The following is a 57,671-nucleotide window of genomic DNA, read 5'->3' on the forward strand; positions in this document are numbered from 1 at the left end:
TTCCCATTCCGAACAGAGAAGTTAAGCCTGTTAGCGCCGATGGTACTACGTAAAAGTGGGAGAGTAGGTCGCCGCCGATCTTTAAGTAGAAATCCCGGTCTGATTAATTTCAGACCGGGATTTTTTTGTTTATAAGGGTTTTTAAGCACGAACTGCTTACAACAAAAGTAAAACAGTGAAAAGTAGGATCTACTGACAGGTTTCCAAACCCTGTCAGGGGCGTAGTGGTTCAGCATTGCAGAATAGCCCCGTTGGGGGGTATATATTAGTAGAAAAATGAGCACGACCAAGGGGTGAGTGCCGTAGGTGCGATATAGAATATTTTGGGTTATCCATTTTAACTGTTACCACGGGACTTTAGGATTTGAAGGCCCCCTCCATGCTATTCATTATTATCTCTGGCTCTGTTTTTTCAACTCACAATTATTGATTTTTTTAATTAGATTTGTGTGAATCCATTGAAAAACAATTCATCATCCATGAGTTCTTTAAAGCAAAATTCATTGTATCCGGGATTGATTATCCTTGTTTCTATTTTATTCATGAATGTCATTTCTTTTGGGCAGATTCAGAAGGAAGCCTCTTCAGGTTTTAAATATCTTGAGGATAAGATAAAAAAAATCATCCCGGATTCACTGAATATGGCAGATTCGATTGCTTATGAATTGGTCAAAATAGGTAAAGAATCTAATGATTCGTTAGAAGCCATTGGTTGGTACTACAAAGCCGAGGTTGCCTTTTATTCCGGACAAATAGATGATGCTGGAGATTTTTATAAAAAGTGTCTTTCTTTGATAGAACCCTATTCGGCTCCACAACGAAAAGCTATTTACTACAATAACCTGGGACTTACGCGGTATTTTAAAGACAGGAATAATGAAGCGTTAGAAGCCTATCTAAAATCTGCTGAATTTGAAAAAAAGGTAGGGAACGAATATGGATTTGCTCAGTGTTTACACAATATTGCATTGGTACACGATCGAGTGGGGAATGATGAAAATGCAGAAAATTACTTTGACCATTCGTTAAATATTTTTTTTGAATTAGATTCTCTGGATGATGCAGCGGCTGTTTTTAATGACTATGCGATTTTTCTTAGCAGAAGAGGAAGAAATGATGAAGCCATTCAAAAGTATAAACAGGCCTTTGAAATTTATAATGAATCAGGAAATTTTGAGGATGCAGCAAAAGTTAAATGTAATATTGGTGCTCTTTATTTATACCAAAAAGAATATACTAAGTCTGCCGATTTACTCGAGGAATCCCTTGATTATTTTAAAACTCTCGAGCAATCCTCTTATTTGATAAATATTTACAGCTTATTTGGGGATCTTTATTACGAACAGGGGCGTACTGCCTTATCTGTTGTTTTTTACGACAGGGCTGAAGCTGTTGCGAGAAAAATGGGGAGAGACAATTTGAGACAAAAAAATTTGTATTCACTTTTTAAGGCCTTGAAAGCTGAAAATGACTATAAAAATGCGTTGGATGTTCTGGAAACATATTCAAGGTTTAAAGACTCCTTAATAGTGATAAATCAGGGGTTTCTGGAGACATCTATGGATAATGAAATAGAGACCGAACTGATGGAAAAGGAACTTAACCTGGTCAATGCCCAAATGAGAGAAAAGAACCTTGTTTTAATCATTCTTGCATTGCTATTGATTCTTGGAGTTTTTGCGTGGTTTCTTTACGGTCGGACCAGAGGTCTCAGGGCTGAAAAAGAAAAAAGAGAACTTCAGCAGAAAATTTTGCATATGCAAATGAATCCTCATTTCATGTTTAATGCAATGACTTCTTTGCAAAGCTATATCTTAAATAACCAAAAAGAGGAAGCTTCTGATTATTTAAGTGATATTGCCCAACTTATTAGGAAAATCATGTGTGTTGCTGACAAAGAATTGATATCCCTGGAAGAAGAAATGGAATTAATTGAGATGTACCTGAAAGTACAGTGCAGGCGCTTTTATCGAACGATTAACTGCGGTGTAGACTCCAGAATAATTTCCGGGTCGGGTTTTTTAAAAGTACCTCCTATGCTTCCAAGGCCCATTATCGACGACGTCTTTGCTTATGGCAATATGGGTGATCATTCTTGTCCTGGAATTAATATCTCTTATGAACAAAAGGAAAATGAATTGGAGGTGATTGTTGAAAGTAAGGGCGCTGTTCCCTCAAAAACAATGAAAGCCAACAGTCTTTCACTTATTGAGGAGCGCTTAAAATCTTTTGTGAAAATATATAAGGGAGGTAGAATTTATGTTGAAAAGGTTGATGTTGTAAAGGAGGGCCAAATTTCAGGAGCAAAAATTAAATACTGGATTCCAATCATCAGAAGCCATAATTAGTAATTATTTCCTTCCAAAATCTGCCGGAATTTCACCCCATGATTCAGTATCCCATTTAAGTAAAGGTTGTTCGTAACTGTTTTCTTTTAGCCAATTTTCGGCTCTTTCGATAAGTGTGAAAAGTTTCTGAGTGTGCCTGTTTCTCTCTAATTTGGTGACACATTTTTTCTTTTTGATCCATCCCATCGCAATTGTAGAGTCGGTGTAAACGGGAATGTTCAGGTTTTGACGTTTAAGCTCAGCCAGTCCATGCACGATTCCCAGAAATTCGCCAATATTATTAGTGCCTAAAGGAAAAGAGGCATGGAACCATTGTTCCCGGGTTTCGACATGAACGCCCTGATATTCCATGGGGCCAGGATTGCCACTGCAGGCGGCATCTACAGAAAGACTATTGGAAATGGGTTGGTATGAAGGATCAAAAGCAGGTTTGGTTTTGGGAGTACCATTCCCCTTGGGATTAATAAAATCAGACCATGGTGTTTCAAATGCCTTCTTTGCTTCATCAAGGGACTTGAAAGACTTATACCTGGCTCCTTTGTATCCTTTTGTAAGACGCTGGCACTCGTCCCAGGAATCTACAACACCTGTTTCGTGTCCCATCCAAACCACATAGTATTTTTTTGCTGCCATTGATTACTTTGTTTTAACCACCCAGGTTAGCCACATTATTGGTAAAAAGTTTAATTGCTACTGCCAGCAATATGATGCCAAAAAACTTTTTTAATACGTAAATACCTGTTTCTCCAATGAGTTTTTCTACCTGGTTAGTAAGTTTAAGAACCATAAATACCAAAGCAATATTGAGTGTTAATCCAATAATGATGTTGATGGTTTCGTATTCTGCTCTCAAAGCCAAAAGAGTGGTAAAAGATCCTGCCCCGGCAACAAGCGGAAAGGCAATAGGAACCAGAGATGCCCCTGATGGAGAATCATGCTTAAAAATGGTTACTCCCAAAATCATCTCGATGGCTATCATAAACAGCACAAATGAGCCCGCTATTGCAAAGGATGAAATATCAACGCTGAATAAGCCTAACAGGGCTTTTCCAACAAAAAGAAAGGCAATCAGGATAACATATGAAACAACGGATGCCTGAGTGGCATTGATTTTATTGCCTTTGTTCCGCAAATCCACGATAATAGGGATAGAACCAAGAATGTCAATTACGGCAAAAAGAACGATGAAAGCTGAAACAATTTCAAGAAAATCAATTCCCATATCTCAATGTTTTGGAGGTTTAACGTATTTGAACAAATGTAGGAATTATTTTTCGGCCACCGGAATGCTAAAAATCATAACTAACGGTGATTTTTTCGATTTTAATAAGTGTCGGTCTATAAACGAAGCAAACAGTGTCAAAATTTATGTGCGTGTTCAGAAAGTTTCATTAGCAAGACTTGCGTAGTTCGAAAGTACGCAGTCCCGATCCCTCGGGATGAGTGATTCTCGGGCACGCATAACGAAGCAAATGGGACTTTATGGACACACACTAATTAGCGATTTTTATCTCTTCAATGAGATGTGAAGCCTGCCCCAAATTCTCAATCAGGAAAAGAACATACCTGATGTCGGCATTAACGCATCGTTGATACTTGCTATTGTAGGAAAGGTCTGATGCCATGCCTTCCCAGTTTCCATCAAATGCCAATCCAATAATTTCTCCATTACCATTCAAAACAGGACTTCCACTATTGCCACCTGTTATATCGTTGTTCGAGATAAAACAGAGTGGCGTGTTTATATTTGGGGAGTTTGAGCCTGGTTTGAAGAACAACGATTCAAGGCTAACTTGTGTCTGATAGTGCAATTTAGAGGATTCGGCTTTGGATATTAATCCTTTTAATGAGGAAAAAGCCGGAAATTCATTTCCATCCGGTGCTGAATATCCGTCGACATATCCATAAGATAAGCGCATGGTGCTGTTTGCGTCAGGATAAAAATTCTTATCGGGCTGATGTAATTGCCGGGCTTTTATGTACCTGTGCATGCTGAGGTCAAGTTGCCGGTCAAAACGGTTGAACATGCTGTATACCGGCCCGAAATCTTGAAAAACTCTCTTATAGAAGGCAAAAGCCGGATCGCTTTCAAAGGCTTTGGTTTTGGGATTCTTCAATAGCTGTCTGAAACGCTCGGGGTTTGAAAATGCCGATTCCTCATAAATTTCTTTTGCTAATTTCCGGATGTTTCCGGAATTTCCGAGCAGTTGTTCAGAGGTTATTTGCAGACTGTCTTCGAGGTTCTCCTGGTAGTATTTCAGCATTGCCCTAAAAACTTTTTTATCTATGTCAGGAGAGAAGTCACGAAAGAATTTGTGGGCTTTCGATTCAAGGTCTTTGATTAGTTCAATTGTTTTTACCGGATCTCCATCTTCTCTTCGAACATTGGAATAAAGCCCGAAAGCATTAACGACCAAAGAACCGATCTCCGGTCCGTTGATCAAACTCTCCAGGGTGATGTAAGTGGTTTTGGTTAGTTTTTTTCGCATCGTATAGAGCAATCTGTTTGAAGTCAAAACATTGTTGTATTTTGCTTCCACTTCCGGAATACTGTCCATCCATGTCTCAAAATTCTGCTCCTGTTTTTGACGTCTGGAGATAAGACTTAATTCTTTGATGCTTTCATTTTGGCCAATGGCATATTTGTAGAAATTGTAAGAACTGGCATATTTATCAGCGTACTGAATGCCTGTGGCATGTGATTTACGCATGTTTTTCTCCCAAATTTTCTGACGTATCCCACGGACATCAGCAATGAGAGGATTCAGAATGTTTTGTGTTTCTTTTATGCCTGTGGAGGTTAGGTACCGGTCAGTGCTCCCGGGATATCCAAGAGTCATGGTGAAGTCATTTTTATTTATCCCGCCAGTTGAAATATCAAGAACTTTGGAAGGGTGAAACGGGATGTTTTTTGGATGATAATCAGCCGGTTTGCCATCGGGAGAAGTGTATACACGGAAAAGTGCAAAATCAGCAGAATGCCGGGGCCACATCCAGTTGTCATGTTCACCTCCAAATTGTCCGATATCCTCCGGAGGTGCCCCTACAAGACGTACATCTTTGAATGTCTGTGTGATAAAGAGATAAAATTCATTCTGAAATAAAAAGTCTTTGATCTGTGCGTCGTAATCAGGTCCAACGCGTAAAGTGTCGAGGATGGTGGAAGTTAAACTGTCGATTGTATTCAGGGTTTCCTCTGTTCCTGATACATTCTCTAATGCACTGTTAAATATACCTGTAAGGTTGCGTGCTTCAATTAAAAGGGTTGCTGTTTTTCCGGGATTGGGTAATTCATCGTCCAATGATTCAGCCCAAAAGCCTTTTTTGAGATAATCATTCTCTACTGAGCTGTGCTCTTGAATTTCGCCATAAGCGCAGTGGTGATTGGTGAGGAGAAGTCCCCGGGTGCTGATAAAACTCCCTGTGCAACTTCCATTATCCAATGAAACAATGGCATCTTTAAGAGAAGCTTTTTGGGAGCTATAAATTTCATCAATGGATATCTCCAGGCCCATTTTCTGCATTTGGTTAATTTGTGACTGAGGGAGATTCCATGGAAGCCACATGCCTTCGTCTGCCTGAACGGAGAGAAATATAAATTGATGTAGAAATAAAAGAAATAACGCCCGCTTCCACATATCGTACAATAACTTAACAGATTCTAAATGTATGCGAAACTACTACAGATAGCTTTAAATACAGGTTTTTATAAAAACTTTTTAAGATTATTTATAATATGTGGAGAGGGTTTAAAAAAAGGCTGCCCTTTTAAGACAGCCTTTTTCGAGCCTCCCCTTTGGGGAGGTTGGTGGGGCCTCTATTCAACAATGGTCATTTCATCAATTAAATTAGTGGCTCCTGCATACTTGTCGATAATAAACAGTACATAACGGATATCCACATTGATACATTTCTGAAGTTCCTGTTCAAATGCGATGTCTCCGCTCATAGCTTCCCAGTTGCCGTCGAAGGCCAATCCAAACAGCTCTCCTTTGGCATTGATGACAGGACTGCCGCTGTTTCCACCGGTAATATCATTGTCAGTGGTAAAACAAACGCGCATGTGCCCGTCTTCGGCAGCATAACGGCCGTAATTTTTATCGCGATAAAGCTCCTTAAGTTTTGAAGGTACAGCAAATTCGTAATCATTGGGCTTTTCTTTTTCCATCACCCCTTTAAGCGTTGTGTAGTGCTTGTAAATAACAGCATCACGAGGCTCATAGTTGCCTACTTCACCATAACTCAGGCGCATTGAGAAGTTGGCGTCATCGTAATAGACCTTATCAGGATTCATTTCTTTAAGTCCTGCAATGAACAAGCGGTGATTGCGGTCAATTTTTAAATTTGACTCTCGTGTTTTGTCCATTAAAGAGAGGTAGAGGTCGATGGTAGACTTTCCTGCCTTGAAAGCCGGATCTTTCTGAAGCTTATTCAACTTTGGATTTTCGAGAAAGTTGAAAAGTTCTTCCCGGCTGACAAAGAATGATTTTCTGAAAAGTTTGTCAGCATAGTCTTCAAAACCATCTTCTTTTTCGGTTTTTATGTCTTCAAAAAAGGAAGGATAGAATTGATCATCAATTTCATCGAAATACAATTCGAATAGCGCTGACATTACTTCCTGATCAGTAGCTGCATGGTAATCTTTGTAAAATTCTTTTGCTCGTGCCTTAAGGCTTTCAACAGCGGCATCAATTTTTTCCTGATCTTCATCTTCCAGCGCTTTTTCCAAGTCTCTTGCAGCGAGGGAGAAACCGACTATTTCAGTGCCGCGTAACATGCATTCGCGAACAAAATTTTGAGCTAAGTAGTAAGGAGAACGCTGGCTATAGGCTTTTTCAAGAGAGGGAAGTACATCTCCATATTCCGCTTCACGCTCAGGAGATCCTTCAACCCAATTCTGGAATTTTTCTTCCAATTTCTGTTTTTTAGCTAAAACATTCAGGTTTTTAAGGCCGCGATTCATACCAATACTGTTTTTCCAGTAATTGGAGCTGCGTGAGTATTTTGAAGCGTATTGCAACCTGATCTTGTCGCTGGTATTCATAGCTTCCTGCCAAATGTCTTGTTTAACACCCCGGGGTTTAATCAATGAGAAATTGAAGATGTTCATTCGTTCGTCAATGCCCCATGAAGTAAGGTAACGTTGGGTGCTTCCGGGGAAGCCAAGAGTCATAGCAAAGTCTTCCTTTTCATAACCTTTTAGTGAGACAGGCAAGTGATGAGCAGGTTTTAAGGGTACGTTGTCTGCAGAATACTCTGCAGGATTTCCATCCTTGTCCGCATAAACGCGGAACATCGAAAAGTCACCTGTGTGACGCGGCCACATCCAGTTATCGGTATCGTGCCCAAATTTACCAATAGATGAAGGAGGTGCCCCAACAAAGCGAACGTCATTGAATACTTCATAAACAATGAGGTAATACTGATTTCCACCATAGAAATCACGGACAAGTGTGCGGTAGTGTGAGTCTCCTTTTACACTATCAGCAATTTGTGTAGAAGTTTTTTCAATGGCAGCACGGCGTTCTTCTTCGCTCATATCCTCATTAAGTCCGGCCTCAATTTTGTCAGTGACATCTTCCATTCTTTTCATGAAGGTAACTGAAAGTCCGGGCGCCGGAATTTCATCGCCCATTGTTTTGGCCCAAAAACCCTCTTCCAGATAGTTGTCTTCAACTGTGCTCAACTCCTGGATGGTTCCGTATCCGCAGTGGTGATTGGTTAGAATTAATCCTTTGTCTGAAATCATTTCTCCGGTACATCCTCCACCAAATATTACAATGGCATCTTTCAAACTGGATTGGTTAACACTATAAATGTCTTCAGCAGACAATTGCAGGCCTTTTTCCTGCATCTTTTCAATGTTTAACTTTTTAATAAGTGGCAAGAGCCACATTCCTTCATCAGCTTTCAGTGATCCTGCAAAAGATATCAACAGAGCCACTAAAACGGCGGTCATCTTTTTCATTTGAATTAAATTTTTGGTTTGAAAACCATCTGAAAAGCAAAAATGCTTATCCATATGGTCCTTATAATTACGGTTTATTTTTTGTTTTGGCCGGTAAAGATAATACTATCTGTATAAAAAGCCGGATTGAGTCTGTTTGCCCAATCAGCAAATGCAATTTTTGGGCCTTAATTGACTGGTTAAGAATTGCTGTAAATAAAGTGTTAACCACCAAACAGAAAGTTTACTAAAAATGTTTTCCTCTTATCCATTGGAGGCATACTCATTAAATAAAAAAAACACTGCCCGATAAAAGGAACACTGGATAAGTATTGAATTATTCCATTAACTAAAAATATACAGAGATACCACCATTGATGGTGAGGCCTTTCCGGGTTGATTCTATATCATAATCACTCTCCTTCATATCACCAGACATATTTGCATATCCAATACCAAGATCCAGCGAGATGTATTGATTTAAAAAAAAGGCCACTCCGCCCCCTAAGGCCCATCCTTCCTTTTTATATGAGCTTTCATCCCCATCATATTCATATGTTTCATTTCCAAACATGTACTCTCCATGGATGAAGGGCTTAATGTTTGAAGTGCCAAAGTAATAAGTAATAATTGGCCCGGCCAGCAATGAGGATTCTTTCTGTTCAGAGTCATCCCCTTCCTGTTTGAGGGTTTCGTATTCAATGGATAGACCTATTGCAAAGCCATCTGCCACAAAATAACTGACGGATGGTTGAAATGAGAACTGGTTGATATCGCTTTCTATTTTATCATCAAAGAATTCTGAGTTTATAGAAACTTCATTAGTCATTGATGTGAAGGAAAGACTGGTGCTACCTGAAATACTGAATTTCCCTTTGGATATGGCAGATAAGAAGTTGGAGTTGTTCCCGGAAGAAGGGGGGATTTTTTCTTTGGAGATTCTTTTTACTTCATTCATTTCATAAACTAAGATGCTTCCATCAGAAGTTTCAAGTTTTAAGTTCAGCTCAGGTATCTGCTCAATAATTTGTCCTTTGATGATACTCCCGTTTTTGAGATAAACAACATCCCTTGAACTGTTTTGGGAAAAGGCGGTTAAGGCAAAGATCATAAAGATCAGGGTAAAGAATAGTTTTTTCATCTTTTTAAACTTTTTTAATGGTTTAATGTTTTACTATCAAAACTAACTAAAATGTTTATTATTCGAAAACTGAAGGATGTATTTGGATTACCAGTAAAGTACAATGGATCCCAACCAGTTAATCACTAAGAAGTTCTTTGTTCTTTTATTAAAACAAAAAACGCTCTTTGTTAAAGTAATAATTAATGCCATTTATCTATCATTGACAGTCGTTGGTCATTAAAAAGACCTTGTTGTCCTAAATGCTCTTGAAGTTTATATCAAAGCGAAGTAAATTGAATTCCAATTGTTTCAAAAAAGATGATTTTTTTATTGAACTTAAATTAAGGGTTATGAAGAAAGTATTATTATTTGCCTTTGTATTATTTATGGCAACAGCAGCATCTGCCCAGTTTAAAGTGGGCGGTGGTTTAACAATTGGAACAGAAGCAGGTGGTATAGATGATGATGGAAGTGAAAAGTTAGGAATAGGCTTGAACCTTAGGGGAGATTATGCTTTTAATGAAAGTTGGTCAATTGCTCCCGGGTTTACCTTCTTTTTTCCTTCTGCACCAGATGGGGTTGATATCACTTACTGGCAGCTAAATGCAGATGCCCATTACAATTTTGGAGCTGAAGGAGATTTCGGGTTCTATGCCCTTGGAGGATTGAATTACAGCTATGTGAAGATTGATTGGGGCGATAATGAATTTTGGGGAGGTTCTTCCGATGATAGCGAAATTGGCCTCAATCTTGGTGCCGGAGCTACAATGCAGCAGTTTTATGGAGAACTAAAATACGACACCGCTTTTGAACAGTTAGCTTTGTCGGTGGGTATTATGTTTTAAATGCTTGAATCAACCGGATTTCATTTTAGGAATTCGGTTGATTTCCTTTCTTATGGGCAAGGCCCTTCTATTAATTCGGAGGTGATTTTAGTATTAAAGCGAATTATTTCTTTTCTATTTCGTTCCTTTGCCAGTGTCTCCGCCCGGTGTTGGCCACCGGAATGGAACTTCTGTAATAAAGTAACCCCGACAACGTAACCTGTAAAATAATATTCAGTATAGACCTGCCAGGCTCCAAAGCTTAAAGCCGAGGCATTTAGCAAAAAGCTGATTCCTCCTTCGAATATTTTACCACAATAAGCTTGTCCCAATCCCGGAAGAATGGAAAGATGTCTGGCCTTTTCAGGATCTTTGTATTTTGGGGTGTCTTTGTAAAAAGCTAAAATATTTAGATATTTAGATTTTTCGGAGGCCACTTCCCTAAATGATTTTGTAAGACATTCTTTTGCCTCTTTAAATTCAAAAAGCTGATTGTGGCAAAGAGCTTTCAGTGTATATAAGCTTTTTAGTTTTGGATGACTTGTCTCAAGTAGAGCACTGTAGGTTTCAATTGTATTTTCGGCATCTCTGTAATTTTCTTTCATATATTGTGCAAAAGCAAGTTCATAGGCTTTTGTGGCAAAGAGGGAATCTTTTGGATCCCTGATACCAATCCTCATTAACTCTTCTTCAACTTTAGGGTAGTTTCCGATGTGTTTGTAAACTTCAGCTTTTTTAAAGATGGCTTTTTGCGTGGTTCCAATATTCTTGCTAAGAAAGACAATTCGCTCGTATTCGACAATGCTGCCTATATAATCACGGACTTTATACAAGCTGTCTGCTTTGTGCCATAAGTCACTTATTTCAGCTGCTTTAACATTAGTCAAAAACGTTGCGGAGAGGAATATGCAGATCAAATAGGACTTGTTTGTTAATGAGTGCATGGCGTTCATTGTTTGCGATTTTAGCCGAAAAAACGGCTCCATAAATATTTCCAATGTAAAAGACCGAAAAAACAGAACCGAAAAAGATGGTTTTGAATTTCTCAGGGCCCTGTTTTTCATAATTTTCAATTGTCACTAAGGCCAGCCCTGTTGACATGAGTAGTGCTGCGATACCTTGTCCGGTTTTTCCAGAATAAATTTGACCGGAACCAGGAACTATTCCAGATAAGATTCCTGCAAAAACTGGTGATTTTTCTTTTTGAGTTTCTAATCTGTTGGCAAGAATTTTTAGATGTTTTAGCTCTTTTTCGAAACCATAATAGTCGGGCGGAAGCAAAGAAACCGTTTTTCTAAACGAAGGCAAATCTCTTTGAAGGAGATCTATTCCTGCGAAAAGATAATTGATGAAGTGTTGATTTATTTTGTTCTGCGGTCTGAAATTATTTAAAACCTGAGTAGCATTTTCATATTTCCCCAAGTGGATAAGGTTATAAGATCCAAATAATATAGACTTTGGATAAAAGGTTGATTGGAAGCTGACTTTTTGAAAAGAGAAACTGGACTCTTTGAGGTGTTTTAAATTATATTCGGCCCAACCCTTCAGGTAAAAAACAGAGTCTTTTTGTATTTGGTTAAGCTTCAGTTCTTTTAGGATATTTTTGCATTCGAAAACCCCTTCCTCATGAAAATCTTTATTTACTAAGTAATTCGCAAACTGAATGCGTTTGGAAATGGATTGACTTTGTGCAACAAGGGAGAATGAAGCAAAGAAAATGCAAAGAAATTTTGATTTAAGCATCAGTGATGGTGATGTATGGGTTTAAACTGATATTTTGTAAAACTGTCTGCTGAGTGTCCTGAACATGGATCTATTGACAGCGGGTGTAGGGATGTTTGTGCTATACGGTTACATCGGGTTAGTCGATCGGCTGTCAGGAAAACACCTTTTATTACTCCAAAATGGGAAATTACATCTCTACTGAAATTTGAGCAGGAAGGCTCATAGAGGCAATCTGCAGAGAAATGTTTTGAAATAGAGGTTTGATAAATGTAAAGCAGGCTTCCCAGTGTTAATTTAATAGGATTTATTTTTTCAATTAAAGGATCCTCTTTTTTTATGAGAAACTCGCGCTTTCGGTTTTCTTTATCTTTAATTTCTTGCAGATCTACTGTTTCTTTTGATTGAATCGTCAGCAAGTCGGCTTCCAATTTATTTTGGGCGGATACAGAAAAAACAGAAATCCGGAGGAAAATGATAATCAGGGGGATTTTAAAAATCAACTTTCTTGGCATCTTCAGGGATTTTGAAATCAAACAATTTTTCGTCAGCATTAAAACCAGTCTTGATATCAGAAAAAGTAGTGCGGCGAACCGTGCTGTCACCTTTAGACATATAGTTTATTTCAGTTATTTTCTTGGGTAAGAAAAATTGAGGGCCGTTAAAATAATTGTAATAATAAATCTTCTTAAGTACTTTGCCTTTATTGTCAAAATATTGAGCGAAGATTGGCAGGAAATTTTCAGAAACTAATTCCACTGAGCTTACAACCCGCATTCCCGGAGGCGATTGCCAGGTTGTAATTAGGTAGTTGTCTTCCCTTCTTGTTCCGATTTGATTGAATCCTTCATTCTTTAATCCCATATCCTGAGTAAGGTTATTAACAAAAAAATAGAGTAGCTCAGTTGAACTGGAATATTGACTGTTTTGCATGAAGGTTACGGTATTGTCCTCCGGCGTATAAATCGTAATTTCCCCCTTGGAGTTTATTTTTTTGTAAAAATCTTTTGGGCTGAAGTAGTGGGTTATTATATCTCCGGTTTGTCCTTTATACAGCGATGCCGATTCGGCCGTAAAAAGACTTCCATTCTTGTAAATCTGGTATACCGCATTAACACTTACCTTGCCATTGAATCCTTGTGCAGGAGAGTTTTGAGGGATTGGGAATGCAACTAAAAAGAAAATTGTAAACTTTAGCGAAAGATTTCCAGGTAATTTATATCTGATGTTCATTATTTAATTATTAACAAAATCTGATCAAAAAAATAGATTTGAGATCTAAACGAGTGTATTTACAGCGATAGTTTATCCAGTCTATGATCTAATAATACCGGTCCTGAAAAATATTTAATCTTTGAAATTTAAAATCAACCAAAAATCAACAAAAAGGCCTGTCGAGAAAACGACAGGCTCGAGTTTTTTCATGGGAAGTTTTAGGGTTACCACATGAAGAATTTAGGATTGTCAACATAAGCACTGATGTCATCCCAGTTGACGGCCAGAACAATGAGGTCAATAAACGGAACAAGACCGAAAATACCGCCACAGGTTAAAATGTAACCAATTCCGGTCATAGTTTTGGTGCCAAGATAAAAACGGTGAATTCCAAATCCACCCAGGAAGAAGTCCAGCAATACAGCTATTAATGGATCTTTCCCTCCATTCTCAGAGGCTACAGCCATAACTGGAGCAGCTTCAGCAACGTCAGCTACTAAATTAAATGATGCATTTGTTGCTGAGGCGAAAAGATTTTCTACTTGAGCATCATCGATTGTGTAAGCAGCATTGGCATTGTTAGAAAATGCTGCAAGTCCCAAAACTAAGGTAAGGGTAATTAAAAGTTTCTTCATGATAAAATTGTTTATTTGATTAAAGTAAAAACGAAAATAGATATTTGTTCTAATTATTGCTAAATAAAAATAACATTAAAAAGCTATTTAGACTGGTTTTAAGGATTTTTGTGGTCTAAGTGTTTTGAAAACAGGAGTTTTTTAAGATGGGGAGAGAAGAGGCTGAGTTATTGTAATGAAAATTCTTGTTTCAATATTTCTGGTAGCTGTGATATCTTCTAAAATCAAATCTTTGGGAAGCATTGGTTAAATGACTTATACCTCCAACTTTATCTGTCGTTCCGTCAACTTAAAAGACCTTCTGTGCAAAGGAGATACCCCATGCTCCTCAATGCCTGATCGATGGGCTTTTGTGGGGTACCCCTTGTTTTTGTTCCACCCATAAAAAGGGAACGATTTGTGTTGTTGCGCCATATACTCGTCCCGGTGGGTTTTTGCTAAAATACTTGCCGCAGCAATGCATTTATAAATGGAATCTCCTTTTATGATGCATTTATGGGGCACTTTAAGGTAAGGGTGAAACTTGTTTCCGTCAATCAATAACGCCTCAGGAGGACTTGACAGTTGTTTTATTGCTGTGTGCATTGCCTTAATTGAAGCATTCAGAATATTTATTTCATCGATTTCTTCATTGTGAATCATGGCTACCGCCCATGAAACCGCTTCTTTTTCAATAAGGATTCTCAGTGTATCCCTTTTCTTTTTCGATATTTTTTTGGAATCATTGAGAAGCGGGTGATCGAAATCGTCAGGAAGAATAACTGCTGCAGCCACGACGGGACCTGCCAGACAACCTCTTCCTGCTTCGTCGCATCCGGCGGTAAGTAGGGGCCCTCTAAATCCCCCAAAGGGGGACTTCTCGTTGCAGTTCAGTAATCTCTTTACTTCTGATTCCATCTTAATAATATTTTGCCAATCCTCCTCCTTTGGGGGAGCTAGAGGGGGCCTCAATCCTCCCCCCTTGGGGGAATTAGAGGGGGCTTTTCTAGTAACGGTTTTTGTAAATGACCTCCATGACGGTTTGCCCCACGGCTTTCAAGGTACTTCGATCAATGTTTTCCATCGTGTCGTCATGCGTATGCCAGTAGCTGCCGAATGAAGTCCGGGTGGAGGGATCGTACTGGATAATATTGGCTGCCGGTATGCCGGTGTGCTTGTTTACATAAATATGATCATCGGTAATGTAGCCACCTTTCTGAAAAACGAAATAGCTTCCATAACCAATGGTGGCGGCTGTATTCCAAATGTGATCCACCAGGTCAGGCGCCATGTCTAATGAAGCTTGTTCCTGATAAAATCTTGCCCCTTTTGCTCCAACCATGTCGAGTAAAATTCCGTATTGGGCGTAGTATCTCTTTTTATGAAGGTTATTACCCCAGTACTGACTTCCCAGGCACCAGGTATCTTCTTTGTAAGGCAAATCCAAATGGCGGGGAGTACCGTAGTCTTCAGCATCGAAAAAGATGATATCAATGCCCGGGTAGGTAGGATGATCCTTTAGATGTCTGGCAATTTCGATGAGAACACCTACTCCGCTTCCTCCATCATTGGCTCCGTCAATAGGTTTGTTGCGCCTAGCAGGATCGGGATCGTAATCCGCAAAGGGACGGGTGTCCCAGTGGGCAAACAATAAAATTCGGTTGTTTTTTTCCGGTTGATATTGCGCAATGATGTTTTTAATTCTAAGTGTGCTGTTGTCAAAAGCAGTAACTTTTCCCTCCTGTACTATAACATCTGCTCCAAGACTGTCCATTTTTGTGGCCAACCATTGGGCGCAAGCCTCATGAGCAGGGGTGTTAGGAACCCGTGGGCCAAATTCCACTTGTTTTGCAATATAGTGATAGGCCGAATCAGAATTGAATTCAGGGGTTTGGAGTTCAGGCTTTGACTCGGTTTTTTTCTGACTGCTTTTTTTAGAGCGTTGACTATTGCATCCGGCACCCATCGAAATCAGGGCGAGCAGGGTGAAGAGTAATGGAGCCTTGATAAACTGGGGGATGAGCTTTTTCATTTTTGGTTCAATTGTCATTAATTAGTGTCTTACTTCTGATATTCGTGTATTTTTTGGCAAAATATTCTCTAAAGGGCTATTATGAAATGGCTGCGCCATTTATTGTTTTGGATCCACGAATTACACGAATTTGAGTCGCACTTGAAGTGCGACTTTAAACGGCATCGCCGTTTTCAAAAAAGCTGTTTTTACAGCTTTTCAATTCGTGTCGCTCGGCTCTGCCGCTTGCTTGCAAGAATTAGTGCAATTAACCATTTATTGTGATGATTTTTTCAACTCTATAACTTGTTTGGTTCTGGCTCGTCCAGGTTAGGGGGTAAGCGTTGGGTTGTGAGTGCTGCGTTATAGCTCTGTGTTTAAAGTTCCGGTTTCCGGATTCAGGTTCTGATCACTTAAACTCAGAACCCTGAACCCTCAACTCATAACCCTGAACTCAGAACTCAAAGTCCCCCTTAGGGGGATTTAGGGGGGCCTACTTTACTTCCCATTCAGCCCCATCTTTGCTGTCACGGACTTCAATGCCCAAAGCTTTAAGCCCATCTCTGATACGATCGGCTGTGTCAAAGTCTTTGGCCTTCTTGGCTTGTTGACGAACCTGCAAAAGAAGATCCATCACTCCATCCAGGACTTCAGAATCACCGGCATCTGACTTGTCTTCAGTTTCTAATCCCAGAATATCTCCTGAGAACAGATGCATTAATTCCCGGAGAGTTGCCAGATCATCTTCTGTAAACGAAACTTTTCCTGCAACGGCACCATTGATCGCTTTGGCTCCTTCAAACAGATTGGCAATCAGAATCGGACTGTTCAGGTCGTCATTAAGCGCTGCATAGCATTTTGACTTAAAATGCTCAATGTCGAAAGTGGTGGTATCTCCCGGTTTGATCTTCTCAATTTGTTGCAAGGCATCCATCAATCTTTGAAAACCCTTTTCTGCTGCCTGAAGTGCTTCGTTGGAAAAGTCAACTGTGCTGCGATAATGGGCTTGGAGGATAAAAAAGCGGATGGTCATAGGAGACCATGCTTTGTCAAGGAGCTTGTGATTACCCGTAAAGAATTCTTCAAGCGTAATGAAGTTGCCCAGAGATTTTCCCATCTTCTGTCCGTTGATGGTAATCATATTGTTGTGCATCCAATATCGGGCGGGCGTATTCCCATGTGCAGCTACTGATTGGGCTATTTCGCATTCGTGGTGGGGGAATAGCAAATCCATGCCTCCACCGTGAATATCGAATTCGTTGCCCAGATACTTGGCACTCATAGCCGAGCACTCAAGGTGCCAGCCCGGGAATCCGTCGCTGTAGGGTGATGGCCAGCGCATAATGTGTGTGGGGGTGGCTTTCTTCCAGAGTGCAAAATCAAAGCTGTTGCGTTTTTCGGATTGGCCCTCCAATTCGCGGGTGGTGCTTAATAGTTCGTCCAATACACGTCCGGAAAGGATGCCGTATTTATGATCCTTGTCGTACTTCTCTACATCGAAATAAACTGATCCGTTTTTCTCATAAGCATATCCTTTGTCAAGAATCTCCTTAACGATTTCCAGTTGCTCAATGATATGACCGGAGGCTCGTGGTTCAATGCTTGGAGGTTTTACATTGAGGGCCTGCATGTAGTTGTGGTAACGATCGGTATAATATTGCACTACTTCCATGGGTTCAATTTCCTCGAGCCTTGCTTTTTGGGCTATTTTGTCCTCTCCTTCATCGGCATCGTTTTCCAGGTGGCCCACATCAGTGATGTTGCGTACATAACGTACTTTATAGCCCAGGTGATTCAAATATCTGAAAAGAATATCGAATGTGATAGCCGGACGGGCATGCCCCAGGTGTGGATCGCCATAAACAGTAGGTCCACAAACGTATAGCCCCACGTGGGGTGGTTTTATAGGTTGGAATGTTTCCTTTTTTCTCGAAAGTGTGTTGAAAAGCGTCAGATTGTTTTCCATGTTAGTCGTCTGCTTAATTGATACAGAAAAAATTTCAGACGGCTAAGTTAAGAAAAATCTGTGAGCCTGATAGGAATCATATCCCTTTGAGAATCTTTAAAAGATCTTAAACCTGAAGCAGGGAGAAGGGACTGCTATGGATCAAAATCAAACTAAGCAGAAACTAATTTTGGTATTTCCCGTTTTCCACGACTCTGATTTTAATGACAGAGTCTTTTTCGTTGTAAAAATAGTGTTTACCATCCTGCAAAACCCCATCCCGGAAATAACCTTCTTTTACTTTAAATCCATCAAGTGATTGTAAGATGTAATGCCCGGTTCCATAGAAAGGAAGAATTTTCTTGTTGGTGTTTTCCTGGTCAGAAACGGGGCGTGTGGTAATCACCTTGCTTGTTTGAAATGATCCGTCGGCATAATGTCGTTTTTCAACCATTTCACCGGCTTCATTAAAGACTTCTACTTCTCCGCGGATGGATCCGTTCTGCCATTCTCCGGCATACTGAAGTTGTCCGTTTTCATGGTAATATTTCTGTTCTCCGGTTCTTCGACCCAGATTGTTGTATTGCCATTCATAGAATTTTTGACCGTTAGCATGGTATAGGTTGTATTCACCTACCCAATGAGTCTCATTCCAGTAACCTTCTTCCCAAAGTGTTCCGTCTTTGTAATAAAAACGTGCCGGTCCTCTGGCTACACCGTCTTCGAATGTAATTTCATGTTTCAGGTTACCGCTCCGATAGAAAGCTTTCCAAAGCCCGTTTTTCTGCCCTTCCAGATAATGGCCTGTTTCTTTGATAGAATCATTGTCATAATATATTTTCCACACGCCTGTTTTTTGGCCGCGGTCATTTAACTGGTTGGAAGTGATGGAATCTTGTTGCGCAATGGTGGCTTGCACAAAAAAGAGCATCAGAATAAATATGGTATGGTTAAGCAATTTTGTCATTTCTCTAAATACAATAGATCGTTAGTCCCGATGCTTCGGGATAGATATTAGATGCAAGATGAATCGCATGGTGCTGATAGCCTGCATTTTAATACAAATAGCTTTTGTTTTCAAGTTGTTGATTACAAGCAGCGTATAAAAGTTTGACGTACTATTATAAATAGTGCTTGTCTATAAACTAACAATACTCCGTTAAACTTTTGTGAAAACCTATAAATCAACTTTTTGGAACTACATGCATGGTTGCTTTAAAGTTCTGTTTATTAGCGTTATATGGTTTGTCTTAAATCTTATATCTATCCCGAAGCATCGGGACTAACGATCTATTAAACTAAGCAAACAGTGTAAAAATCTATTTGCGTGTTCAGAAAGTTTCATTTACAAAGCGTAACGCGGTAAATGGGGCTTTATGGACATGCACTAAATAGCCTGAAAAACTTAATCTTTTAGATTGCATGATCCGGTGTATGTTTTTCGTAAAAAGGCTGTAAAAGGTTTCAATATCAGGCTGGTTCTTTGGTTTTATTTTGAACTATTAAAGGGTGTTTACTCTTAAACTTAGGAATACCAAAAACTAAAATTTAAAGCAATGAAGAAGTTTGTATTGTTTCTTGCAGTCTCTGCGTTCCTTTCCGGCGGGGTGTTTGCTCAAACAGACTCACCCGGTAAACCGGAATTGTCTGATACATTAGTGGTTCTCTGGACCAGTGGTGACCCTGATGTAGCCGAGCGGGTTTGTCTCATGTATACCCATGCTGCTAAAACCCAGAAATGGTTTGACGAGGTAATATTGGTGGTTTGGGGACCATCAGCTAAACTGATTTCAGAAAACCTTAAGTTAAGGGCGAAAGTCAAAAGTATGGAAAATGATGGGGTACTTCTTGAGGCCTGTGTTGCCTGTGCCAACTCGTATGGTGTAGCAGCGGAGTTGAGTAAGTTTGGCTTTGACGTAAAAGGAATGGGCAAACCACTTACTGATTATCTTAAAAGTGATGATGTTAAAGTTCTGACGTTCTGATGGCAATACTCGTTTTAATCATCATAACCGGCCTGGCATGACAGGCAGGCATTGGCGTAAGCGTCGTATTCGTCGAAGGCCGGACCGGGATTTCCATTTATGGTAATAATCCGGTCCAGTCTTATTTTTTCATCACCGAATAGATCAATAAATTCACCTTCCTTTTCTTTCAGAGTGCCACTGTATTCAACTTCTCCCTGCCCAATTTCATTGTTAGGATAAAAGAAGAAAACTTTCAGATGCCTTGATTTTTTTGTCTGGGTTTTTATAATGTCGTAAAAATCAGGGTCTATTGGGGTGTATTGGGAGTACTGCATAACGTTTTGGTTATTGTTTGCTTTAACAAAACTTCGTTAAACTTTTGTAAGAGGCTAAAAATTACTTTTTTTAATCAGAGGTGTATCTTCTTTAATGTTCAGTTTGTCAGTGTTGTAAGGTTTGTTTTTTATTTGGCAAAAGTCAAAATCGTTTAAAAAATCAATTGACTATTTGATTTAGTTAGAGTCTGTCCATAAAGTGCCATTTGCTTCGTTATGCTTGCCGCAAAAACAGGCAGTTTACTCACGTAAAAGAGTAATTTTCTGGCAAGCGTAACGCAATAAATTAGACTTTATGAACACGCACTATTTAATCTTAAAGTATTACGATCTGTGGTCTAATATAGCCAATTTGAATGCGGATGTAAAGGTCTTAAATGATGGATTTTTTTCATTCTTCGTTAAAATTTTTTTCGAAATATGTGTTGCTGCTGTTTTAGCCTCTTCTGGTAAGCGATTTCAGTGCATGGAATGTTTGTTTTATTACTTTAAAAATTCCGCTTCTACAATATTTTGTTGCGTTTCTCCTTAAAGGTTTCTTAACTTATAAGGATTGTTTTCTGAATCTTCCCGGATAATTTTTAAGTCAACATTTTGCCGAAAGTGTCTGTTAGGTTTAATAGGGCGCTATATTGAGTTGATAATGAAATGAATTGATGTTTGTGGTGTTGGTCCTTATTGATGTTTCAAAATATAGTGCTTGTTTCTTCTTGTGGTTGTGAAAATCTGCAGCACCGACAGGCCAATGGCCATGGGCCACGGGACAAAAAAATCCGGAAATATAATTATCATTCAAAATATTAATTATGAACGGACAGCAAAGAGTAATTATTGAGAATGTCAAACCGCAAATAAATTGTGGTGAATTCCCGGTTAAGCGTGTGGTGAATGATAAGGTGGAGGTGGAAGCTGATATCTTTTGCGATAGCCATGACGTTTTAAATGCAGAAATTTTATATAGGTGTCAGAATGAGAAAGAATGGCATTTGTCAGAAATGGAACACGATGTCAATGACCGATGGAGTGGCTGCTTCAAGGTTCCTGAATTGGGCAATTGCTTTTTTACTGTTAAAGGCTGGGCCGATCATTTTAAAACCTGGCACCGGGATATCCTCAAAAAAATTCATGCCGCTACCGATTATGCCTCCGACTTGTTGGCCGGGGCCGAGATTATCAGGCAAACCATGTCGAAATACCAAGATGAATTATTACCTGAGGAGGCAGAGTTTCTAAAAGAAGCACTTGAAGATTTAACTGCAGAAAACAAGCCTGCTTCGGAAAGGACTACCATCATTCTTAATAATGCCCTTTTCCATATAATGGTCAGATATCCGTTAAAGAATCATGCCACAATATATAATAAGGAGCTGGAAGTTACCGTAGAACGGGAGCGTGCCAATTTCAGTTCATGGTATGAGGTATTTCCCCGTTCATTGGGGAAGGGTACTGAACAGCATGGTACATTTAAAGATGTCATAGATTTCTTGCCCTATGTGGCTGAAATGGGCTTCGATGTTTTGTATTTGCCCCCTATTCATCCTATTGGCAAAACGAAAAGAAAGGGCAGAAATAACAGTACTGAAGCACAGAAAGGGGATCCCGGATCTCCCTGGGCCATTGGTAGTGCAGACGGAGGGCACAAAGCCATCCATCCCGAACTGGGGAGTCTGGATGATTTCAGGAATTTGATCAGTGAAGCCGCCGAACATGGCATTGAAATAGCCATGGATGTTGCTTTTCAGTGCTCTCCAGATCACCCTTATGTGAAAGATCATCCTGAATGGTTCAAGCATCGTCCTGACGGGTCTTTGCAATATGCCGAAAATCCTCCCAAAAAATATGAAGATATCTACCCCTTAAATTTTGAATCAGACGACTGGGAAAATCTTTGGGAAGAACTAAAAAGTGTTTTCGAATACTGGATCGATAAGGGTGTTAAGATCTTCAGAGTCGATAATCCGCATACCAAATCATTCCGGTTTTGGGCCTGGACTATCGGGGAGTTGAAAAAGAGCCATCCTGAAACCATTTTTCTCGCAGAGGCATTTACCCGTCCAAAGGTTAAGTATCAACTGGCCAAAGGAGGTTTTACACAGTCATACACTTACTTTACATGGCGCAATACCAAATACGATATTACTACTTATTGTAATGAATTGACAAAAACCGAGGTTCGCGACTTTTTCAGACCCAACTTCTGGCCAAACACTCCTGATATTCTGCCCGAGTATTTGCAGGTTTCGCAACGTGTCGGGTTTATTCAAAGACTGGTTCTGGCCGCCACACTTAGCTCAAATTATGGCATTTATGGTCCGGCCTTCGAACTGATGGAAAATACTCCAACCGTTCCCGGAAAAGAGGAATATCTTAATTCGGAAAAGTATGAGTTAAAAGATTGGGACATCAATCATCCGGGCAGTTTAAAAAAGGTAATTACCAGAATAAATAAAATCAGACGTGAAAATAAGGCACTTCAGAATACTCATTCTTTAAAATTCCATGACATCAATAATGAAGCTCTGCTTTGTTACAGTAAGACTTCGGATGATCTGAGCAGCATTATTTTGGTGGTTGTCAACCTCGATCCCCATTACACACATCATGGCTGGATTCACTTGCCCGTTAAAGATTTTGATATGGATAAGCACACCTCCTATCAGGTGCATGATTTGCTGAGTGGGGCTTTCTATCTATGGAACGGTGAACACAATTATGTGGAGATTGATCCCGGTATAATGCCGGTTCACATTTTTAAAGTAAGAAAGAGAGTCCGGACCGAGCAGGACTTCGATTACTTTATGTGACGGAAGAACTTTCTCAGAAAATGGGGTTTTTCTATGATGTTTTTGGGTTTGCTTATCTGAAAATATTTTTCGGGTAGGTTCCATATTCAGTGAGATTCATCAAAATTCATTCTAAAAAATAGAAATATGTCAGATAACAATACAAAGCAGTGGTATAAAGATGCAGTAATTTATCAAGCCCATGTAAGATCTTTTAAAGATAGTAATGGTGATGGTGTGGGCGACTTCAAAGGGATGGTCGAAAAGCTTGATTATCTTAAAGGCCTTGGTGTAAGTGCTGTGTGGATACTGCCCTTTTATAAGTCTCCACTAAAAGATGGAGGATATGATATCTCTGATTTCACCAGCATTCACGAGGATTATGGAAGTATGGCTGACTTTAAACGGTTCATTCAGGAAGCCCATAAAAGAGGTCTTCGGGTCATTACGGAGTTAGTGTTGAACCATACATCTATTGAGCATAAGTGGTTTGAAAGAGCTCGTAATTCAAAGCCCGGAACTGTGTACCGCGATTTTTATGTTTGGAGTGATACCACCGAGAAATACAAAGAAGCACGGATCATCTTTCAGGATTTTGAAATTTCCAACTGGACCTGGGATCCTGTAGCGGAGGCCTATTATTGGCATAGGTTTTACTCCCATCAACCAGACTTGAATTTTGAAAATCCAAGTGTGCATAAGGCAATCATTAAAGTATTGGATTTTTGGTTTAAAACGGGGGTCGATGGCTTACGGTTGGATGCTGTTCCTTATTTGTATGAGGAAGAAGGAACCAATTGCGAAAATCTTCCGGCAACTCACCAGTTCCTGAAAAAGTTACGCAAACACATAGATGATAATTATGATGATAAGATGCTTCTTGCCGAAGCCAACCAGTGGCCTGAAGATGCCGCAGAATATTTTGGGAAAGGGGATGAATGTCACATGGCATTTCATTTTCCGCTGATGCCGAGACTTTATATGGCTCTGCGCATGGAAGACCGCTTTCCGCTTATTGATATTCTGGAGCAAACTCCGGATATCCCGGAAAACAGTCACTGGGCCATTTTTCTCCGCAATCATGATGAATTAACCCTGGAAATGGTTTCTGATGAGGAAAGGGACTATATGTATAAGTCTTTTGCTCAGAATCCCAAGCAACGAATCAACCTGGGTATCAGACGACGTCTGTCTCCACTGCTTGGCAACGACCGGAAAAACATAGAGATGTTGAATATCCTTCTTTTTTCATTGCCGGGTACACCTATTGTCTATTATGGAGATGAGATCGGGATGGGCGATAACTTTTACCTGGGTGACCGTGATGGCGTAAGAACCCCAATGCAATGGTCGGCTGATAAGAATGCAGGTTTTTCAAGTGCCGAACCACAGCGATTGTTCCTTCCTGTTATTTTTAATCACGACTTTCACTACGAAAGCATCAATGTTGAGAATCAGGAGAAAAATGCTTCATCATTGCTTTGGTGGATGCGTCGGGTTATTGCCAAGCGTAAACAATATCCCGCCTTCAGCAGGGGGGACATACAATTTGTTGACGGTAAAAATTCCAAGATCCTCGCTTTTGTGAGGAAGTATGAAGAACAGATTATACTCGTGGTGGTCAATCTTTCAAGATATTCACAGCAGGTGCAACTTGATCTGAGCGATTTTAAAGGATATGTTCCGACGGAAGTCTTCAGTCGCAATCAACTGGCCCCGATAGGGGAGAATCTTTACCATTTTCCGATGCAGTTCAAAAATTATTTCTGGTTCGAACTGCAGCATCCCGAGATTGAAAAAGAGAAAGAGTTGGCCTATAAGCAACAGCTCGAATTTACTACAGCTCAATGGAATCAGATAGCCAATAATGTACCCGGGTCTCTCAATTCCTTTTTGGCTGAATTTGCAAAGAGAAGCCGTTGGTTCCGTGGCAAATCCAGAAAGATGAAGGAAGTGGTTGTACAGGATGTGATACCTTTTAACACCGGGAAACTGAATTCTTATGTGTTGATACTGGAAGTTTTCTATATCGAAGGAAAGAATGAACGCTATTTTGTTCCTATTTCCATAGTTGTGGGAGAGGAACTTTACGAAATAAAGCACCAGTTCCCGGAAGCTGTTATTGCTCATCTTGAAATAGATGGGCAGGCTGCCCTTATTTATGGTGGCTCCTACAACCAAGTGGTTCGTGACCACTATCTGCGCTTAATTGTTCAGCGCGGAAAAATTAAAGGTATGAATGGAGAACTTGCCGGAATACCCGGGAAGAAGCTTAATAGCAGGTTGAAAAAAAGCGAGCTCCCTCTCAATTCCAAGGTTTTGGGTGTAGAGCAGTCCAATACCTCAGTGCTTTATGATAAACGCTTTTTCTTTAAAATGTACCGTTGTCCTGAGGAGGGAAGTAATCCCGAGTTGGATATTATTAAGGCTCTTACGGAAAATACGACATTCCGAAACTTCCCTGTTTATGCTGGAGCTCTGGAGTACAGACGGGATGAAGACAAGATGGAAGTAGGTCTTCTGGTTGATTTTCTGCAGAATGAAAGTAATGCCTGGGAATTTACTCAGAACGGTATTGAGGATTACTTTGACCGCCTGAAGCGACAACAGCCCGATTTACAGGGGTTTATTGGTGATCGAGAGGGGAATGCAAAAATAAGGGAGAGGGAAAACGAACTCTTCGATCCCTTCTTTATTGAAATGATAAGCCTTTTGGGAAAACGAACTGCCGAGATGCATATGGCATTGGCATCTATAAAAGAGAAAGATTTTAAAGAAGAGGCTTTTTCTCTACTTTATCAGAAGTCTCTTTATCAGTCGTTCCGCACGCTTATCAAGCGGACCATTGAGGAAATGAGGTCGGCTTATGGCGGACTTGAGGATGATCAGAAAGCATTGCTGGATGATATTTTCGACAATGAATCGCTTCTGTTGTCAACCATAAAGCAAACACTGGAACAGAAAAAGATCCATACCTCCAAGATCCGTATCCATGGTGATTATCACCTGGGACAGGTATTATATACCGGAAAAGATTTTCTGATTATCGATTTTGAGGGTGAACCAACCCGGTCACTTACTGCAAGAAGTCTTAAGTATTGTCCGTTTAAAGATGTTGCCGGAATGCTGCGTTCGTTCCACTACGCCATTTATATGGGGCTACTCGACTATAATGAAAAGCAACCGGGTTATTACGATTACCTGGAGCCTTGGCAGGAGGTATGGTACCGGAAAATTGAGGATACCTTCCTGGGTAATTACCTTGAAACGGCCAAAGGAGCTTCATTTATCCCGGAAGAAAAACGACAGCTTGACGATCTGCTTTCGGTTTATACCATCGAAAAAGCGGTGTATGAAGCCGATTATGAGTTGAACAACCGTCCCGATTGGTTGCATATCCCCCTTAACGGGCTGAAGAAGATATTGCAAAATTTACTTGAGAAAGATTAAGTCTGATTAATTCATGAATTATTCAGGTAAGATAAGCGCATATCTGTTTACAATAAAAAATGATATTGCTATGGCTGAGAAATCTAAAGCGACAGGTAAAAATAAAAAGACTGCTTCAACAAGTCGCAAAACAGCGGCTACAAAAAAGAAAGCAGCAACTAAAGCAACCCCGAAAAAAGCAGCAAAGGCTCCTGTGTCAGTGAAGGACAGACCTGCGGTTTGGGGAGTGCAGGATTTTATAACCGATTTCGACATCTACTTATTCAGAGAGGGAAAGCACTTTTCACTTCATAAAAAACTGGGCGCTCATATTATCGAGCAGGATGGTGTTGCCGGAACTTTTTTTGCTGTATGGGCACCCAATGCGAAACTTGTATCGGTAATTGGAAATTTTAACGGATGGGACAGAGCATCACACCCCTTGTCCAAACGCAACGATGATTCGGGTATATGGGAGGGGTTTATCCCCGGCATACTGAAAGGTGAAGTGTACAAATACTTCCTTCAGTCGATTTTTAATAATTACAGTGTGGAAAAAGCCGACCCTGTCTCAGCCTTTAATGAGCATCCGCCCCGCACTGCCTCAGTTGTATGGGAGCACAGTCATGATTGGAAAGACAAGCAGTGGATGAAGAAAAGAAAAGACTTCAATTCCCTGGAAAGTCCAATGTCGGTTTATGAGGTGCATCTGGAGTCATGGCGACGTTCCCTGGAGGAGGACTTGAGGCCTCTTACCTATCTGGAGCTGGCTGATCAGCTTACGAAGTACGTAAAAGAAATGGGGTATACTCACTTGGAGTTAATGCCGGTTACAGAGTATCCGTTTTCCGGATCGTGGGGGTATCAGGTTACAGGATTTTTTGCCCCTACCAGCCGATTTGGAACACCTGATGAGTTTAAGCAATTAGTGGATATTCTCCACCAGAATGATATTGGTGTGATAATGGACTGGGTGCCTTCGCACTTCCCGGGAGATCAGCATGGACTTCATTTTTTCGATGGAACTTATTTGTACGAGCATGAAGATCCAAGACAAGGGTATCATCCCGACTGGAGTAGTTACATCTTTAATTACGGGCGAAATGAGATTCGAAACTTCCTTATCAGTAGTGCTCACAGCTGGATGGAATACTATCACATTGATGGCCTGAGGGTAGATGCCGTGGCTTCAATGCTGTATCTTGATTATTCCCGCAAAGACGGAGAGTGGATTCCCAATGAACATGGAGGGAGGGAAAACCTCCATGCCATAAAATTTCTGCGGGATTTTAATGAGTCATTGTATTCATCTTTCCCGGATATTCAAACCATTGCCGAAGAATCAACTGCCTGGCCTATGGTCACAAAGCCCGTCTACACCGGAGGGTTGGGCTTTGGCATGAAATGGAACATGGGATGGATGCACGATACGCTTGGTTATATGACGCATGACCCGGTTTACCGAAGTTATCATCACAACCAGATGACTTTTAGTATTATGTATGCTTTTAACGAGAATTTCAAGTTGGCCCTTTCACATGACGAGGTGGTGCACGGCAAAAAGAGTCTGATTAATAAAATGCCTGGTGATGACTGGCAGAAATTTGCTAACCTCAGGGTTTTGTTCAGCTATATGTATGGCCATCCCGGCAAGAAGCTCCATTTTATGGGCATGGAACTTGGGCAGTGGGCAGAATGGAACTACGAAAGCAGTCTCGACTGGCATCTTTTGGATTCTGATATGCACAGGGCTTTTCATCACTTCATGAAAGAACTTAACAGCATTTACAGACAATATCCGGCTCTTTATGAGGCAGATTTCTCCCCGGAAGGATTTGAATGGTTAGATGCCAATGATTCAGAAAATTCCATTCTTGGATTTATGCGATACGATAAGGAAAAGAAACAAGAAGTACTGGTAATGGCCAATTTTACTCCTGAGCCAAGATACAATTACCGTGTAGGAGTGCCGCATGATACACATTGGAGTGAAATTTTCAACAGTGACGCCCGGCAATATGGAGGAAGTGGTATGGGTAATTTTGGAGGCGTGAATGCCAATCCGGTCCCTTATCATGAAAAGGATCAGTCTATTAATATTCTTCTGCCACCACTTGCTGTTGTGATGTTTGCTGCTGAGTAAAAGGAGAGCCGGAATTAATTAAAATAATGGATGATGCTGGAGTTTTTTCTTTTTTAAAGGATTTATCATTAAGAGAAGCAGAGACGCAGAAGGAAGATTAAAAAACTGCGTCTTAGCGTCTTTGCGAGAGTCTTAAAAACAATGAATGAAAGCCCGGACGAAAATAAATGCATAAAAAACTAATGAAACTATGGCGCAACCAATAAAAGAGATTACCACTGAATCATTAAAATCATTACTCAACAATCCGGAAGCCAGGATCATTGATGTCAGACCAGTAGATGCATACAACGGCTGGGAACTCCAGGGAGAAAAAAGAGGTGGTCATATCCCGGGAGCTAAAAGTTTGCCCGTTAAATGGACGCAATACATGGATTGGATAGAAATGGTACGCCATAAAGAAATTGAACCCCATCACCGGATTATCCTCTACGGCTATCCTTCGGATGATGTTAAACAAGTTGTGGGTCAGTTTGAAAAAGCGGGCTTTAATAATCTGGAAGTTTATCCTCACTTTTTCAGCGATTGGCTGGAGGATGAGGTGTTACCGCTGACTAAGCTTCCGCGTTTTCGGCATTTAGTGTCTTCGTCGTGGGTTAAGGAACTCATCGAGGGAAAAAGTCCTTTGCATTATCACAATGATAAATATGTTGTGGTGCATGCCCATTACCGCAACCGGGATGCCTACCTTGGTGGCCATATTCCCGGTGCCATCGATTTGGATACCAACGACATTGAGTCAACAGACACATGGAATCGCCGTTCACCGGATGAGCTGAAAAAAGCTTTTGAAGCCCATGGTATTACTGCGGATACGACGGTGGTGATGTATGGTAAATTTATGTTTCCGGATAATGAAGATGAGTTTCCCGGAAGTGCTGCCGGAGACTTAGGAGCCATACGATGTGCCTTTATCTTAATGTATGCCGGCGTAAAGGATGTTCGCGTGTTAAATGGTGGATTTCAGTCCTGGCAGGATGCAGGTTACGAAATTTCAAAAACCGATGAACCCCGGCATCCCGTTTCCGATTTTGGCGTAAAAATCCCTGCAAATCCACAGTTGGCGGTTGATACGCCCGAGGCCAAGACGATGATTGCTTCTCCGGATTCAGAGTTGGTATGTGTCAGGAGTTGGCCTGAGTACTTAGGAGAGGTAAGTGGCTACAATTACATTGAGAAGAAGGGGCGCATTCCCGGTGCTGTTTTTGCCGATTGCGGTTCGGATGCTTACCATATGGAAAATTACCGGAATTTTGATCATACCACACGTGAAGCACAGGAGATTGAGAAAATCTGGCGGGAAAGTGGCATTACCCCCGAAAAACACCTGGCCTTTTATTGCGGAACCGGTTGGCGGGGCAGCGAAGCCTGGTTCAACGCCTGGTTGATGGGCTATCCCAAAGTATCTGTTTATGATGGAGGCTGGTTTGAATGGAGTAATGATCCTCAAAACCCCTTTGAGACAGGTTTCCCTGAAGAGATCGTAAGTCAGGATTAATGCTAACCCTTTATGGGATTAACATCTTAAACCTCACAATTGTAAATATCAACCTTAAAAACACCAGCCATGCAACATCAGGATGCGTTCATTGATATCGGATATGAACCACAAATAAAAGATTACCTGGAAACAGAGTCGGAGCAGGAAGTGGCAGACTTAATTTTATCGGGGCTGAAGGCTACATCCAGACATATCTCCAGCCGGTTTTTCTATGATGAAAAAGGGTCGCTTTTATTTGAGGACATTACCAGGCTACCCGAGTATTATCCCACCAGAACTGAAAAAAGTATTATTCGGGAGGTTGCTCCTGAAATTGTTGAAAAACTGGATGGAAGTCAGCTCATAGAACTTGGCAGTGGCGATTGTTCAAAGATTTCCCTGGTTTTGAAGGCGGTTCCCGAAAAAAAGATGTGGTCTGTGGAATATCTGCCGGTAGATGTGAGCCGATGGTCCATCATAAAGTCTGCTCAAATACTTACATCCCGATTTCCCGGTCTCACGGTAAAGGGCGTATTGGCTGATTTTTTGAAGCATCTGAGATTTCCTGCCACAGATAAACCCCGGATGATCTGTTTTTTTGGAAGTACTCTGGGGAATTTTGACCGGCCTGTGGCCCATCAGTTTTTGCTCAATGTAGCATCAATGATGGATGCCGGTGATCATCTTTTGCTGGGTCTGGACATGGTGAAGAATCCGAAAGTGCTTGAAGCGGCTTACAATGATAAAGAAGGTGTTACCGAGGCCTTTAATAAAAATATCTTAAATGCTGTCAACCACCAGATAGGAACCAATTTCAACCCGGAGATGTTTTTACACCGTGCTTTCTTTAATGCAAAGGACAAAAGAATTGAGATGCACCTGGAAGCCCTGCAGGATATGAAAGTTTCCAGTCCTTTTACGGAGACTTACCTGGCTTTAAAAAAGGGTGAGATGATTCACACCGAAAATTCTTATAAATTTTCTCGTGAGGATATATCAGAAATTTCAGCTTTTACCGGATTAAAGGTAAAAGAGGTTTACTCCGACGACCGGGGTTGGTTCTCACTGACTTGCTTTCAGAAAACCTGAGCCCCTGGTGGAACATTGGGTTAAGCAATAGTTCGTTAAATAAAAACCAAATACACAGGTCATGACGCAGCGTTATATTATCAGGCTGCCCGGGTTTCGTTGGTGTGTGTCCAACCCTCTTTACTGATTGCTTGAAATCCCTGATAGTCGGGATGTCAGACTATGCTTGACTTGACACTGGGAATCAGTAAAAAAACAATATTCATAAAAAAGGATTATGATATGGATTTAGCAATTAGTTTGATCTATGGATCGGTTCGCAGTAGCCGCAGGGGAATACAGGTGGCAAAATATCTGGATCAGAAGTTAAAAGAAAGAGAGATAAAGGTTCATTTTATCGACCCCTTACAATATCCGCTCCCTATGCTTGATAAAATGTATAACGAATATCCAAAAGGAGAGGCTCCCGGTAATATGGAAAAACTGGGTGGTTTTCTTAAGGAATCGGATGGGTTTTTACTGGTTACAGGAGAGTATAATCACAGTATCCCACCGGCTTTGAAGAATTTGCTGGATCATTTTCAAAAAGAATATCTCTTCAAACCCTCAGCCATTGCGTCTTATTCCAAAAGTTCATTCGGAGGAGTCAGAGCTGCTGTTCACTTAAGAGTGATATTAGCAGAATTGGGTACACCCTCCATTTCCTCGATATTGCCATTTCCGCAAGTAGGTGATTTGTTTGATGAAAATCTGTTGCCTCGAAATGAAAAAACTGAACCTGCCACGAAGAGATTTTTGGATGAGTTTGTTTGGTATGCTGAAGCTTTAAAAACAAAGCGATCAAGGGGTATTCCCTTTTAATTTGATGTTTTTCGAGGTTTAAAAGCTGAACTTTGTTAGTTTTTAGCTGTTTTTCGTCTATAATGTAGACGGACTGAGCATCCGTAAATAATGGATTATTTTCGGGTGCTTTTTATTTAATGCTCCGTTGAGCTTTTGTGATGAAATGCAGTTAGAGTTTTTAAAGTTGCAGTTTTTTGTTTTTTAACTATTAGATTGTTAGAGGTGAGAAGATGATCTTAAAACTAATGATCTGCTGGATTTGTGTGATTATGAAAAATTATGCTTTTTGCCCCGTATCGCCCAAGGTGGTGAACGAGAATGTGGCCCGGTTAAATGCCACTTTTACAACATTGTTGGTGATCTTGTTTTTATTGACCTTCAATATTATTCTTATGGCTTTTTTGTTGACGGATTTCCTTATCCGGTCCATTGATAAGGCAAAATACAGTCCATTAGCCATTACCTCCAGGGGGATATCAAAAACGCTTTCGCTCAAAACCCAAAAGATCAATGCCGGGCCAAAGTTATTTGCAGCCAGAATTGGTATGTTGTTTAGTGTGGCAACTGTTTTTCTCTTTTTTATCGGAACTTCCCCGACTGCTTTTATCGTTGCTTGCGTTCTTGGAGTGTTTTCTTTTCTTGAAGCAGCTTTCGGATTTTGTGTGGCCTGCAAGGTTTATCCGTATATGTACAGATGGCTTTACGTGTCATAATAACCAGCTGATAAATGTTCTTTCTGTTAATTTTTTTGTATGATACTTTTGTGCGTTACAATTCATTGAAGAGCCTTTGTTTTGTTTTAATTTTTAAAAAGCGTTTGGTGTGGTTAATATATAACGTCATTACCCCGGAGTCAAATAGTTTTTTTTTCTTTTGATATGCGTTACCTGATTCTATTTTCGGTATTAGTGTTTTTTATTGGTTGTTTATTTATCTCTTCCTGTTCATCAAAGCAAAATAAACTTTCAGCCGGAAAGTGGCGTGGAACAGTAGAGCTAGAAAATGCTACCGTTCCATTTGAATTTGAAGTGGAGCCGCGTAATCAGCAATTACTAGTGACCCTGATCAACGGAAAAGAAAGGATTACTTTATCATCTGTTGAGATCACTAACGACTCCGTAATTATGCATGTAGGATTGTACGATGCTGTGCTGAAGGGCAGCCTGGACGAGAAGGAAATTAAGGGAAATATCTTTAAAGCCGGAGTGAAAGGTCCTGCCTTTAAAGCCCAATTCAAAGGAGGCCCCAGGTTTTTTATTGACAAGTCATCAAAACCTGCTTCGATTGAAGGCACCTGGGCGGTTCAGCTTGTTTCGGAAAGTCGGGAAAGATCAGGTGTTTTGCTGTTTAAACAGGATGGGCATCAACTTACCGGAAGTTTACTTACACCGACTGGCGATTACCGCTTTTTTGAAGGCGTTGCAGATGGGAATCAATTCCGTCTTTCAACTTTTGGCGGAGCTTATCCGTACCTTATCAGAGGTAAAGTGGATGAAAACGGTCAGCTGAAAGGGGAGTTTATTTCAGGAGGCGGCATCACTCAAATATCCGGAATTCTTGATCCGGATGCTAAGTTACCCGATACTTACGGGAAAACATACTTAAAGGACGGTGCTGAGAAATTTCACTTCACTTTCCCTAATCTGCAGGGGGATTCGGTTTCTCTCTCCGACCCGAAATATGATAACAAAGTGGTGCTTGTTTCGATTATGGGCAGCTGGTGTCCTAACTGTATTGACGAAATGGCTTTTCTCTCACCCTGGTATCAGCAAAATAAAGATCGAGGGGTGGAAATAATTGCTTTGGCCTTTGAACGAAAAAATACGCTGGAATACGCCCGCAAAGTAATTCGGCCCCTTATTGATCGTTACGACGTTGAATATGATGTTTTGCTGGCCGGTAAAATTGGTGGTGATTCTGCTGAAGAAGCATTGCCTCAGCTTAATGCCGTGCTTTCTTTTCCAACTACAATCTACATAAACAGAGAGGGTGAAGTTCGCTATATCCACTCCGGATTCAGCGGGCCGGCTACCGGGAAGTTCCATGATGAGTTGATAGCGGATTTTAATGCCAAGATGGATGAATTGTTGGGAGAATAGGGTGAGAGGTTTCTCATATGACTTTTTTAGTATTCTATCCGGAATTAATGGGATGTGTAATTTTCTGTATAGTTGGCTTTTATGTTTGAGCCAAAATCTTGGCTATGTCAGCCTGAAATATTATTAAGAACACTCATTTTATTTCCAAGTGTGCAGATATAACATCATGTGAGCAAAACAACATCGTTTGTGCTGTAAATTCTGCTCTTTTGACTTTTTCAGCGGGCCCTATTTAGTGCCAGCAAGAAAACTCATGTTTTTCATCTGTGCTTGCAAGAGGGCGTCAAGTGCAAGGCTTGCGCTGTTTTGAAGACAAGCATTGAGTTTACCCCGACCCTTTGGGGCAGCAATTGTCGTTTTCTTGCAAACACTATTTAGGGTGCGCTGAAAAACGCAGATTCAATTAACTATCAGATACTTAAAGCACATCAACAATTAACTGCGTGCAAGGTTATTCCACAGCATACTCTAATACCGTTGCACTTGTAAATAGGAAAACTGCTAATCAAAAGAAAAAAATTTACTTCACCGGCCCCATCTCGAAGTATTTCAATACTCCTTCGATTGGGCCGTCTTGTAAATTCTCATCTTTTGACTTTTTCAGCAGACCCTATTTAGAAGTGTTTGTCTATAAAACTAAACAAACAGTGTCAAAATTTATGCGGGTGTTCAGAAAGGCAAAGCCTTTTTTAGCATTTGTTAATTTTTTTACATTTTATTAAGGGAGCGTAAGCAAATAAAAATGACTAATATTCGTAACGTTATTATTGGAAAAACTGCATTTTTGCAAGCTCCATATTCCCTTCCCGCTTAGTTTGAAAATTATTGATTTATTTTGCTTTTATGCTCCAGGATTTAATTGTGAATGTGGCCCTTTTGGTTGTGCTGTCGATTTTTTACGGGGGATTGGTAAGGTACCGTTCAACCCATCCTTTGCTGGTGAAGATACTGATGGGGCTGTTGTTTGGAAGCCTTGCCATCATTGGCATGAATATTCCTTTTAGTTATTCTGAGGGCGTATTCTACGATGGACGTTCCATTATCTTTTCGCTTGCCGGCTTGTTCGGGGGAGGGATCGTTGCGTTAATATCAGGAGTGATTGTTGCAATTTATAGAATCCTTATTGGTGGAGCCGGTGTCTATGCCGGGGTTGCTACCATTGCATCAACTGTTTTGATGGGTCTTTGGGTGAGGCGTCGGTTGGTCGGTAGGTTTCATATTCCCGAAATCAAACATCTGATTTTTGTGGGTGTTGGGAGTCATTTGCTAATGTTGGCATCTCAGCTTCTTTTACCCTGGCCTCAGGGCCTTGATGTAATTGCCGGGGTTGGGCCATCGGTGATGATATTATTCCCTCTGGCAACACTTTTTATTGGTTTGTTGATGATCTCCTCAGAGAGGAGACTTGCCGCCGAGCAGGTTTTGAAAGAAAATGAATCACTTTACCGAACTACATTAAACAGTTTGGGAGATGCGGTAATTCTGACCGATATAGAGATGAATGTTGTGGAAATGAACCCGGCAGCCTGCAGGATGACCGGCTGGCCTGTGTCAGAAGCCAAAGGAAGGCCTGTTGGAGAGGTTTTTAAGGTGGTTAATGAGAATGATCTCGAACCTGTCGAAAATCCTGTTGAAAAAGTTATTGAAAGCGGCCGGAAGACTGAAATTGCCATTGAGGCCATTTTGATTTCGAGGGATGGTAGAAGGATTCCCATTGCTGACAGGGGCTCTCCGGTGGTGAATGACCATGGTGAGAACCTGGGCGTTGTGTTGGTTTTTCAGGATAGGACTGAGACTATGAAAAAGCAAAAAGAGGTGGAAGAGAGTGAAGGGCTTTTTCGAAGATTGTTTGAAAAGCATACCGCTGTAAAAATGCTGATAGATCCTGTTGATGGAAGGATCGTAGGAGCTAACGATGCAGCAGCCGAGTTTTACGGCTGGAGCCGGGAGCATCTTTTAAATATGAATATTGATCAAATCAATACTTTGTCGATCGATGAAATTAAGGCAAAGTTTGTTCTTGTGGAGCAGGGGCAGAGGACTTATTTTCAATTTCAGCACCGTAAAGCTGATGAATCCATTTCAGATGTCCAGGTTTTTGCAAGTCAAATCATAATTAAAGGAAGGCCTTTTATCCACAGTATTGTTCACGATGTCAGTGACAAAAAACGGATAGAGCAGGAGCTGAAGCTACTCAGTGCCTCGGTTCGACAAAACCCGGTAGGTGTTATTATTACAGATGCTTTCATGCGGATTGAATATGTTAACCCTAAGTATACAGACTTAACAGGGCTGGGATTGGAAGATGTGGCAGGAATAAAGCCCGGGATCCTTGATCATAAATATGTGGACGTAGATCTTCTTGAGAATGAAATTCTGGAAACGCTTAAAGCACGCGAGATCTGGAATGGTGAATATCGGCTGGAAAGAAAAGAAGGTAAACCCTTCTGGGGAAAAATCATGATTTCACCCATTGAGGATGCCTTTGGAAATGTAACCAATTATCTTCTGCTTTATGAAGATATTTCTGTACTCAAAAGAGTAATGAAAGACCTTGAAGAGGCAAAAAACAAAGCGGAAGAGAGTGAACAAATGAAAACGGCCTTTCTGGCAAATATGAGCCATGAAATTCGTACTCCCTTAAATGGCATTCTTGGTTTTACGGAACTTCTTACCTCTCACGATGGCTTTTCATTTGAGCAACGACAGGAGTTTGGAACCATTATTCAAAAAAGTTCAGAGGGGCTGTTGCAAATCATCAATGATGTTTTGGAAGTTTCCCGCATAGAGTCTGAAAAGCTGAGCATGGAATCAAAACCCTTTGTGCTTAACGAAACGCTTTCAGCAATCAGGAATTTGTACATCAGGAAAATGGAGGAGCTTGGGAAATCCCATCTTTCTTTGAAACTGGAGATGCCAGATCAGGCCGTTGAAGTAACAGGTGATGAAAACCGGCTTCAACAGGTTTTAATAAATCTTCTCGACAATGCACTGAAGTTTACTGCTGAGGGGGGAATTGTATTTGGCGTTTCAAACGTTGAGAATGGTAAGGTGGAGTTGATTGTAAAGGATACCGGAATAGGAATCAGACCCGAGAAACAGGAGATTATTTTTGAACGGTTCAGTCAGGCAGATAATGATATAGCCAGAAAGTATGGGGGGACAGGCCTGGGACTGGCCATTGTAAAAAAATTGACCAGCCTTATGGGGGATGGCATTTCACTGGATTCGGAGGAAGGAAAAGGTTCTGTCTTCAGATTCAGTCTGCCCGGTCGTTTCACCACATAATAAATACTAAACGGGAAGTGCTGTCATTCCCGGGGGCAGTCACTTTTGCCTTCTGATCTTATATTTGGCTGATTGTCAAATGGTCTGTAGCCGTTTAAGCAGTTTTTCTTTCTTTCGAACAGATACGGGGGCTTCTGAACCGTCAGACAATTCTACGATAAAACCTCCTTTGCGGTCAATTTTCCGTATGTGAGAAAGGTTGATAAGGTGCGATTGATGGATGCGCAGAAATCCCACGCCTTCCAGCATTTCATCAAACGCCTTTAGAGGACGTGATATTACCAGTGGTTTTTGATCTTTAAGAATAAAACGGGTATAATTATCCATGCTTTCGCAGCGAATAATGTCATCGGTGCAAACAATATGAATGGCTTCACTGGATTTAAGAGCAAGCTTTTTTGATGGAGCGGATGCTTGCTGAATATTCTCCATTAAGGTTCCAAGCAGGGCTTGGTTATTGGTGTTATGCCTGCGCACTTTTTCAACGGCATCTTTCAGGTCATCCGGATCTACCGGTTTTAGCAAATAATCGGTCGCGGAAAACCTGAAGGCTTCAATGGCATGATCATCATGAGCGGTGAGAAAGACCAGGGCAAAGTCCCGCGTCTTTAGCTGGCGGAGCATATCAAAGCCGGTGCCGTCTTTCATTCTGATGTCCAGAAAAACAATCTCGGGCCGATGTGTTTCAATGATTGTTTTTCCGGATGCTACACCGTCTGCTTCACCGACAATTTCCAAATCCTGAAACAGCATATTCAGCATTCCTCTGAGGGTACTTCGGGCATTGGGTTCATCATCAATAATCACTGCTTTCATTCGTGTAAAATTAATTAAAATCATTGGTCGAATGGAACTCGCATTATTTAAGCTTATGCATGTTCTTTAGCGACAACCCTTGAATGCTCGTTTCATTTGGCTGGTTCTTCTAATCCTCAGACAACTGAAGGGCTGGTACCAACAGGCTGATTTCGGTTCCGGTTTCGTTACCTGGTTCTTGCGTTTTGTCTTTTATTATTAATTGACAAGGTTGTTTATATTGCTTTCTCAGTTGTTCGATCCGTTTTTGGGTTATTCCCATGCTCATGGATTTATGAGATGGGTGGAACTCACTTTTTAACTGTCGGCTTTTTTCAATGCCTAAACCATTGTCTTTTATGGCAACCTCCCAGCTATTATTCTTTAACGAAAAGATGACTTCTATGTTACCTTCATAGTCAATGTGCTGGATGCCATGTTCCACTGCATTTTCAACAAAGGGCTGTACCAGCATGGCCGGGATGCCCATCGAAAGATGATCACACCCGGAAAGCACTTTCACCGAGTATTTGAAAGAGCCGTTAAATCTTAATTGTTGAAGCACCAGGTAGTGTTTCAGCGTGGCGACTTCATCATTTATAGGAGTTACAGGCAAAGACATGTTGTTGAGATAGAGTCGCATAAGTTTTGCAAACTTGGAGAGATAAGCCCCTGCTGTTTGAGGTTGATTTTGATAAATGAAGGATTGAATGGCTGATAAAGCATTAAACATGAAATGCGGGTTCATCTGCGAAAGCAAAAGCCGGTGTCTAAGATTCAGGTTGTTCTCAAGTACCCTCAGATGATTTAACCGGTGTCGCCACCAAAACCAAAGACCGGTTACTAAGGACATGATCAAAATGGTGAAAAACCACCAGGTTTTCCAAAAAGGCGGCTTGATGGTAATCATTAGTCTGGTTTCCTGACTGTTGCCATATGGATTAAAGGATTTTACCCTGAATGTGTATTTGCCTGGTGGCAGTAGCTTGTAAGAAACAGATGTTTCATTGGTTTTTGTCCATTCCTTATCGGTGGGTTCCAGCTTATAAAGGTATTGATCATGATTGGCAGGGAAAACCATATCCGAAAACCAAATTTGTAACAAATTCTGATCATGGGTAAGCATTAATTCTTCCTGATCCCCGAAGCTGACCGGATCTCCCATCACACCAACCCGGGTAATCTTTGTTTCTTTGGGGAGGGTTGGTGGATTAAACAACCCGGGGTCCATTTTGAAAAATCCCTTTGCGGTTCCAATGTAAATTTCGTTGGTAGAGGTCTTTAAACTCGCCGGGGTGAAGGATATGTTTTCTGTACCGAGGTATGGGGTGATGTTTAATAATTGCAAGGAATCGGATGAATAAATTAAAATATTGTGAGAGGTAACAATCACGATTCTTCCCATTGGATCTTCTGTGAGAGAGAGGATCTTCTCTTTGGGTAAATGGTGTGCAAAATCAGGGGACTCGAATCGTTGCCGGGCAAAGTTGAAAATATTAAGTGAATCTCCACCTACGTAAACCTCTCCTGTAGAGGTTTCGAGGAAAGCCATGGCATCAGAGCCATGGAAACCGTTTTTATCATAGAAATGTTTTACCCTTAATGAGTGTGGATCGATTTGGTTTACCCCTTTGTTGGTGGTACCAGTCCAGATGAATCCTCTTCTGTCCTTTTTTACAAATGTTGTCAGGTGAGAAGATAACATATCTGTGGGTGGAGCATTTAGGAAAGTGACTTTCCGGGAGGGGAGGGAAAGCAATGCCAATCCCTGATCTGTTGCGAGAAAGAGTTGCTTTTTGTGGTAAGCCATCTCGTTTACCGCGTAGTCGTTTAGCTCAGGAATTTGTTTAAAATGCTCCTGAGATGGGCTGAAATAATACAATCCCTTATCAGCTCCAAGCCAGACGCCGTCTCCATCAGGAGTTGGCAACGCAAAATTGATGGCGTCATTGCGCATGCCCTGGTTAAATGCGGTGCGGGTGTTGAATGTTTTGGGTTTCCCCTGATCCGGGAGGAAAGAGATTCCTCTGGGATATATCAGTAGAATGCCATCCTTGAGTCTTACGATTTTGTTAATGGCTTGTTGAGATGTAGCCAGGGATGAAAAGGGAGACGGTAAATTTAATAGAAGTTTGGTCTTGAGATTAAATAAACGGGCCCCCTCCGTAGTGGCTAATAATAACTTGTTTTTTCTAAAAACAAGAAGGTCCTTTATGTTTTCCGGCTTAACAGGCATCGAGTCGGCAACAACCAAATGCGAAAGACCGTTTGTTTTCGGGTTGTACATCCAGATACCATCCTGTGCCAATAAAAAGGTTTTTTTTGAAAAGGATGAATAAACGCCTGTTTTAAAGACTTTCTGACTTAAAATCTGGAATTTATTTTCATCAAAACCTGCCACACCCTGGTTTGTAAGGAAAAGAGTTTCATCTCCCGCTTGTATAATGTCAGGGATACTGGAGAAATTGGGAATGTCCACCGACTGGACATGGAGCCGCCGGTTGGCATCCTTGAATTTTTGAGACCGGTAACCGTTAAACGTTTTATCGGAGGGATTAAATGTGTGAAGAATATTCTGGGATTTGTAAAGCCATATCAGACTGTCGTTGGATGCAATAAGGTGAATTTCGCCATCGGCCGGATGTTTTTGTGGACGAAAACTATGCGGCAACCATGCTTTTTTACTTTTGCTGAATAACCTGAGGCCTTCTGCCCCCCAAAAACCAACCACCAGAGTATCATTCCCGATGGATTCAAAGCCACTGTACCAGTCTCTTTTCAGGGAGCTGGAGTCCAAAGCGAAATGGGTGAAACGGTGTTTGGCCGGATCAAAATGATTAAATCCAACACCTTGCCACAATCCGGTCCAGATACTTCCATCTTTTTCCTCAAACAGGGTAGATACGCGATTGGCACTGATACAACCGTTTAATCCTTTCCGGCTTGTGAAGGTCTTAAACTCATCGGTTTGCGGATTAAAAAGGTTTAAGCCACCACCCATTGTTCCTATCCAAATGTCTCCTTTTGAATCCTCCAGAAAACAGGAAACGTGATTGTTGCTGAGCGAGTGGGGTACTTCATTTAAATGGCGGTAGTACCGGATGAGACTTTGGTTCTCTTTTAATATGCTGATTCCTTGTTGTGTTCCTATCCAGAGATTGCCCGAATGATCGATGGTTAAACAATTGATGTGATCGTGAAGAATGGAAGAGAGATCATTGTCAGAAGGCAGGTATTTTACGATGGTGCTCTTTTTCTTATTGATACGGGCAAGTCCATGACCCGTAGCGACCCATAAAAAGCCCTTGTTGTCCTCCACCATATCATAAGATGAGGTATGAAGCCTTTTGTTAACAGTTTCGGTGTTTCGGTCAAACTGATAAAGACCGTCGAGAGCTCCGATCCAGAAATCATTGTTGCTGTCCTCAAAAAAAAGAGCAGCGTCTTTGTCCCGCTTAAGTTCAGGGTCGGAGCTGCTGGTTGGAATGGATCTGATTTTGCCGTTTTCCATTTTCAGAGGCCCCATATTTCGGCCTCCTATCCAAAGCTGGTTTTGCGAGTCTTTGAAAATGGAGTGGTAATCATAATAGGGTTGGCTGGGCTTGTCGTGGGACCAGCTTTGGGTTTCAAACGTTTTAGTATTGAGCTTGTGTAGCACTCCGTTAAAAGTTTCAACCCATATGTGTTGGTCGTCGGCCTCAAGGAGAGCCCTGATGTGCTTGTCCTGAAGCCCCACCCCATCTTCAAAAATAATGGGAGCCTGGGAGAAAGAGAACATTTCAGGTTCAAAAATGCTTAGGCCTTCCCGTGTACCGATGTAGACATTTCCGTCAGGAGAAGTGAGGATGTCCGTGATGTAATCCGAAGCAACGGATGATGAATCCCCTGGCAGATGGTGGAAGGTTTCAAAGCGGGTGCCGTCGTATCTGGCGAGTCCTTCCCGGGTGCCAATCCACATAAAACCCTGTGCGTCCTGCTGAATAACCGTTATGTGATTTCCGGGCAATCCGTCAGCCACGGTCAGGTTATCAAAACGGGTGTAATGGTCATAATCGATTGGCATTATCTGTCCTGAGATAGAAATGCTTAGTAATGTGTTGAAAATAAGGACCCAAATTTGCTTCATCGTTTAATTGCTCACCCTCCTGAAACAGAATTCCTGTAAAGCTCTAGATTTTTCTAAAGGTTGTTTTCCATTGATGGTTTGCAATTATAGTCGTATTGGCTTATAAAGTTCCCCGGATTTGATGATTGCTTCTTTTTTTTAGGTAAAATGATCATTTCTGAGTTGTTTCCTGCTTAAGCAGGCTGCATTTACAAATCATTTTTTACTTCGACATTGAATCGAATTCTTCCTGTCAGGCTTCAAATTCTAACCAAAACTATGCGAATGTCCTTTAAAATGAACATGCCCTGCAGGGTTTCGTAAAAAAACCAAAATATAATCATCCCATAATCTCTATTAAACTATGAGACAAACTTTACTGATTATCCTTTTCATGAGTTCCATTTTTGCTTTTGGACAAGGAGGGATAGAACTGACTTTTTCAGGACAGCATAAAGGGAATATGGTGGTTCCTGATAGTGTTTTGATTGAAAATTTAACGAAAGGGCTGGAGGCAAAGATTTACAGTTCTGATTTATCGGTTACACTGGAGGTGCCAACCCAAATTGATAATATTTATTCCAATCAGAAATCTGCAGGTTTTAGCTTAAAACCCAATTTCCCAAACCCATTTGCTGACTTCACCAATTTTGAACTCGAAATTTTGAGCAGCCAATCAATGGTGATAAGTGTTTTTAGTCTTTCTGGTGAGAAAGTTCTTGAAGATCAATTTTTTTTGTCAAAAGGTGTTCATCAGTTTAAATTTACAGCCGGTAATGATAATATTTATTTTCTAAAAGTGACTGGAGAAGAGGGATTTGAAACCATTAAGATGATGGCCTTGAGTGGGAACAACTATCAACCTGAGCTGGAACTATTGGCTTCAAATACACTTGAAAACAGGCTGAAATCATCATCTGCTAGATTATCTTACTCGAACGGTGACATATTGAGGATGACCGGATATGCAACAACTTGTAATCGCCCGGATCACGATATTCTGGAAGATTCCCCGGAGGCAAGCAGAGATTATCAATTTTTGTTTGAAAATGATGTTCCTCAAATAGAGAATAATATGACAGGTCAAACACAATTATGTCAGGGAACTCTTGATATGGCCTATGAGGTTGAATTATTGGATGATGTATATTATCTGTGGGATTATTCCGGTGAAGGGATCTCAATTAGTGGTCAGGGAACCAATATTGTGAATGTTGATTTTTCTGAAAATGCCACTTCCGGAACACTAAGCGTGATTCCTTCTAATTCATGTGGAGACGGCAGCATTATTCAACTTGAGATAACTGTAAACCAATTACCGAATGTTGTTATTGATGCTTCTGCTTTAGAAATTTTTAATGGAGAATCCGTTACTTTAACCGCATCAGGTGGCGGTTCTTATGATTGGTCCCCGGTTGTTTCAACCGATGCGGTTCTTGTTGCTTCTCCCTCCGAAACAACAAATTTTGTGGTCACTGCGTCTTCTCAATACGGGTGCTCAGAAGAGGAAAGTATAACTATTTCAGTAAAGAACCATCCTGTTTCAATTGATGATAATGGTGAAATTGATGAGGATGGTACCACTTTAATAGATGTATTGTTGAATGATACCGACATCGACGGAGATGTTCTGAGCATTACAGGCTTTACCCAGGGAAGTGATGGAACCGTCAGTCAGGAAGGCAATTCTTTGCGTTACACGCCCGATGCAGATTTTAATGGTTTCGATAGCTTTAGCTACGATATAGGCGATGGCAATGGTGGAATTGCAACAGGCACCGTCAATGTGACGATAAATGCTGCAAATGATGTTCCTCAGGCTGTAACGGATGCTGGTGAAATTGATGAGGATGGTACCACTTTAATAGATGTATTGTTGAATGATACCGACATCGACGGAGATGTTCTGAGCATTACAGGCTTTACTCAGGGAAGTGATGGAACCGTCAGTCAGGAAGGCGATGCTTTGCGTTACACTCCCGATGCCGATTTTAATGGTTCCGATAGCTTTGCCTACGATATTGGCGATGGTAATGGTGGAGAAGTCTCCGGAACGGTTAATGTGACAGTCAATCCTGTAAACGATTTGCCACAGGCTGTAACTGATCTAGCAAGTGTTGATGAGGATGGCACAATCCTGATAGAAGTATTATCAAATGATACTGACATTGATGGCGATGCCCTCAGCATAACAGGTTTTGCACAGGGAACTAATGGCACCGTCTCTCAGGAGGGCGATGCTTTGCGTTACACGCCCGATGCCGATTTTTCAGGAAGTGACAGCTTTACGTATGGTATTAGCGATGGAGATGGTGGCAATGCTACCGGAACTGTAGATGTAACGATTGTTGATAATAGTCTTGTTTCTTTTGATATCACAGACCCATCCGGAGAAACAGATCCTATTTGGTTTACTGTGACTACAAGCGGGAATTTCGAAATTGTTTCCAGTTTTTATTTGGTTGGTTGTGACACAGTTGTGTATTTGTATGATGAGAGTGGTAATCTAGTTGCCTCAAATGATGATTACGTGGATCTCTATGGGACGATAGCTAGTATAGCCCTAGATGCGGGGAATTATTATGTTATTGTTCAAAACTTTGATTTCACTGAATTAAATTGTCATCTTGAGGTGAATCCTCTTTAGGCTGATTTTTCTTGTGTTAAAGGGGTGTTCCTGGCTGGGGCACCCCTTTATTTTTTAAACTTGAAACGAAATTATCCGTAAAGGTGTTTACCTTTAATTGTAATCTTGTATATTAAATGGTTCGCACTGGTTCCGCAATTAATATTTATGAGGAAATTTTTTAATAAATCGAAAATAGATCACGAATGGTTAATGGCCATTAGGATTTCGTGTATTTTTTTAATCATTGGAGGGTTATGGATTTTCTTCAGTGACCGACTGGTTTTGTCCTTTTTTAAAGACCCTGATCAGTATGCCAGATTACAGCTTTGGAAAGGCTGGTTTTTTGTTGTTTCAGTGGCGGTCATCTTGCTGCTTCTGATAAAAAATTATTTGAAACGAAACAGAACCCTTTCTGAATCTTTGCAGGAGAGCGACGAACGCTTTAGGTATGTCATCGAAAAATCTGTTTCAGGCATATGTATAATAAATTCAAAAGGAGAATTTGATTACGTTAATAATTCTTTTTGCACTGTGTTTGGGTATGAAGCAAACGAAATTGTTGGACAATCAATTACCATGTTGTATTCTTCTGATCAGCATGAGGCTGTGATAAATGAAGTTGATCGCCTGTTTGTTAATTCCCTGCATGAGACCAAAACATGGGATGCAATTGACAAACAAAACAAACAGAAAAAAGTTAAGACCGATACAATGCCAATTACATGGTTTAACGGGGAAGAAAAGTTGGTCTCCTTTGTTGAGGACATTACAGCGAGAGTAAAGGCTGAAGGTGAGCTGAAACGTAGCGAACGGAAATATCGCTCAATGATGGAGGCACTCGATATTCCTCTTTATATTGCCGATGACAATTGTCGGATTTTGTTTGCCAATACCGCTTTTCGAAAAAGATTCGGAGAGGTTGATGATATAAAGCATTGTTACAAGAAAGTCTTATATAATGAAGATCGTTGTGGTTGGTGCAAAGGGGTGAAGCAATTAAAAATAGGGCAAAGATACGAACGTGAATTGCACGATCCTGGAACAGGGCAGATTTATCAGGTAATAATGGCTCCCATCGAATTTGAAGAAGGTCAAATTAATAAAATGATTGTGATGAGAGATTTGACCGACATAATAAAAGCCAGACAGAGAGCTGAAGAGAGTGATCGGCTGAAAACTGCTTTTCTGGCCAATATGAGTCATGAAGTCAGAACCCCTTTAAATGCAATTCTCGGTTTCTCAAGCATTCTTAATGATGATACTCTGCCCGGGGAAGAACGTTCCCGTTTTATTGATCTCATTCACCAGAGTGGGATTCAATTGCTAAATATTATTGATGATATTGTTGATGTAGCCCGCATTGAACAAGGCAATCTCAGAATATCCAGGGTTTCAGTGGAGGTGAATCCTCTTTTGAGAGAGACTATGGATATTATGAAGTTAGAGCTGGCAGATGGCAGTAAACCTGATTTGGAATTAAGAATGGAGAACCATCTTCCCGTGGGTTACACCATTCAGGCCGATCCATTGCGCTTGAAGCAGGTGCTGATGAATTTGTTGAATAATGCCATTAAATTCACGCGGAAAGGACTTGTAAAACTTGAGGTTTTCAAGAATAATAATCATGAGGTTATTTTTGATGTGGAAGATACCGGCATTGGCATTCCTGCAGAAAAAATGGAGGTGATTTTTGAGCGTTTCAGGCAGGCTGATGAGTCAACCACAAGGGTAGCCGGAGGGAATGGACTTGGTCTTTTTATTAGTAAAAACCTGATTGAACAGATGGGGGGGCAAATAAAGGGAACCTCCACTCCCGGGCAGGGAAGTACCTTTTCGGTGATTATGAAAGAAAACAAAAAAACTTAAATGAGTATCCGTTTTTATACCCAACTTGAAAGCAGACCCGCCGAAAAGGACGGCCTTGACCGGTGAGCCAAAAAACAAGTGAAGATGGCGTTAAAAAATCTTTTCTGTTTGAGCCGATAGGCGAGTTTAAAAGATTTTAGCCATCAAACGCTGTTTTTTTGAGTGAAGCGGTCACAGCCTTGGATTATTGCGATTAGCGAAAGCAGTGTCAAGCTCGCTTGAACAATGCTGAGTGTAGCAATAATCATGAAATAATTTTTTTGATTACTTTTTTGTGTCAAGACAAAAAAGTAATTGGGGTTTAAGGGGTAAAGCCCCTCTATATTTTCAAATAGGTAAATAACCGGATATTCATAAAAACTTAAATAGTTTCTTAATTTGCGTTTCAGTGGTCTGTCGGTTATATTAGGGTAAAATCTTGATATAATGAAAAATATTGCTTTTCTTATTTTTGCAATTTGGACTTTTATAGCTTGTTCATCTTCACAAAAACCACCTAAACGAAGTTCAAAAGTTGTAATTGGTTATTTGTTCCCTGGTAACCGCCTGATTAAAGAAGATATTTCTGCATCAAAATTAACTCACATAAACTATGCTTTTGCCAATATCATTGATGGAAGAATGGTAGAAGGCTATGAGGCTGACTCTGCTAATTTTGCAGTTCTGAATCGGCTTAAACGAAAGAATTCTGCACTTAAAATTTTAGTTTCTGTTGGGGGGTGGGGATGGTCCGGAGAATTTTCGGATATGGCTCTGAATAAGGAGTCTAGAAGGCACTTTGTTGAAAGTGCCGTTGATTTCTTGTTAAAACATAATCTTGACGGGTTAGATATTGACTGGGAATATCCGGGAATGCCGGGAGCAGGCAATACTCATCGTCCCCAGGATAAAGAGAATTTCACCTTGCTATTGAAGGAGTGCCGGGAAGCGCTTGATGCCATCGATAGATCAAAACATTATTTGCTGACGATTGCCGCCGCGGCCTCTCCCGTATTTTTGGAAACTACCGATATGGACAAAGCGGCTCAATATCTGGATTTTGTGAATCTCATGACCTATGACTTTGCCGGTGCCTGGGACTCCATAGTAAGGCATCATGCCAATTTGTATCCTTCTGAGTTTTATGAAGGGGGTAACTCTGTTTCTGAAACTGTAGATAGGTTTATTTCAGATGGTGTGCCTGCCGATAAACTGGTAGTCGGGGTTCCATTTTATGGCCGGGGGTGGAAGAAAGTTAAAAAGAAAAACAGCGGGTTAGGAGGCGTCGGCGAAGGGCTCGAAAATGTTAATCTTGTATATCAGTCCATATTAGAAAATGTTCTTAGCAATAAGAAATTTGAAAAGCACTGGGATAATTCGGCTAAAGCACCTTATCTTTTTAATGAAGAAGAAAGGGTGTTTATTACTTACGAAAATCCAAAATCACTTGGATTAAAGTGTCAATATATTCGCAACACCGGATTAAAAGGGGTGATGTTTTGGGAGTATTTTGATGATTCTAAAGAATGTCTGCTTTCTGTGATTAACACAGAACTTCATAGGAGAGACTAATTCACAGGGATGGATTCTCTTTAAGGGATTTTGGGGAACAAAAATAAATTTTTTTCGTAATAGAGTTTTTGAAAGGAGTACCTATATGTGGACTGGTCTAAACAATAACTATAGAATTCTTTTGCTGAATAATAAGCCGGAACTGGCTGTTCAGCTTCAAAAATATCTTCTGCAAAAATTTGAGGTGGCAGACTGTATTCATAATACTGACCAGGCAATTCAGGAATTGAGAAGTGGAAAGTACGGTTTATTGGTGCTCTCCAATCATCTAAATGACATGGAAGGAGTCGATTTTTTAAAGTTACTAAAAAAGGAGTCTCTTTCTATTCCTTGTATTGTTTTGGCGGGTGATGGTGATATTAAGCAAGCAGTTTCAGCCATGAAAGAGGGCGCTGAGGATTTCATACAATGGTCAGATGATCAGGAAGCTTTGTTCCCCTATATTGAAGAGGTTCTGAAAAAACTTATAGCCCGAATGGAGAAAGATAGCCTTTTGGCAGAGGGAGAGTTGCTTTACAAAACTTTGTTTGAGAATATCAGAGATGCAGTTTATCTTCACTTTCTGGATGAAGAGACTTTATTGCCGGGGCCTTTCATAGAAGTGAATAAAGTCGCTTGCAGACGAATGGGTTATACAAAGGAGGAATTCATGACCATGGGGCCTCAGGATATCGATGTCCCGGGGCAAGTGGATGTGCAAGCCATTGCAGATGAGCTGCTGGGAAAAGGGTCAGTGATATTTAAAACCAAAAGTCTAACCAAAGACGGACGGGAAATACCAACAGAAGTAAACGCACGCCTGTTTGATTTCAAGGGCAGGAAAGCCATTCTTTCAGTTGCAAGAAATATTACAACCCAGCAAAAAATACTGGATGACCTGAGAAATAGCGAAAAACGTTTTCGGGCCATAATAGATAAATGCATAATTGGGATTTGCATTACCGATGAACAAGGTGTTTTTGAATTTGTGAATGATGCTTTTTGCCAAATATATGGTTATTCGCCTGAAGAAATAGTGGGCCAATACATTTCCATGGTGGTTTTGGAAGAAAAAAAATCTCTTCTTTTCGACCGGCATAAAGAATTTTTTAAGAGCAAGTCTTCTAAAAAAGATGATTGGGATGTTGTAGATAAGTTTGGACGTATTAAGCATGTTGTTACAGATTCTACTTTGATAATTGATGCAGAAGGCCGAAAGCGACGGGTGACCTTTGTTGAGGATGTAACAGAAGAAAGAAAGAGCAAACAGGCATTGGAGATGAGTGAGGTCAAATACCGCACTATGATGGAGAATCTTCAGGATCCGGTTTTTATCAGCGATAGTGACTTTGAAATTGTTTATGCCAATAATGCTTTCAATAAAAGGTTTGGAGCTTTCGACCCTGAAGGTAAATGTCATGATATTATATTTGGCATAAAGTCTCCTTGTTCCTGGTGCATGGCTGCAAAAGAAAATATGTCACGCTTCAGGAAGCGGCAGGAAAAGACTATCAAAAACCGGGATTATCAGATTACTACGGTTCCCATAAATTACAATGGCCATGAAGGTGCAAAAATGACCATCCTCCGGGATGTGACAAAAGTGGTGAAAGCAAGAAGAAAAGCCGAAGAAAGTGATCGGCTCAAATCTGCTTTTTTGGCGAATATTTCCCACGAAATACGGACCCCTCTGAATGCCATGCTGGGGTTTTCCAATTTATTGAAGGATGACAACGTTTCCTCCCAGGAGGCTGACATGTATATTGATATGATCAATGAGAGCGGCAATCATTTGATGCATGTGATGGATGACATTATCGAATTCTCTTTTATTGACTCGGGGCTGGTGGAAGTCCATCCCGTTGATTTGAATATGGATAAACTATTGAAAAATCTTGATAATGAAGCACAGTCAATGAGAGAGAAGATGAGTAAAGGGTATTTAGAGGTAAGGGTTAATAATTTACTGCCACAAGACTTAACATTAAAAACCGATGAATCTCGCCTCAGGCAAATTCTTCTCAACCTTATCTCCAATGCAGTGAAGTTTACCGAGCAGGGAGAAGTCAATGTTTCTGTTCGATATACCAAAAATAAATGGGTGGTAATTTCTGTGAAGGATACAGGAATAGGCATTCCCAGAGAAAAGCACAATGTTATTTTTAAACGTTTCAGGCAAGTGGATGAAGGCAATGCCCGTATGTTTGGAGGCAACGGTCTGGGACTGGCTCTTTGCAAACATCTTGCTGAAATGCTCGGTGGCCACATTAAATTTGAATCAGAAACGGGTAAAGGCTCCGACTTTCAATTGTTTATTCCTGCTACATTTGATGAATCAATGGCACGCGCGGTCGCAGTCGATTTTGTGAAATAGCACATTATTAAAAAAATATGCATAAAAAAAGCGCCTGTATCAGGCGCTTTTTTTATGCAATCTGGTTGATCTTTTCCGCCATGTTCACATCCCGGTCGGTGATTTCCCCTACATCGTGAGACATGAGTTTTATCTTTACCTTTTTGTATGAGAATATCTCGATGTCGGGATGATGTTGCGCCTCTTCAGCAATGGGAACAATCTTCTTAACAAATTCGACGGCTTCCACAAAGTTCTTTAACTCAAAAGTGCGGGTCAGTTGATCATTCTCGATAATCCAGTTTTCAGGTGTCTTCATAATCTTTCCTTTTTTAGATTCTTAAACTATGTACTAATAATCTTACAGTTTAAGGGCTAAATTGTTTAACGAAACCGCTTGGTAATTAATGCTAAATTGATAATAATATGTTTTTGTTGATCTAAATCCGGATTTCGTCCTTTTGTCAAAAAAGGTTGCGAGTTTAGTGACTTTGCGATAAAATTTGTAAATTGGAAACTCAATAACTTCACTTCTGTATGATTGAGAGTATCGTTCGTTTTAGTGTTCGCCATAAGCTTATGGTGTTTTTGTTTACTGCAACTGTAGCTGCCCTTGGAATTTTCTCACTCTCAAGGCTTCCTATTGGGGCAACCCCTGATGTTACCAATAATCAGGTTCAGGTAATTACCACATCCCGCAATTTATCAACCCTCGATGTTGAAAAGTTTCTTACCTATCCGGTGGAAATGGAGATGGCTAACCTGCCGGGTGTAAAGGAAATAAGATCTGTTTCTAAATTTGGGCTTTCAGTAGTTACCATTGTTTTTGACGATGATATGGGCACTTACCTTCCCCGGCAACTGATAGCTGAAAAGATAGAAGCGGCTTCGGAAAATATACCCGAGGGGTTTGGCAAACCTTTTATGGGACCGGTTTCAACCGGGTTGGGCGAGATTTATCAATATACCCTGGAAGTGAAGCCGGGATATGAAAATCGCTACAATTCAATGGAATTACGCTCTATCCAGGATTGGATGGTGAAACGGCAATTGTCCAGAATAAAAGGAGTTGTGGAGGTAAATACCTGGGGCGGGTACCTTAAACAATACGAGGTAGCTGTGGATCCGGCAAAACTAAAGGCTCTGAATATTACGCTCGACGAGGTTTTTACAGCTGTTTCGGATAATAATAATGTTGCAGGAGGAAGTTATATTGAGCGAAGCGGGCAAAGTTATTTTGTACGCGGTGAAGGATTGGTTGAAAACCTTGAAGATATACGAAATATCGTTGTTAAAGGGCGTTCCGGTAAGCCTGTGTTGGTGAGAGATTTAGCTAAGGTTCAGTTTGGCCATGCCAATCGTTTTGGAGCCATAACCGGAAATGGCGAAGGCGAAAAGGTCATGGGACAGGTTATGATGTTAAAAGGGGCTAACCCAAAAGCCGTTATTGAAAGAGTTAAGGAAAAGGCAGCTGAGGTTCAGGAGACTTTACCCGAAGGGGTTTATATCAATCCTTTTCTGGATCGCAGCGAGCTTATTGGCCGTACAACCACTACCATTGCTGAAAATCTGATCCTCGGAGCCCTTATTGTAATATTTGTCGTGGTTCTGCTATTGGGAAGCTGGCGCTCCGGGTTGGTGGTAGCTTCTATTATACCATTAAGTTTGCTCTTTGCCCTAACATTGATGTATTTAACCGGCGTGGATGCCAATTTAATGAGCCTTGGTGCTATTGACTTCGGGATTATTATTGACGGAGCCGTAATTATTGTTGAATACATTTCTTTTAAAATTCACAGGAGGCGTCACGGACTTTTGGAACTTGGGGATAGTGAACGGCAGCATGCCCGAAACTCCATCTCAATTGAAGGTGCCTCTAAAATGATGAAGTCGGCCGTTTTTGGGCAGGTCATCATTATTATTGTTTTGATCCCGATCCTGACTTTGAGCGGAGTGGAAGGGAAGATGTTTCGCCCTATGGCATTGACTTTTAGTTTTGCCTTGCTGGGAGCCATGGTCTTTGGTTTTACTTTTGTTCCTGCTGTTTCGTCTTTGTTTTTAAAAGCCTCTGTTCAACAGAAAAAGACTTTCTCGGATAAATTTATGGACTTCCTAAACAAGTTGTATGCCCCTACCATCGATTGGTCATTGTCTCATAAAAAGATAGTGATTTTATTGGCTGCAGTAGTGTTGTTAGGGACCGGCATTTTGTTTTCCCGAATGGGGGGCGAGTTTGTTCCTACTCTTGATGAAGGGGATTTTGTGATTCAGCCGGTATTAAAAACCGGCACCAGCCTTGGCGAAACCATTGAAATAATGACCCGGATTGAAGAAATCGCCAAAACTTTTCCGGAGACAAGGCAGGTTGTTAGTCGTATTGGGGCTGCCGAGGTGCCAACCGATCCCATGTCGATGGAGGAGACAGATGTTATTATTACTCTTATACCGAAGGGAGAATGGGTGTCGGCAGATACAAAAGATGAACTGGCCAACCGGTTTAAAGAACGTATTTTGGAGAAAATTCCCGGAATTGAAATAGAATTCACTCAGCCTATTGAAATGCGCTTTAATGAATTAATTACAGGTGTTCGTGCCGATTTGGCCATCAAAGTTTTTGGAGATCATCTGGAGACATTGAATGCCAAAGGGCAGGAGATTCAACAGTTGATGGAGGAAGTGCCCGGTGCTGCTGATGTTGTGTTGGAAAAGACAACTGGCTTACCGGAAATGCTGGTGAACTACAATCGTAAAAAAATCGCTTCCCTGGGAGTCAATATTGCAGATCTTAACAAAGTGGTTAACACCGCTTTTGCCGGTGCAACTGTTGGCACCGTTTATGAAGGAGAACGAAGATTCGATTTGGTAGTCCGCTATAACAAAGGATCACGTGAGTCTATAGCAGATCTCAGAAATACCTATGTCTCTTTGCCGGGGGGGAGTCGCATACCTCTGAGGGAGGTAGCAACCATTGATTACTCCAAAGGTCCCGCACAGATTTCCAGAGACGAAACGCGCAGAAGAATTGTGGTAGGTGTCAATGTCAGGGGGCGTGACCTCGAATCAGTAGTTGAAGAGGCCCGTGAGCGTATAGAGAAAGAAGTAGAATTGCCTCCGGGTTACTATGTGGAGTATGGAGGGCAGTTTGAAAATCTGAGAAGTGCCCGTCGCCGCCTGATGATTGTAGTCCCTATTGCCTTGATTTTAATCTTTATTATGCTTCACTTTGCTTTTGGCAGTATTCGTCCGGCTCTTTTGGTTTTCTCTGCAGTTCCTTTGTCTGCTGTTGGTGGCGTTTTGTTTTTATGGCTAAGAGGTATGCCTTTTTCAATTTCGGCAGGAGTTGGTTTTGTAGCTTTATTTGGGGTGTCGGTGTTGAACGGAATCGTATTAATAGAGCATTACAATGATTTAAAACAATCCGGGATGAGTAATTTAAGAGAACGCGTTATTCAGGGAGCTCGTGAAAGGCTCAGACCCGTTTTGCTGACGGCTGCTTCCACGGCTTTTGGCTTCTTCCCAATGGCCTTTTCAACGGGTGCAGGAGCAGAAGTTCAAAGACCTCTGGCTACCGTTGTGGTTGGTGGACTTGTTACCGCCACTTTGCTCACTCTTGTAGTGTTGCCCGTTTTATATTGTCTCATGGAAGACAGAGATCGTGTTCGAAGATTTTTCAGACCCAACAGCCTTGCAGTACTTTTGCTGTTATTCATTCCTTCAATTGTGAATGCCCAGCAGCCGGTAACGCCTGCAGAAGCTGTCGATATTGCTCTGGAAAACAACGGGATGATTCGGGCTTCTGAACTCAGGCTAAAGGCAGCCGGTGAAATGAAAGGAACAGCCTGGGATATAGAAAAAACCGGAGTTTTTGTCAACTATGATGAGAGTAATCTGGGGCACAACGGAGAACCATTAACTGTTTTTGGTGTCAGTCAGAACTTCAAATTTCCGTTGGTTTATGTGGGGCAGAAAAAATTGCTTGACTCGGCAGAAGAAATACAGCTTTACAGACACCGGATTAATAAAAGAATTTTGACCCGGAAAGTTCTGAAAGCATATTATGATGTAGTCTATTTTAAAAGCCTTAAGGCGAATTATGAGGAGCTTGATTCACTCTATTCCATGTATGCCAAAGGTGCCAGGAGGCGTTTTCAGGCAGGTGAAGCCAATTCGCTGGCCGTCATGATGGCCTTGTCTAAAAAGGATGAGGCCAATTTGAAATTAGTAAAGACTCTTGAGGATCTTTCTTCCGCCCGGTTAAGGCTGAAAAGTATTGTTCAGGGAGAGAATAGTTATGCCGTTACACATGATTCATTGCCAAAGCTAATGGTCGGGGGGTACGAGGTTGCTTCAAATCCGGCATTGGCCCTTAAAAATGCTGAAGGAGAAATGGCCCTGAAAGAGTGGTCGGTAGAAAAAATGAATTGGCTGCCCGACATTAATGTGAGCTACTTTCGTGGCACAAATGACTATGCCGATGCCCGCGTTTATGAAGGTGTAGAAGTGGGCCTGGCTTTCCCATTGTTTTTTTCGGGGCAAAATGCTCAGGTAAAATCAAAGAGATTGAAAAAGGAAGCTGCAAGACTCGAATATATTGATTACGAGAATCAGGTTTCATGGAAAATGGGAGCTTTAAAAGCTGAGTTTCGAAAGTATGAACGAGCTTTGAAAATATATGAAACCAGAAGTCGCCAATTGGCCACCGGATTAATGCAAACAGCACGCAAATCCTATGAAACCGGTGAAATAAATATGTTGGAATACATCACGGTTCTTGATCAATCACAGCGAATTTATCTTGACTATCTGGCAAGTCTGCACCAATATAATAACACTGTTATAGAAATAAATTATTTCATTCCTTAAAAGGAAATACGATGATAACAAGATCTTTAATATTTTTGTTTTTTCTGCTTTTCGCATCTGGATGCAATTCCGAAAAAGCAGCCGATAAAAAGAATGCAGTTGACGGACCAGAGGGGGCAATTGGACTGACCAAAGAGCAATTTAAATCTTCAGGAATGACTTTTTCGGAGTTAAAAAAAATAAGTGCTTCCGAAAAAATTGAAGCCACAGGACAAATTTTGGTTAAGCCTGAGAGTTATTTTATGATGAGTACCTTGATGCAAGGGCGGGTTAAAGAGGTTTTTGTAACACGCGGTGACTGGGTGAAAGCCGGCCAGGCATTGGTTGAAATAGAGGATCCCTCAATTATCCGGTTACAACAGGATTATTTAGAGGTTGTGGCGGGTGAACCTGTTCTTAAAGCGGATTTTGAAAGACAAAAGAGCTTATTTGCCGATGAGGTTGCATCTGAGAAAAAACTTCAAAAAGCCCGAGCTGACTATCTCTCAGTTAAAGCGAAGGTAACCGGATTGAAAGAACAGTTGAGGTTACTGGGGCTTGATCCAGTAGAAGTTGAACAAGGAAAAATAAAGTCTTCGGTTGTTCTTAAAGCACCCATTGATGGAAATGTATCAACGATGGAAATCAATAAAGGCGTTTATCTGGAGGAGGGGGCTGAAGTATTAGAAATCATTGATCCTTCCGGAATATTTGTCTCACTTAGCGTCTTTGAAAATGATGTTACAGGCATTAAAGCCGGGTTAAAAGTCTTAGTTAAACCTGCCGGGGATGCAACAGCCAGAGATACAGCGCTGATTACAAGAATTGCCCGAAAAGTGGAGGAAGGATCAAGAAGTGTTACCGTTCATGCTGCGTTCGAAAAGGATGCTTTTGATTTTATTCCGGGAATGTATCTTGATGCACAGATCGTAAAGGGAGTTGGTGAAATGTTTGTGCTTCCTGAAGAAGCAGTTGTTGATTTGGAAAACAGAAACTGGGTATTGCTAAAATTGGAAGAAAAAAATGAATCTTACATAATGGTTCAGCGTGAAGTTGAAGTTTTGGATTTGGATAACGGTTTGGTTGCCATCTTAAATAATGATGATTTCTCTGCAGATGACCAGTTTTTATGTAAAGGTGCATTTGGATTAATACAATGACCGAAATATCACTTACCATTGAGGAAACAGCCCGAAAAGCGGCCGGTTTTATTTTGCCTGTGTTATTTGCTACAGGTATTCCCTTTTTTGTGATTTACGGGTTGCATCCTTTTTATGAATGGTCCTTCGCGGGTGTTTTTCAATTTATTTTTATACTTGTCGTTGGGATTCCGGTTCATGAGCTTTTACATGGCATTGTATTTGGCGCTTTTGCTCATGGGGGATACAAATCAGTTAAGTTTGGTTTGGATCGCTCAACATACACTCCTTATTGCCATTGCAAAGCTCCTATCAGGGTTCAGTACTATCGCATTGGTGCTATAATGCCATTATTTGTATTGGGTGTCACTCCTTTTGTGTTTTCTCTTTTCAATGGTTCGTTTGGCTGGTGGCTGTTTGGATATTTTTATATCATAGCAGCAGGAGGGGACCTGGTGGCGCTAAAAATGTTAAAAAAAATTCCAGGCCATCGTAAAGTATTGGATCATCCCGAAAAAATGGGGTTTTATATTTTGGACTGATGCTCGATTTTGTGTTTAGCCTGGGCAGGCCAGGCCCAAATAAGTAATATGGTTGAAAAAAACGATAAATGGCGCAGCCATTTCATAATAGCCCCTTAGAAACTATTTTCCAAAAAATACACGAATATTAGAAGTAAGACCTTAATGAGAGATTTTACCTTTGCCGACATCCCATAAACAATACTTCGTTTAGTTTTTCAATGAACTTATAGCCAATTGCTTGCGGGTGTGTTTTTGTTTGTGAGTGATAATATACAGAATATCAGTGTTATACGTTTCGTCTTGCATCTAATATCTAAAAATCTAACGCTCTATTGATGAACAATCATGTTGTCTATCTCTTGTAATTGATTCAAAATCCTCTTTATCAAGACTTCTTTCACCTCTTTAATCTTTTTTGATGTGAAAAACTCCAAATTCAGATATTCTTCTTCGGTTTGTCACAGTAGTGTTTTCTTTTAAAAAATAATTTCCCTGAAAGCGGTTTTATTCCGGCAGATTTTTCCTGGGCTTTGTTGAAAACAGGATGATCTTATGGTAGTTAATAGCCAATTTGTTATTAATGATATAAATCAGGTCGAACAGCAGGGTTAAAAGTTAGAAATGAGTGGAGTAAATACATTTTGTTTGTTATTTTTAGTAGATTATTGATAATTAAATCTACGTTTTTATGAAAAAGAATCAATACTCTCCCGAAAGCCTCATGATGTCTTACGGATACAAAG

At 40.8% G+C, this 57,671-nt stretch carries 38 protein-coding genes and 1 rRNA gene (1 of these 39 running past the window's edge); 21 read left to right on the top strand and 18 right to left on the bottom strand.

Annotated features, from left to right (window positions below; translation table 11 throughout):
• Nucleotides 1-80: ribosomal RNA gene (rrf, locus tag DDZ16_RS10995) — 5S ribosomal RNA — on the top strand; the annotation flags it as partial.
• Between the two features lie 399 nt (nt 81-479).
• Entirely contained in the window at nt 480-2,348 is a 1,869-nt protein-coding gene (locus DDZ16_RS11000; protein WP_109264530.1) for a tetratricopeptide repeat protein, read from the top strand.
• Between the two features lie 3 nt (nt 2,349-2,351).
• Here DDZ16_RS11000 and DDZ16_RS11005 read toward each other — a convergent pair whose 3' ends face one another.
• The 5 genes from DDZ16_RS11005 to DDZ16_RS11025 all read right to left on the bottom strand — a co-directional run bounded on the left by DDZ16_RS11005 (nt 2,352) and on the right by DDZ16_RS11025 (nt 9,436).
• The gene (locus DDZ16_RS11005; protein WP_109264531.1) at nt 2,352-2,981 is read right to left on the bottom strand and encodes a ribonuclease H1 domain-containing protein; all 630 of its coding nucleotides are present in this window, start codon (nt 2,979-2,981) and stop codon (nt 2,352-2,354) included.
• Between the two features lie 13 nt (nt 2,982-2,994).
• Nucleotides 2,995-3,570 (bottom strand): MarC family protein, encoded by a 576-nt coding sequence (locus DDZ16_RS11010; RefSeq protein ID WP_109264532.1) that lies wholly within the window; start codon nt 3,568-3,570, stop codon nt 2,995-2,997.
• Nucleotides 3,571-3,841: 271 nt separating this feature from the next.
• Nucleotides 3,842-5,986, bottom strand: coding sequence for a S46 family peptidase (locus DDZ16_RS11015; RefSeq protein ID WP_109264533.1), 2,145 nt, complete (start codon nt 5,984-5,986; stop codon nt 3,842-3,844).
• A 179-nt stretch (nt 5,987-6,165) separates the two neighbouring features.
• Nucleotides 6,166-8,316, bottom strand: a complete 2,151-nt coding sequence (locus DDZ16_RS11020; protein ID WP_109264714.1) for a S46 family peptidase — start codon at nt 8,314-8,316, stop codon at nt 6,166-6,168.
• Between the two features lie 328 nt (nt 8,317-8,644).
• Nucleotides 8,645-9,436 (bottom strand): outer membrane protein, encoded by a 792-nt coding sequence (locus DDZ16_RS11025; RefSeq protein ID WP_109264534.1) that lies wholly within the window; start codon nt 9,434-9,436, stop codon nt 8,645-8,647.
• Between the two features lie 332 nt (nt 9,437-9,768).
• On the opposite strand from DDZ16_RS11025, the gene DDZ16_RS11030 reads away from it, so the two are divergent.
• Nucleotides 9,769-10,263, top strand: a complete 495-nt coding sequence (locus DDZ16_RS11030; protein WP_109264715.1) for an outer membrane beta-barrel protein — start codon at nt 9,769-9,771, stop codon at nt 10,261-10,263.
• A 50-nt stretch (nt 10,264-10,313) separates the two neighbouring features.
• Here DDZ16_RS11030 and DDZ16_RS11035 read toward each other — a convergent pair whose 3' ends face one another.
• The 9 genes from DDZ16_RS11035 to DDZ16_RS11075 all read right to left on the bottom strand — a co-directional run bounded on the left by DDZ16_RS11035 (nt 10,314) and on the right by DDZ16_RS11075 (nt 18,716).
• Nucleotides 10,314-11,186, bottom strand: coding sequence for a tetratricopeptide repeat protein (locus DDZ16_RS11035; RefSeq protein ID WP_109264535.1), 873 nt, complete (start codon nt 11,184-11,186; stop codon nt 10,314-10,316).
• On the bottom strand, nt 11,122-11,985 hold the full coding sequence (locus DDZ16_RS11040) for a hypothetical protein (RefSeq protein WP_109264536.1): 864 nt from the start codon (nt 11,983-11,985) through the stop codon (nt 11,122-11,124). The genes DDZ16_RS11035 and DDZ16_RS11040 overlap by 65 nt, the downstream gene beginning before the upstream one ends.
• Nucleotides 11,985-12,479, bottom strand: a complete 495-nt coding sequence (yidD, locus tag DDZ16_RS11045; protein ID WP_109264537.1) for a membrane protein insertion efficiency factor YidD — start codon at nt 12,477-12,479, stop codon at nt 11,985-11,987. Before yidD ends, DDZ16_RS11040 begins: the two co-directional genes overlap by 1 nt.
• Nucleotides 12,457-13,197 (bottom strand): LolA-like protein, encoded by a 741-nt coding sequence (locus DDZ16_RS11050; protein ID WP_198416704.1) that lies wholly within the window; start codon nt 13,195-13,197, stop codon nt 12,457-12,459. The genes yidD and DDZ16_RS11050 overlap by 23 nt, the downstream gene beginning before the upstream one ends.
• A gap of 206 nt (nt 13,198-13,403) precedes the next feature.
• Nucleotides 13,404-13,814: a TM2 domain-containing protein gene (locus tag DDZ16_RS11055; protein WP_109264538.1), complete on the bottom strand. Its 411-nt coding sequence runs from the start codon at nt 13,812-13,814 to the stop codon at nt 13,404-13,406.
• A gap of 255 nt (nt 13,815-14,069) precedes the next feature.
• Nucleotides 14,070-14,711 (bottom strand): ribonuclease HII, encoded by a 642-nt coding sequence (locus tag DDZ16_RS11060; protein ID WP_109264539.1) that lies wholly within the window; start codon nt 14,709-14,711, stop codon nt 14,070-14,072.
• A gap of 88 nt (nt 14,712-14,799) precedes the next feature.
• Complete coding sequence (locus tag DDZ16_RS11065) at nt 14,800-15,825, bottom strand: M28 family peptidase (RefSeq protein ID WP_109264716.1); 1,026 nt, start codon at nt 15,823-15,825, stop codon at nt 14,800-14,802.
• Nucleotides 15,826-16,297: 472 nt separating this feature from the next.
• Entirely contained in the window at nt 16,298-17,770 is a 1,473-nt protein-coding gene (cysS, locus tag DDZ16_RS11070) for a cysteine--tRNA ligase (RefSeq protein WP_109264540.1), read from the bottom strand.
• A 163-nt stretch (nt 17,771-17,933) separates the two neighbouring features.
• Complete coding sequence (locus DDZ16_RS11075; RefSeq protein ID WP_109264541.1) at nt 17,934-18,716, bottom strand: toxin-antitoxin system YwqK family antitoxin; 783 nt, start codon at nt 18,714-18,716, stop codon at nt 17,934-17,936.
• A gap of 589 nt (nt 18,717-19,305) precedes the next feature.
• On the opposite strand from DDZ16_RS11075, the gene DDZ16_RS11080 reads away from it, so the two are divergent.
• Nucleotides 19,306-19,734, top strand: coding sequence for a DsrE family protein (locus tag DDZ16_RS11080; protein WP_109264542.1), 429 nt, complete (start codon nt 19,306-19,308; stop codon nt 19,732-19,734).
• 14 nt (nt 19,735-19,748) lie between these two features.
• Here the strand turns inward: DDZ16_RS11080 and DDZ16_RS11085 are convergent, their stop codons facing one another.
• Nucleotides 19,749-20,051, bottom strand: coding sequence for a hypothetical protein (locus DDZ16_RS11085; RefSeq protein WP_109264543.1), 303 nt, complete (start codon nt 20,049-20,051; stop codon nt 19,749-19,751).
• Between the two features lie 806 nt (nt 20,052-20,857).
• On the opposite strand from DDZ16_RS11085, the gene DDZ16_RS11090 reads away from it, so the two are divergent.
• From DDZ16_RS11090 to DDZ16_RS11135, 9 genes are all read left to right on the top strand, one after another.
• Nucleotides 20,858-22,855 carry an alpha-1,4-glucan--maltose-1-phosphate maltosyltransferase gene (locus tag DDZ16_RS11090; protein WP_109264544.1) on the top strand — a complete coding sequence of 666 codons (1,998 nt, stop codon included), beginning with the start codon at nt 20,858-20,860 and terminating at the stop codon, nt 22,853-22,855.
• Nucleotides 22,856-22,981: 126 nt separating this feature from the next.
• On the top strand, nt 22,982-26,284 hold the full coding sequence (gene treS / locus DDZ16_RS11095; RefSeq protein ID WP_109264545.1) for a maltose alpha-D-glucosyltransferase: 3,303 nt from the start codon (nt 22,982-22,984) through the stop codon (nt 26,282-26,284).
• Between the two features lie 70 nt (nt 26,285-26,354).
• Complete coding sequence (glgB, locus tag DDZ16_RS11100; RefSeq protein ID WP_109264717.1) at nt 26,355-28,406, top strand: 1,4-alpha-glucan branching protein GlgB; 2,052 nt, start codon at nt 26,355-26,357, stop codon at nt 28,404-28,406.
• Nucleotides 28,407-28,596: 190 nt separating this feature from the next.
• Nucleotides 28,597-29,904, top strand: a complete 1,308-nt coding sequence (locus DDZ16_RS11105) for a rhodanese-like domain-containing protein (RefSeq protein ID WP_109264546.1) — start codon at nt 28,597-28,599, stop codon at nt 29,902-29,904.
• Between the two features lie 69 nt (nt 29,905-29,973).
• Complete coding sequence (egtD, locus tag DDZ16_RS11110; protein ID WP_109264547.1) at nt 29,974-30,975, top strand: L-histidine N(alpha)-methyltransferase; 1,002 nt, start codon at nt 29,974-29,976, stop codon at nt 30,973-30,975.
• Between the two features lie 222 nt (nt 30,976-31,197).
• Complete coding sequence (locus tag DDZ16_RS11115) at nt 31,198-31,776, top strand: NADPH-dependent FMN reductase (RefSeq protein ID WP_109264718.1); 579 nt, start codon at nt 31,198-31,200, stop codon at nt 31,774-31,776.
• 251 nt (nt 31,777-32,027) lie between these two features.
• Nucleotides 32,028-32,471, top strand: coding sequence for a DUF4395 domain-containing protein (locus DDZ16_RS11120; RefSeq protein ID WP_109264548.1), 444 nt, complete (start codon nt 32,028-32,030; stop codon nt 32,469-32,471).
• Between the two features lie 165 nt (nt 32,472-32,636).
• Complete coding sequence (locus tag DDZ16_RS11125) at nt 32,637-33,857, top strand: TlpA disulfide reductase family protein (protein WP_109264549.1); 1,221 nt, start codon at nt 32,637-32,639, stop codon at nt 33,855-33,857.
• Between the two features lie 843 nt (nt 33,858-34,700).
• Nucleotides 34,701-37,145 carry a PAS domain S-box protein gene (locus tag DDZ16_RS11135; protein ID WP_109264551.1) on the top strand — a complete coding sequence of 815 codons (2,445 nt, stop codon included), beginning with the start codon at nt 34,701-34,703 and terminating at the stop codon, nt 37,143-37,145.
• A gap of 75 nt (nt 37,146-37,220) precedes the next feature.
• Here the strand turns inward: DDZ16_RS11135 and DDZ16_RS11140 are convergent, their stop codons facing one another.
• Nucleotides 37,221-37,961 (bottom strand): LytR/AlgR family response regulator transcription factor, encoded by a 741-nt coding sequence (locus DDZ16_RS11140; protein ID WP_109264719.1) that lies wholly within the window; start codon nt 37,959-37,961, stop codon nt 37,221-37,223.
• 109 nt (nt 37,962-38,070) lie between these two features.
• The gene (locus DDZ16_RS11145) at nt 38,071-42,066 is read right to left on the bottom strand and encodes a two-component regulator propeller domain-containing protein (RefSeq protein WP_109264552.1); all 3,996 of its coding nucleotides are present in this window, start codon (nt 42,064-42,066) and stop codon (nt 38,071-38,073) included.
• A gap of 343 nt (nt 42,067-42,409) precedes the next feature.
• On the opposite strand from DDZ16_RS11145, the gene DDZ16_RS11150 reads away from it, so the two are divergent.
• The 4 genes from DDZ16_RS11150 (at nt 42,410) to DDZ16_RS11165 (ending at nt 50,444) form a co-directional block, all read left to right on the top strand.
• Nucleotides 42,410-44,692, top strand: coding sequence for an Ig-like domain-containing protein (locus DDZ16_RS11150; RefSeq protein ID WP_109264553.1), 2,283 nt, complete (start codon nt 42,410-42,412; stop codon nt 44,690-44,692).
• A 147-nt stretch (nt 44,693-44,839) separates the two neighbouring features.
• Complete coding sequence (locus DDZ16_RS11155) at nt 44,840-46,540, top strand: PAS domain-containing sensor histidine kinase (protein WP_109264554.1); 1,701 nt, start codon at nt 44,840-44,842, stop codon at nt 46,538-46,540.
• A gap of 426 nt (nt 46,541-46,966) precedes the next feature.
• Nucleotides 46,967-48,091, top strand: coding sequence for a glycoside hydrolase family 18 protein (locus tag DDZ16_RS11160; RefSeq protein WP_109264555.1), 1,125 nt, complete (start codon nt 46,967-46,969; stop codon nt 48,089-48,091).
• Between the two features lie 85 nt (nt 48,092-48,176).
• Nucleotides 48,177-50,444, top strand: coding sequence for a PAS domain S-box protein (locus tag DDZ16_RS11165; protein ID WP_109264556.1), 2,268 nt, complete (start codon nt 48,177-48,179; stop codon nt 50,442-50,444).
• A gap of 52 nt (nt 50,445-50,496) precedes the next feature.
• On the opposite strand, the gene DDZ16_RS11170 is transcribed toward DDZ16_RS11165, so the two are convergent.
• Entirely contained in the window at nt 50,497-50,742 is a 246-nt protein-coding gene (locus DDZ16_RS11170) for a 4a-hydroxytetrahydrobiopterin dehydratase (protein WP_109264557.1), read from the bottom strand.
• Between the two features lie 218 nt (nt 50,743-50,960).
• Here DDZ16_RS11170 and DDZ16_RS11175 point away from each other — a divergent pair, with 218 nt between their 5' ends.
• The 4 genes from DDZ16_RS11175 to DDZ16_RS11190 all read left to right on the top strand — a co-directional run.
• Nucleotides 50,961-55,286 carry a CusA/CzcA family heavy metal efflux RND transporter gene (locus DDZ16_RS11175; RefSeq protein ID WP_109264558.1) on the top strand — a complete coding sequence of 1,442 codons (4,326 nt, stop codon included), beginning with the start codon at nt 50,961-50,963 and terminating at the stop codon, nt 55,284-55,286.
• An 11-nt stretch (nt 55,287-55,297) separates the two neighbouring features.
• Nucleotides 55,298-56,425: an efflux RND transporter periplasmic adaptor subunit gene (locus DDZ16_RS11180; RefSeq protein WP_109264559.1), complete on the top strand. Its 1,128-nt coding sequence runs from the start codon at nt 55,298-55,300 to the stop codon at nt 56,423-56,425.
• Nucleotides 56,422-56,946: a DUF3267 domain-containing protein gene (locus DDZ16_RS11185; protein WP_109264560.1), complete on the top strand. Its 525-nt coding sequence runs from the start codon at nt 56,422-56,424 to the stop codon at nt 56,944-56,946. Before DDZ16_RS11180 ends, DDZ16_RS11185 begins: the two co-directional genes overlap by 4 nt.
• Nucleotides 56,947-57,616: 670 nt before the next feature.
• Nucleotides 57,617-57,671 carry the 5' portion of a cystathionine gamma-synthase family protein gene (locus DDZ16_RS11190; RefSeq protein ID WP_109264561.1) on the top strand. The gene runs 1,196 nt beyond the window's last position, so the window shows 55 of its 1,251 coding nt (coding positions 1-55); its start codon is at nt 57,617-57,619; its stop codon lies off the right edge, out of view.

The sequence above is a fragment of the Marinilabilia rubra genome, assembly GCF_003121985.1.
GTDB lineage: Bacteria > Bacteroidota > Bacteroidia > Bacteroidales > Marinilabiliaceae > Marinilabilia > Marinilabilia rubra.

What these genes read in the sequence shown, in the direction of transcription:
- DDZ16_RS11030 (WP_109264715.1), top strand. Translation starts at nt 9,769, where the DNA reads ATGAAGAAAGTATTATTATTTGCCTTTGTATTATTTATGGCAACAGCA.
- DDZ16_RS11075 (WP_109264541.1), bottom strand. Translation starts at nt 18,716, where the DNA reads ATGACAAAATTGCTTAACCATACCATATTTATTCTGATGCTCTTTTTT.
- DDZ16_RS11005 (WP_109264531.1), bottom strand. Translation starts at nt 2,981, where the DNA reads ATGGCAGCAAAAAAATACTATGTGGTTTGGATGGGACACGAAACAGGT.
- DDZ16_RS11175 (WP_109264558.1), top strand. Translation starts at nt 50,961, where the DNA reads ATGATTGAGAGTATCGTTCGTTTTAGTGTTCGCCATAAGCTTATGGTG.
- DDZ16_RS11160 (WP_109264555.1), top strand. Translation starts at nt 46,967, where the DNA reads ATGAAAAATATTGCTTTTCTTATTTTTGCAATTTGGACTTTTATAGCT.
- DDZ16_RS11165 (WP_109264556.1), top strand. Translation starts at nt 48,177, where the DNA reads ATGTGGACTGGTCTAAACAATAACTATAGAATTCTTTTGCTGAATAAT.
- DDZ16_RS11185 (WP_109264560.1), top strand. Translation starts at nt 56,422, where the DNA reads ATGACCGAAATATCACTTACCATTGAGGAAACAGCCCGAAAAGCGGCC.
- DDZ16_RS11125 (WP_109264549.1), top strand. Translation starts at nt 32,637, where the DNA reads ATGCGTTACCTGATTCTATTTTCGGTATTAGTGTTTTTTATTGGTTGT.
- DDZ16_RS11140 (WP_109264719.1), bottom strand. Translation starts at nt 37,961, where the DNA reads ATGAAAGCAGTGATTATTGATGATGAACCCAATGCCCGAAGTACCCTC.
- DDZ16_RS11035 (WP_109264535.1), bottom strand. Translation starts at nt 11,186, where the DNA reads ATGCACTCATTAACAAACAAGTCCTATTTGATCTGCATATTCCTCTCC.
- treS (WP_109264545.1), top strand. Translation starts at nt 22,982, where the DNA reads ATGTCAGATAACAATACAAAGCAGTGGTATAAAGATGCAGTAATTTAT.
- DDZ16_RS11015 (WP_109264533.1), bottom strand. Translation starts at nt 5,986, where the DNA reads ATGTGGAAGCGGGCGTTATTTCTTTTATTTCTACATCAATTTATATTT.
- DDZ16_RS11060 (WP_109264539.1), bottom strand. Translation starts at nt 14,711, where the DNA reads ATGGAATCAGAAGTAAAGAGATTACTGAACTGCAACGAGAAGTCCCCC.
- DDZ16_RS11040 (WP_109264536.1), bottom strand. Translation starts at nt 11,985, where the DNA reads ATGCTTAAATCAAAATTTCTTTGCATTTTCTTTGCTTCATTCTCCCTT.
- DDZ16_RS11170 (WP_109264557.1), bottom strand. Translation starts at nt 50,742, where the DNA reads ATGAAGACACCTGAAAACTGGATTATCGAGAATGATCAACTGACCCGC.
- DDZ16_RS11085 (WP_109264543.1), bottom strand. Translation starts at nt 20,051, where the DNA reads ATGCAGTACTCCCAATACACCCCAATAGACCCTGATTTTTACGACATT.
- DDZ16_RS11115 (WP_109264718.1), top strand. Translation starts at nt 31,198, where the DNA reads ATGGATTTAGCAATTAGTTTGATCTATGGATCGGTTCGCAGTAGCCGC.
- DDZ16_RS11120 (WP_109264548.1), top strand. Translation starts at nt 32,028, where the DNA reads ATGAAAAATTATGCTTTTTGCCCCGTATCGCCCAAGGTGGTGAACGAG.
- DDZ16_RS11025 (WP_109264534.1), bottom strand. Translation starts at nt 9,436, where the DNA reads ATGAAAAAACTATTCTTTACCCTGATCTTTATGATCTTTGCCTTAACC.
- DDZ16_RS11155 (WP_109264554.1), top strand. Translation starts at nt 44,840, where the DNA reads ATGAGGAAATTTTTTAATAAATCGAAAATAGATCACGAATGGTTAATG.
- DDZ16_RS11135 (WP_109264551.1), top strand. Translation starts at nt 34,701, where the DNA reads ATGCTCCAGGATTTAATTGTGAATGTGGCCCTTTTGGTTGTGCTGTCG.
- DDZ16_RS11080 (WP_109264542.1), top strand. Translation starts at nt 19,306, where the DNA reads ATGAAGAAGTTTGTATTGTTTCTTGCAGTCTCTGCGTTCCTTTCCGGC.
- DDZ16_RS11090 (WP_109264544.1), top strand. Translation starts at nt 20,858, where the DNA reads ATGAACGGACAGCAAAGAGTAATTATTGAGAATGTCAAACCGCAAATA.
- DDZ16_RS11020 (WP_109264714.1), bottom strand. Translation starts at nt 8,316, where the DNA reads ATGAAAAAGATGACCGCCGTTTTAGTGGCTCTGTTGATATCTTTTGCA.
- egtD (WP_109264547.1), top strand. Translation starts at nt 29,974, where the DNA reads ATGCAACATCAGGATGCGTTCATTGATATCGGATATGAACCACAAATA.
- cysS (WP_109264540.1), bottom strand. Translation starts at nt 17,770, where the DNA reads ATGGAAAACAATCTGACGCTTTTCAACACACTTTCGAGAAAAAAGGAA.
- yidD (WP_109264537.1), bottom strand. Translation starts at nt 12,479, where the DNA reads ATGCCAAGAAAGTTGATTTTTAAAATCCCCCTGATTATCATTTTCCTC.
- DDZ16_RS11180 (WP_109264559.1), top strand. Translation starts at nt 55,298, where the DNA reads ATGATAACAAGATCTTTAATATTTTTGTTTTTTCTGCTTTTCGCATCT.
- glgB (WP_109264717.1), top strand. Translation starts at nt 26,355, where the DNA reads ATGGCTGAGAAATCTAAAGCGACAGGTAAAAATAAAAAGACTGCTTCA.
- DDZ16_RS11065 (WP_109264716.1), bottom strand. Translation starts at nt 15,825, where the DNA reads ATGAAAAAGCTCATCCCCCAGTTTATCAAGGCTCCATTACTCTTCACC.
- DDZ16_RS11050 (WP_198416704.1), bottom strand. Translation starts at nt 13,197, where the DNA reads ATGAACATCAGATATAAATTACCTGGAAATCTTTCGCTAAAGTTTACA.
- DDZ16_RS11000 (WP_109264530.1), top strand. Translation starts at nt 480, where the DNA reads ATGAGTTCTTTAAAGCAAAATTCATTGTATCCGGGATTGATTATCCTT.
- DDZ16_RS11055 (WP_109264538.1), bottom strand. Translation starts at nt 13,814, where the DNA reads ATGAAGAAACTTTTAATTACCCTTACCTTAGTTTTGGGACTTGCAGCA.
- DDZ16_RS11150 (WP_109264553.1), top strand. Translation starts at nt 42,410, where the DNA reads ATGAGACAAACTTTACTGATTATCCTTTTCATGAGTTCCATTTTTGCT.
- DDZ16_RS11105 (WP_109264546.1), top strand. Translation starts at nt 28,597, where the DNA reads ATGGCGCAACCAATAAAAGAGATTACCACTGAATCATTAAAATCATTA.
- DDZ16_RS11145 (WP_109264552.1), bottom strand. Translation starts at nt 42,066, where the DNA reads ATGAAGCAAATTTGGGTCCTTATTTTCAACACATTACTAAGCATTTCT.
- DDZ16_RS11010 (WP_109264532.1), bottom strand. Translation starts at nt 3,570, where the DNA reads ATGGGAATTGATTTTCTTGAAATTGTTTCAGCTTTCATCGTTCTTTTT.